Source organism: Pseudomonas sp. CBZ-4 (assembly GCF_000346755.1).
Classification (GTDB): Bacteria; Pseudomonadota; Gammaproteobacteria; order Pseudomonadales; family Pseudomonadaceae; genus Aquipseudomonas.
In genome coordinates this window covers 55,186-102,866 of record NZ_ANNV01000098.1, presented here as the reverse complement: position 1 = coordinate 102,866, position 47,681 = coordinate 55,186, and the positions used below count along the sequence as shown (strand labels likewise).

56 protein-coding genes, 1 tRNA gene and 1 pseudogene (1 of these 58 running past the window's edge) are annotated in these 47,681 nt (G+C 59.2%); 33 read left to right on the top strand and 25 right to left on the bottom strand.

Annotated features, from left to right (window positions below):
• The first annotated feature begins 204 nt into the window (after positions 1 to 204).
• Positions 205 to 732 (top strand): DUF4142 domain-containing protein, encoded by a 528-nt coding sequence (locus B348_RS0112130; RefSeq protein WP_017736381.1) that lies wholly within the window; start codon positions 205 to 207, stop codon positions 730 to 732.
• A 64-nt stretch (positions 733 to 796) separates the two neighbouring features.
• Here B348_RS0112130 and B348_RS0112125 read toward each other — a convergent pair whose 3' ends face one another.
• The 5 genes from B348_RS0112125 to B348_RS0112105 all read right to left on the bottom strand — a co-directional run bounded on the left by B348_RS0112125 (position 797) and on the right by B348_RS0112105 (position 3,484).
• Positions 797 to 1,297, bottom strand: a complete 501-nt coding sequence (locus tag B348_RS0112125; protein ID WP_017736380.1) for a methylated-DNA--[protein]-cysteine S-methyltransferase — start codon at positions 1,295 to 1,297, stop codon at positions 797 to 799.
• A gap of 98 nt (positions 1,298 to 1,395) precedes the next feature.
• Entirely contained in the window at positions 1,396 to 1,728 is a 333-nt protein-coding gene (locus tag B348_RS0112120; RefSeq protein ID WP_017736379.1) for a hypothetical protein, read from the bottom strand.
• Between the two features lie 78 nt (positions 1,729 to 1,806).
• Positions 1,807 to 2,217, bottom strand: a complete 411-nt coding sequence (locus B348_RS0112115; protein ID WP_017736378.1) for a type II toxin-antitoxin system HicB family antitoxin — start codon at positions 2,215 to 2,217, stop codon at positions 1,807 to 1,809.
• Positions 2,218 to 2,239: 22 nt separating this feature from the next.
• Complete coding sequence (locus B348_RS0112110) at positions 2,240 to 2,422, bottom strand: type II toxin-antitoxin system HicA family toxin (protein ID WP_017736377.1); 183 nt, start codon at positions 2,420 to 2,422, stop codon at positions 2,240 to 2,242.
• A gap of 168 nt (positions 2,423 to 2,590) precedes the next feature.
• On the bottom strand, positions 2,591 to 3,484 hold the full coding sequence (locus tag B348_RS0112105) for a LysR family transcriptional regulator (protein WP_017736376.1): 894 nt from the start codon (positions 3,482 to 3,484) through the stop codon (positions 2,591 to 2,593).
• A 95-nt stretch (positions 3,485 to 3,579) separates the two neighbouring features.
• Between B348_RS0112105 and B348_RS0112100 the strand changes: the two genes are divergently transcribed.
• Positions 3,580 to 4,743 (top strand): MFS transporter, encoded by a 1,164-nt coding sequence (locus B348_RS0112100; RefSeq protein WP_017736375.1) that lies wholly within the window; start codon positions 3,580 to 3,582, stop codon positions 4,741 to 4,743.
• Positions 4,744 to 4,777: 34 nt separating this feature from the next.
• Here the strand turns inward: B348_RS0112100 and B348_RS0112095 are convergent, their stop codons facing one another.
• The 6 genes from B348_RS0112095 to B348_RS0112070 form a co-directional block, all read right to left on the bottom strand.
• Positions 4,778 to 5,086: an addiction module antidote protein gene (locus B348_RS0112095; protein WP_017736374.1), complete on the bottom strand. Its 309-nt coding sequence runs from the start codon at positions 5,084 to 5,086 to the stop codon at positions 4,778 to 4,780.
• Between the two features lie 2 nt (positions 5,087 to 5,088).
• Positions 5,089 to 5,382 carry a type II toxin-antitoxin system RelE/ParE family toxin gene (locus tag B348_RS0112090; protein WP_026136753.1) on the bottom strand — a complete coding sequence of 98 codons (294 nt, stop codon included), beginning with the start codon at positions 5,380 to 5,382 and terminating at the stop codon, positions 5,089 to 5,091.
• A gap of 329 nt (positions 5,383 to 5,711) precedes the next feature.
• A tRNA-Gly gene (locus B348_RS0112085) sits at positions 5,712 to 5,785 on the bottom strand.
• Positions 5,786 to 5,952: 167 nt separating this feature from the next.
• Positions 5,953 to 6,837, bottom strand: a complete 885-nt coding sequence (locus B348_RS0112080) for an alpha/beta fold hydrolase (protein ID WP_017736372.1) — start codon at positions 6,835 to 6,837, stop codon at positions 5,953 to 5,955.
• 306 nt (positions 6,838 to 7,143) lie between these two features.
• Positions 7,144 to 7,836: a 16S rRNA pseudouridine(516) synthase gene (locus B348_RS0112075; RefSeq protein ID WP_017736371.1), complete on the bottom strand. Its 693-nt coding sequence runs from the start codon at positions 7,834 to 7,836 to the stop codon at positions 7,144 to 7,146.
• Entirely contained in the window at positions 7,836 to 8,048 is a 213-nt protein-coding gene (locus B348_RS0112070; protein WP_017736370.1) for a cysteine-rich CWC family protein, read from the bottom strand. The genes B348_RS0112075 and B348_RS0112070 overlap by 1 nt, the downstream gene beginning before the upstream one ends.
• A gap of 231 nt (positions 8,049 to 8,279) precedes the next feature.
• On the opposite strand from B348_RS0112070, the gene B348_RS0112065 reads away from it, so the two are divergent.
• Positions 8,280 to 8,627, top strand: a complete 348-nt coding sequence (locus tag B348_RS0112065) for a hypothetical protein (protein ID WP_017736369.1) — start codon at positions 8,280 to 8,282, stop codon at positions 8,625 to 8,627.
• Here B348_RS0112065 and B348_RS0112060 read toward each other — a convergent pair.
• Positions 8,624 to 9,736 carry an enoyl-CoA hydratase/isomerase family protein gene (locus B348_RS0112060; protein WP_017736368.1) on the bottom strand — a complete coding sequence of 371 codons (1,113 nt, stop codon included), beginning with the start codon at positions 9,734 to 9,736 and terminating at the stop codon, positions 8,624 to 8,626. The two genes, B348_RS0112065 and B348_RS0112060, sit on opposite strands and share 4 nt — an antisense overlap.
• Before the next feature lie 136 nt (positions 9,737 to 9,872).
• Here B348_RS0112060 and ung point away from each other — a divergent pair, with 136 nt between their 5' ends.
• Positions 9,873 to 10,565 (top strand): uracil-DNA glycosylase, encoded by a 693-nt coding sequence (gene ung, locus B348_RS0112055; protein ID WP_017736367.1) that lies wholly within the window; start codon positions 9,873 to 9,875, stop codon positions 10,563 to 10,565.
• 112 nt (positions 10,566 to 10,677) lie between these two features.
• On the opposite strand, the gene B348_RS0112050 is transcribed toward ung, so the two are convergent.
• From B348_RS0112050 to B348_RS0112030, 5 genes are read right to left on the bottom strand one after another with little or no spacing between them, the layout of a single operon-like run.
• A complete protein-coding gene (locus B348_RS0112050; RefSeq protein WP_026136752.1) occupies positions 10,678 to 11,715 on the bottom strand; it encodes an AbrB family transcriptional regulator in 1,038 nt (345 codons plus the stop codon).
• The gene (locus B348_RS0112045; RefSeq protein WP_017736365.1) at positions 11,708 to 13,222 is read right to left on the bottom strand and encodes a tripartite tricarboxylate transporter permease; all 1,515 of its coding nucleotides are present in this window, start codon (positions 13,220 to 13,222) and stop codon (positions 11,708 to 11,710) included. The genes B348_RS0112050 and B348_RS0112045 overlap by 8 nt, the downstream gene beginning before the upstream one ends.
• A gap of 1 nt (position 13,223) precedes the next feature.
• Complete coding sequence (locus B348_RS0112040; RefSeq protein ID WP_017736364.1) at positions 13,224 to 13,682, bottom strand: tripartite tricarboxylate transporter TctB family protein; 459 nt, start codon at positions 13,680 to 13,682, stop codon at positions 13,224 to 13,226.
• Between the two features lie 60 nt (positions 13,683 to 13,742).
• The gene (locus B348_RS0112035; RefSeq protein WP_017736363.1) at positions 13,743 to 14,726 is read right to left on the bottom strand and encodes a tripartite tricarboxylate transporter substrate binding protein; all 984 of its coding nucleotides are present in this window, start codon (positions 14,724 to 14,726) and stop codon (positions 13,743 to 13,745) included.
• Between the two features lie 33 nt (positions 14,727 to 14,759).
• Positions 14,760 to 16,052: an OprD family porin gene (locus B348_RS0112030; RefSeq protein ID WP_017736362.1), complete on the bottom strand. Its 1,293-nt coding sequence runs from the start codon at positions 16,050 to 16,052 to the stop codon at positions 14,760 to 14,762.
• A 234-nt stretch (positions 16,053 to 16,286) separates the two neighbouring features.
• Between B348_RS0112030 and B348_RS0112025 the strand changes: the two genes are divergently transcribed.
• Both B348_RS0112025 and B348_RS0112020 read left to right on the top strand, forming a co-directional pair.
• The gene (locus tag B348_RS0112025; protein ID WP_017736361.1) at positions 16,287 to 16,958 is read left to right on the top strand and encodes a response regulator; all 672 of its coding nucleotides are present in this window, start codon (positions 16,287 to 16,289) and stop codon (positions 16,956 to 16,958) included.
• Positions 16,951 to 18,336: a sensor histidine kinase gene (locus tag B348_RS0112020; RefSeq protein ID WP_017736360.1), complete on the top strand. Its 1,386-nt coding sequence runs from the start codon at positions 16,951 to 16,953 to the stop codon at positions 18,334 to 18,336. Before B348_RS0112025 ends, B348_RS0112020 begins: the two co-directional genes overlap by 8 nt.
• On the opposite strand, the gene B348_RS0112015 is transcribed toward B348_RS0112020, so the two are convergent.
• On the bottom strand, positions 18,337 to 19,158 hold the full coding sequence (locus B348_RS0112015; protein ID WP_017736359.1) for an HDOD domain-containing protein: 822 nt from the start codon (positions 19,156 to 19,158) through the stop codon (positions 18,337 to 18,339).
• Positions 19,159 to 19,194: 36 nt separating this feature from the next.
• Positions 19,195 to 20,136 (bottom strand): folate-binding protein YgfZ, encoded by a 942-nt coding sequence (locus B348_RS0112010; protein ID WP_026136751.1) that lies wholly within the window; start codon positions 20,134 to 20,136, stop codon positions 19,195 to 19,197.
• A 140-nt stretch (positions 20,137 to 20,276) separates the two neighbouring features.
• On the opposite strand from B348_RS0112010, the gene B348_RS0112005 reads away from it, so the two are divergent.
• Complete coding sequence (locus B348_RS0112005; protein WP_017736358.1) at positions 20,277 to 20,531, top strand: succinate dehydrogenase assembly factor 2; 255 nt, start codon at positions 20,277 to 20,279, stop codon at positions 20,529 to 20,531.
• Complete coding sequence (locus tag B348_RS0112000; protein ID WP_026136750.1) at positions 20,515 to 20,961, top strand: protein YgfX; 447 nt, start codon at positions 20,515 to 20,517, stop codon at positions 20,959 to 20,961. Before B348_RS0112005 ends, B348_RS0112000 begins: the two co-directional genes overlap by 17 nt.
• Here B348_RS0112000 and B348_RS1000000130900 read toward each other — a convergent pair.
• Positions 20,930 to 21,121 (bottom strand): annotated as a pseudogene (locus B348_RS1000000130900) (L-aspartate oxidase); the annotation flags it as partial. The gene B348_RS0112000 and the pseudogene B348_RS1000000130900 overlap by 32 nt on opposite strands.
• Positions 21,122 to 21,164: 43 nt before the next feature.
• Between B348_RS1000000130900 and B348_RS0111990 the strand changes: the two are divergent.
• The 5 genes from B348_RS0111990 (at position 21,165) to B348_RS0111965 (ending at position 24,616) form a co-directional block, all read left to right on the top strand.
• Positions 21,165 to 22,598: a tyrosine-type recombinase/integrase gene (locus B348_RS0111990; protein WP_017736355.1), complete on the top strand. Its 1,434-nt coding sequence runs from the start codon at positions 21,165 to 21,167 to the stop codon at positions 22,596 to 22,598.
• A gap of 36 nt (positions 22,599 to 22,634) precedes the next feature.
• A complete protein-coding gene (locus tag B348_RS0111985) occupies positions 22,635 to 23,015 on the top strand; it encodes a hypothetical protein (RefSeq protein WP_017736354.1) in 381 nt (126 codons plus the stop codon).
• A 294-nt stretch (positions 23,016 to 23,309) separates the two neighbouring features.
• On the top strand, positions 23,310 to 23,498 hold the full coding sequence (locus B348_RS0111975; protein ID WP_017736352.1) for a hypothetical protein: 189 nt from the start codon (positions 23,310 to 23,312) through the stop codon (positions 23,496 to 23,498).
• 488 nt (positions 23,499 to 23,986) lie between these two features.
• Entirely contained in the window at positions 23,987 to 24,253 is a 267-nt protein-coding gene (locus B348_RS0111970) for a hypothetical protein (RefSeq protein WP_141232211.1), read from the top strand.
• 54 nt (positions 24,254 to 24,307) lie between these two features.
• Complete coding sequence (locus B348_RS0111965; RefSeq protein ID WP_017736350.1) at positions 24,308 to 24,616, top strand: hypothetical protein; 309 nt, start codon at positions 24,308 to 24,310, stop codon at positions 24,614 to 24,616.
• 118 nt (positions 24,617 to 24,734) lie between these two features.
• Here the strand turns inward: B348_RS0111965 and B348_RS1000000131560 are convergent, their stop codons facing one another.
• Positions 24,735 to 25,820, bottom strand: a complete 1,086-nt coding sequence (locus B348_RS1000000131560; protein WP_157356503.1) for a hypothetical protein — start codon at positions 25,818 to 25,820, stop codon at positions 24,735 to 24,737.
• 734 nt (positions 25,821 to 26,554) lie between these two features.
• On the opposite strand from B348_RS1000000131560, the gene B348_RS0111955 reads away from it, so the two are divergent.
• The 10 genes from B348_RS0111955 to B348_RS0111910 all read left to right on the top strand — a co-directional run bounded on the left by B348_RS0111955 (position 26,555) and on the right by B348_RS0111910 (position 33,182).
• Positions 26,555 to 27,178: a hypothetical protein gene (locus B348_RS0111955; protein ID WP_017736348.1), complete on the top strand. Its 624-nt coding sequence runs from the start codon at positions 26,555 to 26,557 to the stop codon at positions 27,176 to 27,178.
• Between the two features lie 350 nt (positions 27,179 to 27,528).
• Positions 27,529 to 28,134, top strand: coding sequence for an HNH endonuclease signature motif containing protein (locus B348_RS1000000130475; protein ID WP_017736347.1), 606 nt, complete (start codon positions 27,529 to 27,531; stop codon positions 28,132 to 28,134).
• Positions 28,135 to 28,271: 137 nt separating this feature from the next.
• Positions 28,272 to 28,481, top strand: coding sequence for a hypothetical protein (locus B348_RS0111945; protein WP_017736346.1), 210 nt, complete (start codon positions 28,272 to 28,274; stop codon positions 28,479 to 28,481).
• The gene (locus tag B348_RS0111940) at positions 28,478 to 28,693 is read left to right on the top strand and encodes a hypothetical protein (protein WP_017736345.1); all 216 of its coding nucleotides are present in this window, start codon (positions 28,478 to 28,480) and stop codon (positions 28,691 to 28,693) included. The genes B348_RS0111945 and B348_RS0111940 overlap by 4 nt, the downstream gene beginning before the upstream one ends.
• A gap of 119 nt (positions 28,694 to 28,812) precedes the next feature.
• Positions 28,813 to 29,790, top strand: coding sequence for a hypothetical protein (locus B348_RS0111935; RefSeq protein WP_017736344.1), 978 nt, complete (start codon positions 28,813 to 28,815; stop codon positions 29,788 to 29,790).
• A gap of 33 nt (positions 29,791 to 29,823) precedes the next feature.
• Positions 29,824 to 30,156, top strand: coding sequence for a hypothetical protein (locus B348_RS0111930; RefSeq protein ID WP_017736343.1), 333 nt, complete (start codon positions 29,824 to 29,826; stop codon positions 30,154 to 30,156).
• Between the two features lie 238 nt (positions 30,157 to 30,394).
• On the top strand, positions 30,395 to 30,835 hold the full coding sequence (locus tag B348_RS0111925; RefSeq protein WP_017736342.1) for a hypothetical protein: 441 nt from the start codon (positions 30,395 to 30,397) through the stop codon (positions 30,833 to 30,835).
• Between the two features lie 97 nt (positions 30,836 to 30,932).
• On the top strand, positions 30,933 to 32,003 hold the full coding sequence (locus B348_RS0111920; protein WP_017736341.1) for a hypothetical protein: 1,071 nt from the start codon (positions 30,933 to 30,935) through the stop codon (positions 32,001 to 32,003).
• A 411-nt stretch (positions 32,004 to 32,414) separates the two neighbouring features.
• On the top strand, positions 32,415 to 32,879 hold the full coding sequence (locus B348_RS0111915) for a hypothetical protein (protein ID WP_017736340.1): 465 nt from the start codon (positions 32,415 to 32,417) through the stop codon (positions 32,877 to 32,879).
• Positions 32,880 to 32,957: 78 nt separating this feature from the next.
• On the top strand, positions 32,958 to 33,182 hold the full coding sequence (locus B348_RS0111910; RefSeq protein WP_017736339.1) for a hypothetical protein: 225 nt from the start codon (positions 32,958 to 32,960) through the stop codon (positions 33,180 to 33,182).
• A 715-nt stretch (positions 33,183 to 33,897) separates the two neighbouring features.
• Here the strand turns inward: B348_RS0111910 and nadB are convergent.
• On the bottom strand, positions 33,898 to 35,505 hold the full coding sequence (nadB, locus tag B348_RS0111905) for an L-aspartate oxidase (protein WP_017736338.1): 1,608 nt from the start codon (positions 35,503 to 35,505) through the stop codon (positions 33,898 to 33,900).
• A 463-nt stretch (positions 35,506 to 35,968) separates the two neighbouring features.
• Between nadB and rpoE the strand changes: the two genes are divergently transcribed.
• From rpoE to B348_RS0111885, 4 genes are all read left to right on the top strand, one after another.
• Positions 35,969 to 36,550, top strand: a complete 582-nt coding sequence (rpoE, locus tag B348_RS0111900; RefSeq protein ID WP_003172477.1) for an RNA polymerase sigma factor RpoE — start codon at positions 35,969 to 35,971, stop codon at positions 36,548 to 36,550.
• A gap of 32 nt (positions 36,551 to 36,582) precedes the next feature.
• Positions 36,583 to 37,170 carry a sigma-E factor negative regulatory protein gene (locus tag B348_RS0111895; RefSeq protein WP_016975168.1) on the top strand — a complete coding sequence of 196 codons (588 nt, stop codon included), beginning with the start codon at positions 36,583 to 36,585 and terminating at the stop codon, positions 37,168 to 37,170.
• 15 nt (positions 37,171 to 37,185) lie between these two features.
• Positions 37,186 to 38,148, top strand: coding sequence for a MucB/RseB C-terminal domain-containing protein (locus B348_RS0111890; protein ID WP_026136747.1), 963 nt, complete (start codon positions 37,186 to 37,188; stop codon positions 38,146 to 38,148).
• A gap of 235 nt (positions 38,149 to 38,383) precedes the next feature.
• Complete coding sequence (locus B348_RS0111885; protein WP_026136746.1) at positions 38,384 to 39,820, top strand: DegQ family serine endoprotease; 1,437 nt, start codon at positions 38,384 to 38,386, stop codon at positions 39,818 to 39,820.
• 126 nt (positions 39,821 to 39,946) lie between these two features.
• Here the strand turns inward: B348_RS0111885 and B348_RS0111880 are convergent, their stop codons facing one another.
• Positions 39,947 to 41,380 carry a M48 family metalloprotease gene (locus B348_RS0111880; RefSeq protein WP_017736335.1) on the bottom strand — a complete coding sequence of 478 codons (1,434 nt, stop codon included), beginning with the start codon at positions 41,378 to 41,380 and terminating at the stop codon, positions 39,947 to 39,949.
• A gap of 95 nt (positions 41,381 to 41,475) precedes the next feature.
• Between B348_RS0111880 and B348_RS0111875 the strand changes: the two genes are divergently transcribed.
• Together B348_RS0111875 and B348_RS0111870 are read left to right on the top strand one after the other, a co-directional pair.
• The gene (locus tag B348_RS0111875) at positions 41,476 to 41,715 is read left to right on the top strand and encodes a sulfurtransferase TusA family protein (protein ID WP_010212198.1); all 240 of its coding nucleotides are present in this window, start codon (positions 41,476 to 41,478) and stop codon (positions 41,713 to 41,715) included.
• A 31-nt stretch (positions 41,716 to 41,746) separates the two neighbouring features.
• Entirely contained in the window at positions 41,747 to 42,817 is a 1,071-nt protein-coding gene (locus B348_RS0111870; RefSeq protein WP_017736334.1) for an AI-2E family transporter, read from the top strand.
• A gap of 40 nt (positions 42,818 to 42,857) precedes the next feature.
• Here the strand turns inward: B348_RS0111870 and B348_RS0111865 are convergent, their stop codons facing one another.
• Both B348_RS0111865 and B348_RS0111860 read right to left on the bottom strand, forming a co-directional pair.
• Positions 42,858 to 43,331, bottom strand: a complete 474-nt coding sequence (locus B348_RS0111865; RefSeq protein ID WP_017736333.1) for a peroxiredoxin — start codon at positions 43,329 to 43,331, stop codon at positions 42,858 to 42,860.
• 10 nt (positions 43,332 to 43,341) lie between these two features.
• The gene (locus tag B348_RS0111860; protein WP_003189463.1) at positions 43,342 to 43,902 is read right to left on the bottom strand and encodes a glycine cleavage system protein R; all 561 of its coding nucleotides are present in this window, start codon (positions 43,900 to 43,902) and stop codon (positions 43,342 to 43,344) included.
• Positions 43,903 to 44,175: 273 nt separating this feature from the next.
• On the opposite strand from B348_RS0111860, the gene dapA reads away from it, so the two are divergent.
• The 4 genes in view from dapA to purC are tightly spaced (at most 27 nt apart) and all read left to right on the top strand, a layout consistent with a single transcriptional unit that may run on beyond the window.
• Positions 44,176 to 45,054: a 4-hydroxy-tetrahydrodipicolinate synthase gene (gene dapA, locus B348_RS0111855; protein ID WP_017736332.1), complete on the top strand. Its 879-nt coding sequence runs from the start codon at positions 44,176 to 44,178 to the stop codon at positions 45,052 to 45,054.
• A gap of 17 nt (positions 45,055 to 45,071) precedes the next feature.
• Positions 45,072 to 46,187: an outer membrane protein assembly factor BamC gene (gene bamC / locus B348_RS0111850; RefSeq protein WP_017736331.1), complete on the top strand. Its 1,116-nt coding sequence runs from the start codon at positions 45,072 to 45,074 to the stop codon at positions 46,185 to 46,187.
• A gap of 4 nt (positions 46,188 to 46,191) precedes the next feature.
• Positions 46,192 to 46,950, top strand: coding sequence for an MBL fold metallo-hydrolase (locus B348_RS0111845; RefSeq protein ID WP_017736330.1), 759 nt, complete (start codon positions 46,192 to 46,194; stop codon positions 46,948 to 46,950).
• A 27-nt stretch (positions 46,951 to 46,977) separates the two neighbouring features.
• Positions 46,978 to 47,681 carry the 5' portion of a phosphoribosylaminoimidazolesuccinocarboxamide synthase gene (gene purC / locus B348_RS0111840; RefSeq protein WP_017736329.1) on the top strand. 10 nt of this gene lie beyond the right edge of the window, so only the first 704 of its 714 coding nucleotides appear in the window; it begins with the start codon at positions 46,978 to 46,980; the stop codon falls past the right edge of the window.

The window sequence follows — 47,681 nt, the reverse complement described above, 5'->3', positions numbered from 1 at the left end:
AGTGCATAAATTGCCTGTACCGCCGCTATCGCAGGCAAGCCAGCTCCCACATTTTGATTTTTGGTGTGTTCAGCATTGCATTCCCATGCAGGACGACCGTTCGTCGCACTGGCAAGTATTTTCTAAACCTTTGCCGCCGTGAAAATTCGAATTCAGGGCGGGGAGTGTTCCCCCGCACTTATTTTTGCCCTGGAGGAACCCATCATGAGCCGCATGGCTATCCGGTTACGCACCGCCAGTTTCGCGATGCTGCTGGGCCTCGGCGCCAGCAATGCTTTCGCCCAGTCGCCTGCTGAATTCATCGAGCAGGCGTCGGCCAAAGGCATGGCCGATATCGAAACCAGTCGCATGGCCCACGCCAAAACATCGTCCCAGGAAATCAAGGATTACACCATTGAGGTGATCAACGAGCGAACCCTGGCCAACCAGCATCTGGCGGCCATCGCCAAGAAGCTTGAACTGCCGGTGGCGCCGCGGGAAAAGATCGTCGACAAAGCCGAGACCCTGATGCCGCAGCTCAAGGACGGCGACTCCTTTGACGCGGCCTACACCGCGCAACAGGTCAAGGAAAACGAAGACGCCATTGCCCTGTTCAAACAGGAAGGCGCGGCGTCGGATGTGCCGGAAATAAAAGCGTTGGTGGATGAAACGCTGCCCAAGCTGGAGGAGCGTTTGCAGAAGGCTCGTGCGTTGGCATCGACCTACGGCAAAGGCCATCAGGGTGACGGCTGAGGCGGTTGCCTGAAATGAAAAACGGCGGTTGGAGAGTTTCCAGTCGCCGTTTTTGTTGCTGCTATCAGAGCGCTAACTGCGCCTGGCCGGTACCTTCCAGGGCGAGCAGATATTGCTTGGCTTGCAGGCCACCGGCAAACCCGGTCAGCTCACCCGAGGCGCCAATCACCCGGTGGCAGGGCGCGATGATCGAGATCGGATTACGCCCATTGGCTGCACCGACGGCGCGCACTGCCTTGGGGTTGCCGATCTGCTGGGCGATCTGGCTGTAGCTGCGGGTTTCGCCGAAGGGAATGGTCAACAGCGCCTGCCACACTTGCTTCTGGAAAACGGTGCCGGTGAAGTCCAGGTCCAGGGTGAATTGATGACGGGTACCGGCGAAGTATTCCTGCAACTGGCGCTGCGCCTCCAGCAGCACCGGGCTGTCGTTGGCTTCGTGCAGTTCACCCAGGCGTACACGGTTGGCGCGTTCTGTTTCCCACAGGATCGCGCTGAGTTTGCCGTCACGTGCCACGAGCGTGAGTTGGCCGACCGGGGAAGGCATGAGCATGTATTCGTAGGCCATGGGAGGGCTCCTTGAGAGTGCGTGAACGGTACCACGACAGGGTAGTTTCATCCGCCCGCGTACAAACTGCGTTTCTTGCGGTTGAATTCGCCCAGCGTTCAGAAATTCCAGTAGACCCAGTTGTAGAGATGGGGGTAGGCAAACAGTCTGAAGGTGTAGTAGCCCGCCACGAGCAACGAACCTGTACGAAGGACGACGAACGAAAGGATATTGAACAGGGTGATGATCAACGCGAACATGACCACGCGGCGGCTGGCGTGGCGTCTGGCCAGCAGCACGCCGTAAACCGAACCTGCGACCGATCCCGCCGCCATGACCGGTCCGAGGAGAAAAGGCAGCTTCACGAACGACAGCAGCAGTGGCAAGACCAGCACCCAGCCCACCACTTGACGCAGTAAGGGTTTGGGCGTGTGTTGCTTGGATTCGGGCATTGTCTCGATCTCGGGCTGCAAGCGCTGACATGATCAAGGTGTCAGCGCCCGGCCACAGTCAGATTTTGCTGAGGGCGCCTAGTGGTCCTGTTGCAATACCTTGAGCGCTGCCGACGCGAGGAAACCCGAGCGGCTTTTTTCTTCGGGATGATTCAGCACATATTCATCGATACGGTTAAGCAGGTAGCCCGGCAGGGTGATGTTGAGTTTCTGCGCCTTGCCCAAATACCTGGTGACATCAATGTCCACCACTGCCCAGGTGCAACCCGCGTATTGCGGGTTGGCGGCATGCAGGGTGACTTTCTGCGCATTGGGAATCGGCGCACCGTCTTCCGCGAGGATCTCGAAGTGCCCTTCGATGGCTTCACGGGCCATGGCCATGGCGTCGTCCAGGTCGTCGCCAGCGGAGTAGCAGCCGGGAATATCCGGTACTTCCACACCCCAGGCGTGGTTTTCGTCACCGGTTGAAATTGCGATGGGGTAAAGCATGTCTGTTGTCCTCCTGGGACGGTCAACTCAGCAGAGCTTGTTTCAGGATGCTCTTGGCGGTCTTGTCCAACAGGTCCTTTTTTGGATGAGGGATCGTCACCAGCCCCGGCTTGGTCGGGTGCTTGAAGTGGTGATGGCTGCCTCGGGTACGCACCAGGTACCAACCGTCTGCAACGATGTGACCTATCAAATATCGGCTATCCACAACACCTCCTTGTGGTGTGTGTTGGTGGTGACTATAACTACAAAAAATAAATTATCAACACTCTACCTACCGACGGTCGATGACCGGTATTTCGTCAGGCAGTGTCTGAAGTGTATGAACGCGCAGCCATGGCGCCAGAGAGAGGTATTGCGAGGTTTTGCGCAGGTATTAGCGGGTGTGTAGGGCCTGTGAAACCACGCTGAGAAACGCATCAACCAAGAGGCTTTTTGTTTCAGTTGGCGTCAGCACCAGCAACTGCGCACACGCATCCACTTCCACCAATGGTCGGTAGGTCACGCCTTTGTTCATCAGGCTTTGCGTGCATTGCGGCACCAGCGCTACGCCTTGGCCGGCCGCGACCAGGGCGATGATCGAGGTGATCTGCCGCCCGGTCGGCCCTGGTCGCAGCGGCTGGCCGTGGCGGCGGTAGAGCTGCTCGATGGACTGGTTCAGCCCCGATCCGTAATCCGCCGGGAACAGGATCAGCGGATAAGCACTGAGCTGCGCCAGGCTGACCTGCGCCAGGCTCGCCAGCGGGCTGTCGGTGGATAACGCCGCCACCAGCCGCTCCTCGCCCAGCGACAGCGCTTGCACCTCTTTGCTCTGTGGCAATAAACGACTCAGCCCGACGTCCAGCCGCCCGTCGGCCACCTGCGCACCGAGATTGCCGGAGGCACATTCCACCAGGGTCAGTTGCACATCGGGAAAGCGTTGGGCAAACGCCTGGATCGCCTGGCTGAACAGGTCTGACAAGGCAATCGAACTGACATACCCCAGCGTCAGTTGCCCGGCGGTGCCTGCCGCGAGTTTGCCGGCGATGACCTGCGCCAGCTCCACCTGCTCCAGAACACCACGTGCATAGGGCAAGAACGACCGGCCTTGTGCCGTCAGTGTCACCGTGCGGCTGGTGCGATCGAACAGCTTGAAACCCAGCTCGGCTTCCAGCGCCGAGATCTGTCGGGTCAACGGCGGCTGAGCCAGGTGCAGGCGAAGGGCGGCGCGGCCGAAGTGCAATTCTTCGGCGACCATCAGAAAATATCGCAGCTTGCGTAGGTCGAGCATCCTGGCCCTCGGGTATTGATCGGTCCTGATTCGGTATTGGTTCAAGACGTGCCGGGCATTCTATAAAGACCGCTCAAAATAAAACGAGAGGTTTCATGAAACCGCGCCTGCATTGTGCCCGTCTTGCCCTGTTCCTGTGTGGCTGCGCGGCTTTTCTCAACCTGTATGCGACCCAGAGCATTCTCCAGACCTTTGCCGTGCAGTTTCAGATCAGCGCCAAGGCCGCGGGGTGGAGCATTACCGTGACGACCTTGGCTGTCGCAATCACGGCCCCATTTGTCAGCCGCCTGACAGGCCGTTTCGAGCAGCGCACGGTGATTTGCGTGGCGGCGCTGCTGTTGGCCGTACCCACACTGATGACGGCTTATGCCGACAGTTTTACCGAAGTGCTGGTGTGGCGGTTTGTCGAGGGCATGTTGATTCCGGTGGTGTTTGCCACCAGCGTGGCCTATATCGGCGACCGGTGGAGCGGTGGCACGGTCACCGAAGTCACCAGCCTGTACGTAGCGGGCACCGTGCTGGGCGGGTTTGCCGGGCGCTTCGTCACCGGGGTAATGACGGAGTATGTGGGCTGGCGCGAAGCCTTCGAGTTGCTCGCGGCGCTGAGCCTGATGGTGGGCGGGTTCATTCAGTTCCTGTTGCCGGTTAGCCGGGCGCGAACGGTGCCGCAGGCAACCGTTTCATCGGGGGCTCTTCGTCAGCCATTGCTGGCGGCTTATGCCGTAGGTTTTTGCGTGCTGTTTTCCCAGGTTGCGGCGTTTACCTACGTGGGTTTGTACCTTGGCCTGCCGCCATTCAATCTCGGTCCTGCGGCTTTGGGCATGCTTTACATGGTGTTCCTGCTGGCATTGATCGTGATCCCCATCGCGGGTCGCCTCAGCAAAGCCCGACCCCATAGTGAGTTGCTCACGGTTGCCGTTGTGCTGGGCATCACGGGCACGCTGCTGACCCTGGTGCCAACGCTGTGGTGCATCGTGTTGGGGCTGGCCCTCAGCTCCACCGGCGTATTCCTCGCCCAGGCCGCCGCCAATGCGTTCACCACGGCCAACGCCGGCGACAACAAGGCGGGTGCCGTGGGTATTTATCTCACCTGCTACTACCTGGGCGGTAGCTGCGGGGCTATCGTCCCGGCATTGATCTGGGAGAGGTGGGGCTGGGCGGGGTGTGTGGTGCTGATTGTCGCTTTCCAGTTGATGACGTTGCTTATCGCCTTGGTCGGTTGGAAGCTTGTTAAACCTGCGCTGGTACCAATGCCTTGACGGGCGTCGTCGCTGTACCGGCCGGGCCGCTTGCTCAAATAATTGACTGATTGGTGACATGTCCAGGCCGTGCGAACAAATCAATGCCCAGCGAGTGGAGTACTTTGAGGACTGTTTCAAAGCGCGGTTTTGCGCCGGGGGAGAACGCCTTGTAAAGACTCTCGCGACCCATACCCGTATCAGTGGCGATCTTTGTCATTCCTCGGGCTTTGGCCACGTAGCCGATTGCACGCAGAAACTCTTCGTTATCGCCGTCGGCCAGCACCTGAGAGAGGTACTCACTGATGGCCTCGTCACTGTCGAGCAGCTCGGCCATATCGAATGTCGTCAGTGTTTGCGCCATTTTCAAACTTCCTTTGCCAATTTTTTTTCCCGTCGGATATCGGCTTCTTGCGATGACTTGTCACCGCCCACCAGCAAGATGACGAGCGCTCTGCCTCGTAGGGTGAAATACACTCGATAACCGACACCTACATCGACTCGCATTTCTGAGATGCCGTTTCCCAGCGTCTTGATATCGCCCAGGTTACCCATGCTTGCTCTCTCAATACGCCGGCCAATCGCAATCTTTGCTCTCAGGTCGCGAACGCTTGAATGCCAGGCAGCGAAGACTTGGGTTTGCTGGATTGAATAATGCACAGGACCTCGCAGGCTTTAACTGTATCCATGTGGATACTTTCTGGCAATAGGAATGACTGATCGAAAGGTTGCGGAGGATGGGGCGGGGTCACTTCGGTTTCAAAGACGTTTTCTGTTGCCAGAATTTGCTAGGAAAATGGGCTCGTAGGCGTAGTTTTGAATTAAGCGAAACCGCCTACGCGGCCATCCGAATCGCCTGGGTTTTGTCTGTGCGAAGTTGCCACGCGTGTCGAACCACCAAATCCCAGGCATAAAAAAACCGGCCACCAGGGCCGGTTTTTTCATGCATCCCCCGTCAAAATCATCCAGACGTTGGACCAATAATTAAGTGGAGCGGGTAGAGGGAATCGAACCCTCGTCGGAAGCTTGGGAAGCTACTGTTCTACCATTAAACTATACCCGCTCAGAGCGGCTGACTTTGTACCAGATGTTCACCCGGATTTGAAGTTTTTCTTCAAAAATGTGCATGTGGGAGCTGGCTTGCCTGCGATGGCATCGCCTCGGTTTGCCTGATACTCCGAGGTGATGCCATCGCAGGCAAGCCAGCTCCCACATAGACCGCATTCTGCTTCAAATCGCAAAGGCATGTTGAGTCTGACCCTGGTGATAACGCAATCGACTGACCGGCCGCTCCGATTTCAGAAACCCGACGACAGCCTCCCGGCTGTCCCGGCATGCGGCCTTGTGCTCCATGTCGAGGAAGTGCCCCGTTGCCTGGATGGTGCTGAAGCTGCTGTGGGCCACATGCTGGCCGAACAACTTGGCGTCCTGGGCGCTGGTGTATTCGTCCCATTCGCCGTTCAAGAACAGCACCGGAATGTCGATCTGTTTGGCCGCCTTGAGGTAGCACAGGCGGTCGCTGTTGAGCACTTGGCTGATATGGAAGTGCATCTGCCCATATTCGTGCTCGGCCAGGCTGCTCACATGCTTGTAGTTGAAGCGTTTGAACAACGACGGCAGGTGTTTGCCGATGGTGTTGTTGACGAGATGCCCGACGCGGTCGCGGTCGAGGTTGCCGAGGTAGTCAACGCCACGTTCAAGGTAGTCGCGCATGGGCGTGTTGATCACCGGTGAGAACGAGCTGATCACCGCCTTCTCCACGCGCCGCGGGCGGTGGGCAAGGGCGACCAGGGTGGCGGCGCCGCCCCAGGAGAACGACAGCACGTGTTCGGTGGCGAAGTGGTCGATGAGTTCCAGGAGGATCTGGCCTTCGACGTCCTTCGTCAGCATTTGCTCATGGCGGTTATGGATTTTGGAACGGCCGGCGTAGGGCTGGTCGTACAAAACCACGTTGAATTGCGGGTGCAGGCTTTTCACGGTTTGGGCGAAGGATGCCGTGGTGGCCATGGAGCCATTGACCATGATGATGGTCTTTGCAGCAGCGTCCGCGCGATAGAACTCCGTGTAAACCCGATACTGACCCTGTATATCCAACACAGCGATTTCTGGCCTCATGTCGTAAGACTCCTGGCAAGCGGGTAGGGCGCGCAGATCACTCTGCACGAGCTTTGTGACAGGTAGGCATACGCCTGGAAAAGGGAGGCCCATGTCGATCCGATGACGGCTGGCCGACGGGTGTTGTTATGGCGGGCGGTTTTGCCTGGAAGGCCCGTAGATCAAGCGCGGGCGGGGGCAAAGTGTTTCTTGGAGGTTATGGGCGACTCGCCAGTCATATTTCGGCTGACGGTTTGATTCAAGCAGCACAGGCGCCACCTCGCAAGGCGCTCAACTGGTTTTTTGCCATCACCGGCTGAACGGTCGTCAGACCTGTCCGATCTCGTCGTCGGTCAGCGCCCGATACTCCCCCGGCGCAAGGTCCGCATCCAACACCAAAGGGCCCATTCGTTCGCGATGCAAGCCGATCACCTTGTTGTCGAAATGCCCGAACATGCGTTTCACCTGGTGATAGCGCCCTTCGACAATGCCCAATCGCGCCGTCGTCGGCCCCAGCAGTTCCAGGGTGGCAGGTTGGGTGGTGAGGTCTTCAAAGGCGAAGTACAGGCCGGCGGCAAACGTCGTGGCGTATTCGGGGCCGATCGCTTGCTCGGTTTCCACCAGGTACACCTTGGGCAGCTTGGTTTGCGGCTGCGTCAGGCGCCGCGACCACTGGCCGTCATTGGTGATCAGCATCAGGCCGGTGGTGTTGAAATCCAGACGGCCGGCGATGTGCAGCTCACCTTTGTCCGGCACATCCAGCAGGTCGAGGACGGTTGGGTGCTGTGGGTCCGACGTGGCGCTCACACAGCCCTGCGGCTTGTGCAGCATGAAGTAGCGCGCCGGTTTGCCAGCCTGCAACACCTCATCGTCGACACACACACGGCTGAATTCGCGCACCTCGTGATGAGGATCGCTGACTGCCACGTCATCCACTGTCACACGCCGTTCGACCAGCAATACGCGTACTTGCTGGCGATTGAAACGCGGCAGGTTGCTGAGGAAGCGATCTACACGCATTACGGCTGTTCAGCGCCGCGCAATTGCGCGTCCACCTGGGCGCAGCGTGGGCACAGGCAGGCCTGGTTGCGCAGTGCATCGGGTAACGCCTCAAGCACGGCCGGGTCGATGGTGACGCCGTAGCACCAGCACGCTTGGTCGGCCGTGCGCGGGTCGGCCAGGGTGCAGTCGTTGCGGGCGCCGCAGGCGGGACAGAGGGTTGGCGTGGTCATGGCTCGGTTCAGGCTGGATCTCGGTGGGGTGGCACGATACAGCGTCGCCGCAGACCGTGCCAAACAGACTGGGAAATGCCGGCGCTCCGGTCGTCCGATCTACGTGTTTCAAACTGTGTCAAAAACGCACCAGATTCGGTTTTTGATGTCAGATGTTTCGTCATTCAGTGAAAGCTGAATGCCGCCCCCCAGCGTCGCTGGAGGAGCTCTTCCGCGGTCCAGGAGGCCGCCATGTATCGACGACTGCTACTCACTGCCTTGCTCGCCCTGACCTTGTCCGCGTGTGTGCCCTATTACGACGGTGGCGGCACTTACTATCGCTCCGAGGTCTACACCACCCCGGCACCGGCGTATTACTACGGCGGCGGTTCTTCCTACTACGGGCGCAGCTATTACACGCCCGCACCGCGCTACTATTCTGCGCCACGCTACTACCAGGCGGCACCGCGTTATTACCAGCCAGCGCCGCGTTACTACTCAAGGCCTGGCTACCGGCCTTATCCGAACCAGGGCTGGGACAATCGCGGTGGTCACGACCGAGGCGGACGGGGTGACGGCGGCCATCGCGGGCACCGTTAACGCTCAGACAAATCCGCCAGGGGGTGCCGGCCTTCCCACGCTTTGTGGAAATGCGCCTGCACCACCGCCTCCGGCACCGCATGCACATCCGGCCAATGCCAATGGGGCTGCTGGTCCTTGTCGATCAGCCGCGCGCGTACCCCTTCGGCAAATTCCGGGTGGCGGCAGCAGTTAAGGCTCATGGTGTATTCCATCTGGAACACCTGGGCGAGGGACAAATGACGGCCGCGCTGGATCTGTTCCCACACCAGATGCGCGGTCAACGGGCAGCCTTCACTCAGGGTCTTGCCGGCGCGGCTGAATAGCGGGTCGCTGTGGTCGCGCAACTGGCTCAAGGCGCGCCAGGCGCAGCGTACATCGCCGACATCCAGCCATTCGTCGATCTGCGTCCGGCGCGGCAGCCACTGCGCTTCGGGTTGCTGGCTGTGCGCTTCCTGGGCCAGGGCCTTGAGCAGGCTGTTGAGCTGCATCGGTGTTTGTTCCTGCCAGTTCAATTGCAGCAAGCCGTCGATCAGTTCGTCTTGCTGGTCATCGCGCAGGAAGCGGTCGGCCAGGCCCAGGTCCAACGCATCGCGTCCGTTGATATGCGCGCCGGTCAGGCCGAGGAACAACCCGAGCTTGCCCGGCAGGCGCGGCAAAAACCAACTGGCGCCCACATCCGGGTACAGGCCGATGCTGATCTCGGGCATGGCCAGGCGGCTGCTCGGCGTGACGATGCGCACTGTCGCACTTTGCAACAGGCCCATGCCGCCGCCCAGTACGTAGCCATGACCCCAGCAGATCACCGGTTTTGGATAGGTATGCAGGCGATAGTCGAGGCGATATTCCGCTGCAAAAAACTGTGCGGCCAACGCCGGAACAACGCCGGGCTGTTCACGGCATTCCATCGCGAGGCTGCGCACTTCGCCGCCGGCGCAAAAGGCTTTGGGCCCATTGCCGCGCAGCAGCACGCAAACGATATTCGGATCTTTCGCCCAACCGTCCAGGCGCTCGCCCAGGGCCAGGATCATCGGCAGGGAGAGGGCGTTGAGGGATTTTTCCGCGTCCAGGCTGGCGATACCGAGGCGGGCACCGTCGCTGCCGGTCAGCTCTTCGAAGTGCAGGTTCATCGTGACCTCATTCGGGAAGGTAGAGGATCAGTATGATCGCTTCGTAGGAAAGTGCCGGTGGTGTGTCAGATCAATTGACAAGCGGGGTCGGCTTTCCTAGGGTTCGCCTCATTCTTTTTGACAAGACCATTCCAACATGACCGAAGGCGACCGTATCAAACTCGAACCCACCTGGAAGCACGCCCTGCGCGATGAGTTCGAACAGCCCTACATGGCCCAGTTGCGCGAGTTCCTGCGTGAGGAACATGCGGCCGGCAAAGAGATTTATCCACCCGGCCCGCTGATCTTCAACGCGCTCAACTCCACGCCGCTGGACAAGGTCAAGGTGGTGATCCTTGGCCAAGACCCGTACCACGGCCCCGGCCAGGCCCATGGTTTGTGCTTCTCGGTGCAACCGGGCATACCGACGCCGCCGTCGCTGCTCAATATCTACAAAGAGCTCAAGCGCGACCTGAACATCGACATCCCCAACCACGGCTGCCTGCAAAGCTGGGCCGACCAGGGCGTGCTGATGTTGAACACCACCATGACCGTGGAACGCGCCAACGCCAATGCGCATGCGGGCAAGGGCTGGCAGTTCTTTACGGATCGGATTATCGAGGTGGTCAGTGAGCACCAGCCGCATCTGGTGTTCTTGCTGTGGGGCGCCCATGCCCAGGGCAAGCAGAAGCTGATCGATGCCACCAAGCATCTGGTGCTGACCTCAGTGCACCCGTCGCCGTTGTCGGCGTATCGCGGGTTTCTGGGGTGCGGGCATTTCAGCCGGACCAACAAGTTTCTTGAGCAGAATGGCGAGACGGCGATTGAGTGGCGGTTGCCGCCACTCTAAACATTGTGGGAGCGGGCTTGCCCGCGATCGCGGTGGGCCAGCTGGCATCTTTGTCACAGGCATTGCGCTATCGCAGGCAAGCCAGCTCCCACAGTTGGGGAGCGCTGAAGCGTTAAGTTTTTTCCGGCTGGCGGTTCCAGTGTCGGAATAGTGGCTCCGCCAAAAACAACACAAACAACAACCGCATCACCTGCATCGCCGTCACCAACGGCACCGACAATTGCAGGGTCTCGGCCGTCAGGCTCATCTCGGCAATCCCGCCGGGCATCATGCCCAATGTCAGCGAGCGCAAGTCCAGGTGGGTCAGGGCACTCAGGCCGACTGCCGCCAACGTCGCCAACGCCATGGTCAGCGCCGTACCGATCAAGGTGCGGCCCATGAACGACGGCGCTCGGCGAAAGAACTGTCGGTTGAAGTGGCAACCCAAACCGCTGCCGATCAACCATTGGCCAATCTGGCTGCCGCCGTCGGGCAAACCGATATGCAGATCCCACACAACACTGGCAGTCGCACTCACCAGCAACGGCCCGAACAACCACGGATTCGGCTGACGCAAGCGCTGCCAACCCCAGGCCACCAACGCGCCAAGGGGAAACAACGCCAACAGCCAAGGCCAGCTCACCGGCGCCGGATGAAACTGCGGCGCGCCGCCCTCAAGCACATACTTGAAGATCGCCGGCACACACAGCACCACCACCAACACCCGCAGACTCTGCCCCGCCGCGACACGGCTGAGCACCGCGCCATTGCGTGCGCCGAGGTTGACCATCTCGCCGGAACCGCCCGGCATGCTGGAGAAAAACGCGGTGGCGCGGTCTTCACCGCTGCGCCGCATCAGCCACACGCCGACCACACTGGAAAGACTGGTGACCAGCGCGCCAAAGAAGATCAGCCCGAAGTGGCTCATCACTTGCTCGATCACCACCGGCGTAAAGTGCAGGCCGATGCCGATCCCGACCACCCATTGGCCGCATTTGCGCCCGCCGGGAATCTCCGCCAACTGCCACGGCGTGAGGCAACGCACGAGGATAATCGCCAGCAACGAGCCGACCATGTACGGCAAAGGCCAGCCGACAAGGCTGGCCAGGTAACCGCCGGCCAGGCCGACCAGCGGTGTTCCCCACCAATGTTTAAAGGTGACCTCAGACATCGGCCACGGCACGACGCTGCAGGGCACGTTTGCGGTAGATACGCACCAGCGGGAAGGCCAGCATCAGCGCGGTCAGCACCCACACCCCAAAGGTGATCGGGCTCGACCAGAGGATGTCCAGCGCACCGTTGGAAATCGACAGCGCGCGGCGCAGGTTCTGCTCCATCAGGCCGCCGAGGATAAAGCCCAGCAACACCGGCGACAGCGGGAAGTCGAGCTTGCGCAGGATGTAGCCGAAGATGCCGATGCCGACCATCAGGAACAGGTCGAAGGTGGTGGCGTGAACCGCGTACACACCAATCGCGGTGATGATGGCGATCACCGGCACCAGCGCCCAGTTCGGCACGGCAAGGATGCGCGTGAAGATGCGGATCATCGGGATGTTGAGGATCACCAGCATGATGTTGGCGATAAACAACGACGCGATCAGGCCCCAGACGATGTCGGGTTGCTGTTGGAACAGCAGCGGGCCAGGGGTGATGTTGTACAGCGACAGCGCGCCGATCATCACCGCCGTGGTACCCGAACCGGGTACGCCGAGGGTCAGCATTGGCACCAGGGCGCCGCAGGCAGAAGCACCAATCGCGGTTTCCGGGGCGGCGAGGCCGCGCATGTCGCCCTGGCCGAATTTACCGCTGGCACCGGCCAGGCGTTTCTCGGTCATGTAGGCAACGGCCGAGGCCAACGTAGCACCGGCGCCAGGCAGTACGCCCATGATGAAACCGAGCAGGCCGCAACGGATATTCACCACGAAGACTGCGGACGCTTCCTTCAGGTTGAACATCATCCGTCCGGTGGCTTTCACCGCTTCCTGGCCACGGTGGGTTTTTTCCAGGAGCAACAGGATCTCGCTGATGGAGAACAGACCCAGCACCAGTACGACAAACTGGATGCCGTCGGTGAGGTGGATGTTGTCGCCGGTAAAGCGGTACACGCCGCTGTTGGCGTCGATGCCCACCGCCGAGAGGAACAGGCCGATCAGCGCCGCGACAAAGGTCTTCAACGGCTTGTCACCGGCCATGCCGCCCAGACAGACAATCGCGAACACCATCAGGACGAAATATTCCGCCGGGCCGAAGGCAATCGCCCATTTGGCCAGCAACGGCGCAAACAGCACCATGCCGCAGGTGGCGATAAACGCGCCGATGAACGAACTCCATGCCGACAACGACAGCGCCACACCGGCCTGGCCTTTGCGGGCCATCGGGTAACCGTCGAGGGTGGTCATCACGGTGGAGGCTTCGCCCGGGATGTTGAGCAGGATCGAGCTGATCCGGCCGCCGTATTCGCAGCCCAGGTACACGGCCGCCAGCAGGATCAGCGCCGATTCCGGCGGCAAGCCCAGGGCAAACGCGATGGGGATCAACAACGCCACGCCGTTGATCGGGCCCAGGCCCGGCAACAGGCCGACCACGGTGCCGATCAGGGTGCCGCACAACGCGGTCACCAGGTTGTACGGGGACAGTGCAACGCCGAAGCCCTGGCCCAAATAGCCGAAAGTATCCATATCAGTTCTCCAGAACGTCGAGCAGGCCCAGGGGCAGCGGTACATCCATGGCTTTGTCGAACAGCAGGTACAGGCCGATGGCCATGAGGCTGACGATCACCACGCTCGGCAACCAGCGGCCGCCATACAGGCGCGCCATGGGGATGCCGATCAGCATGCTGCTGAGGATGAAACCCAGGGGCTCGAAGGTGCCGGCGAACACGATCAACAGGCCGACGCAGATGGCGATCTTGATCAGGGTTTCGCGGTCCAGCGCCGGTTCTTCTTCGGTGTGTTTGGTCGGCTGTGGGCGGATGATCATGTAGATCAGGCCCAGGCTCATCAGCCCGAGCATCAGCAGCGGGTAGGCACGCGGCCCGACCGGCTCGTAGGAAAACGCGGCCTGGTACGGCCACGCCATCAGCGCAAGACCGGCACAGACCAGCAACATCACAGAGGCGAAAATGCGTTGTAAGAGCATGTGAAACTCCTGGGCCACGCCCGTTGAGTCAACAGGCATGGCCTTGAGACAGAGGGGCGATTACTGGATCAGGCCAAACTCTTTGGCCAGCACTTTGTAGTCAGCCACTTGTTTCTTCACGTAGGTGTCCAGCTCCGGGCCGGTCATGGCGAACGGGAACAGCTCGCGCTGGTCACGCAGCTTGGCGAACTCGTCGGAAGCCAGCAGTTTGTCGAACGCGTCTTTCCACCAGGCGTAGTCGGCATCGCTGACTTTTGGCCCGAGGTAGAAGCCACGTACTACGGGCCAGACGATGTCGTAGCCTTGCTCTTTGGCGGTCGGAATATTCTTCATTTCCGGCTCGTCCAGGCGCTCTTCGGAGAACACCGCCAGCAGGCGCATGTCACCGCTGAGGATGTGGGGCATGGAGTCGGAGATGTCGGTACTGCCCACCTGGATGTGGCCGCCGAGCAGGGCCGTGGCGATTTCGCCGCCGCCTTCAAGGGCCACGTAGCGCAGCTCACGCGGGTTGATCCCGGCGGCCTTGGCGATCAGTGCGGTTTGCATCCAGTCCTGGCTGCCGACTGTGCCGCCGGAACCGATCACGACGCTGCCCGGATCTTTCTTCAGGGCTTTGACGAGATCGTCGAGGGTCTTGTAGGGCGAATCGTTTTTCACTGCGATGGCACCGTAGCTGGTGCCGACCGCTGCCAGCCAACGTACGGCGCTTTCATCGAAGCGGCCGAACTTGCCCTGGGCCAGGTTCAGCAGAGAACCGCTGGACCACGCCACCAGGGTGCCGGCATCCGCCGGGCGCTGGGCGACCACGGCGTTGTAGGCCACCGCGCCGACGCCGCCGGGCATGTAGGTCACGCGCATCGGCTTGCTCAGCAGCTTCTCGTTGACCAGCGCGCTTTGCGCCAGTTTGCAGGTCAGGTCAAACCCGCCGCCGGGGGAGGCCGGGGCGATGCATTCCGGGCGCTTGGGTTCTTCGGCGGCCAGCAGTTGGCCGGCGAACAGTACGCAGCCGGCGGCGAGGGCCAATTTACGCAGTGAAAGGGTCATGGTGTTCTCCTTCATTGTTGTTATGAGTTGCTACTACCAGAGTGCGACGCTGTAGCTGACCAGCACGCGCATTTCATCTGCATCACGGGCTGAGTAGTTGGAGCGGTAGGTGGCATTGCGCAGGCGCACGGCCACGTCCTTGAACGTGCCGCTTTGCACCACGTACTTGATCTCGCTGTTGCGCTCCCACTCTTTGCCGGTGTCGCCGTTTTTGAGCTGGATGTTGTCACCCGAAATGTAACGGCTCATGAAACTCAGGCCGGGGATGCCCAGTTTGACGAAATCGAAGTCGTAGCGCGCCTGCCAGGAGCGTTCTTTGGCGCCGGCAAAGTCGTTGATCTGCACGAAGTTGACGAGGTACGGGTCGCTGCCATCCACATAGGGGAACGCATTGTCGCCGGACATGTGCTGGTAGCCGGCGCTGAGCTTATGGCCATTGAGGGCATAGCTGAACAGGCCGTTTAGGGATGTGTTGTCGATCTTGCCGCCACGGGCTGAGCCGGTGTCATCGCTGATGGCCAGGCGCAGGTCGGTGGCGAAGGTGCCGGGGCCCATCGGGCGGGCGGCGACGAGGCCGAGGAAGTGCTGGCGGTACACGTCGTCGAGCTGGGCGAAGTGGTAGCTGCCGGTGATCTTGTCGGCGAACTTGTAGTCCACGCCACCGAAGTTGAAGTGCTTGCCGGTGGCGCCGCTGACGAAGCGGCTGTTCTTGTTGTTGAGGGCGATGTCTTCGTAATTGGTGTCGTCGCGGTCCTTGGCTTTGTCCAGGCGGCCACCGGTGAACACCAGGTTCTTGAATTCCTTGGAGGTGATCAGGCCGCCGTTGAAGGTCTGCGGCAGGATGCGCCCGTCGTTGGGCTTGAGGATCGGCAGTTCGGGGGCCAGTGAGCCGATCTTCAGCTCGGTGGCGGAGATCTTCACTTTGCCGGTCAGGCCCAGCTTGGAGTACTCATTGGCGGCGCGGCCATCATCGTGAGTGGGCAGCAGGCCGGTGCCGGTGCGGTCGGGGCTGGAGTCGAGCTTGACCCCAAGCATGCCCAGCGCATCCACGCCAAAGCCGACGGTGCCGTCGGTGTAGCCCGATTGCAGGTTGAGCATGAAGCCCTGGGCCCATTCGTCGCGCTTGGATTGCTGCGCGCTGGTGCCGTCGCGAAAGTCGCGGTTGAAGTACATGTTGCGGGTTTCCAGGGTACCGCTACTGTCTTCGAAGAAGGCAGCCTGGCCAAGCGGCGAAAAGCTGGCAAGGGCAGCGGCACTGGCGAGGGCGGTCTGGGTCAGGCGGGAAAAACGCACAGGCGTGAGAGCCTGGGGCTGTGTCGACAGCATCGTGGTGTACTCCGTTATTGTTCTTATTTGACGAAAACGCTTCGAGGCGTTTTTCGGGTGCTGCGGCTCAGGCAGCGCGGTGGGCAGAGACCACCGTGACGGGATGCTAAAGGGCGAAGCTTTCACTAACCTTTCAATGGCCTTTCAATGTTTTCGGGCTTCACAGGGCAGGTTGCGCCTGTAAACTGCCCGCCACAGCGTGGCGTCGCCCACCCCTGAACGAGGTACAAATCCATGCGTGTCCTGTTGGTTGAAGACCACCTGCAACTCGCCGAAAGTGTCGCCCAGGCGCTCAAGAGCACGGGTTTGACCGTCGATGTGTTGCACGATGGGGTGGCCGCGGACCTGGCCCTGAGCAGCGAGGAGTACGCTGCGGCGATCTTGGATGTGGGCTTGCCGCGCATGGACGGTTTCGAGGTGCTGGCGCGCTTGCGGGCGCGGGGGAAAAATCTGCCGGTGCTGATGCTGACCGCGCGCAGCGACGTGAAAGACCGTGTGCACGGGCTGAACCTCGGTGCGGACGATTACCTGGCCAAGCCTTTTGAACTGACTGAACTGGAAGCCCGGGTCAAGGCCCTGCTGCGGCGCAGCGTGTTGGGCGGCGAGCGCCAGCAGACGTGCGGGGTGCTGGTCTACGACCTCGACACTCGCCGTTTCACCGTGGGCGGCGAGCTGATGACGTTGACGTCCCGCGAGCAAGCCGTGCTGGAAGCGCTGATTGCGCGGCCGGGGCGGGTCATGAGCAAAGAGCAACTGGCGTCCCAGGTCTTCGGCCTGGATGAAGAAGCCAGCCCCGATGCGATCGAAATCTATGTGCACCGCCTGCGCAAGAAACTCGATGGCCAACCGATCGCCATCGTGACCTTCCGTGGCCTCGGTTATCTGCTGGAAGCGCGCGATGCATAAACCCAGCAGTCTGCGCTGGCGCCTGTTGTGGAACCTGGCGCTGTTGCTGGTGTTGCTGATGCTCGCCAGCGGCATGAGTGCCTACTGGAACGGGCGCGAGGCGGCGGACACTGCCTACGACCGCACCTTGCTCGCCTCGGCGCGGACCATCGCCGCCGGGTTGACCCAGGTCGACGGCACCCTCAGCGCCAACGTGCCGTATGTGGCGCTGGATACCTTCGCCTACGACAGCGCCGGGCGCATTTACTACCAGGTCAATGACATTGATCAGAAGCTGATCTCCGGTTACGAAAACCTCCCCGGCCCGCCGCCCGGTACGCCGCGCACCGATGATTATCCAGCGTTGGCGCGCTTTTACGACGCGGTGTATCAGGGCCAGCCGGTGCGCGTGGTCAGCCTGCTCAAGGCCGTCTCCGAACCGAACATGAACGGCATGGCGGAAATCCGCGTGGCCGAAACCGATGAAGCGCGCGTCAGCATGGCCCGCAGCCTGATGGCCGACACCTTGCTGCGCCTGGGCATGCTCGCGGTGGGCGCCTTGCTGCTGGTGTGGTTCGCCGTGAGCGCGGCGTTGCGCCCGCTGGAGCGCTTGCGCACCGCCGTGGAAGAGCGCCAGCCCGACGACCTGCGGCCGTTGCCGCTGGTGGAAGTGCAGCATGAGTTTGGCCCGCTGGTGCGTTCCCTCAATCACTTCACTGAACGCCTGCGCGGGCAGTTCGAGCGCCAGGCGCAGTTTATTGCCGACGCCGCCCACGAACTGCGCACGCCGTTGGCCGCGCTGAAGGCCCGTCTCGAACTGGGCCTGCGTGCCGAAGACCCGCCGACCTGGCGCAGCACCCTGGAAAGCGCCGCCCAGGGCACCGACCGCCTGACCCACCTGGCCAATCAACTGCTGTCCCTGGCGCGCATCGAAAACGGCGCGCGGGCGATTGCCGAGGGCGGCGCGCAGTTGCTCGACCTCAGCCAGTTGGCCCGGGAATTGGGCATGGCCATGGCGCCCTTGGCCCATGCGCGTGGCGTGGCGTTGGCGTTGGAAGCCGACGAGCCGGTGTGGCTGCGCGGCGAACCGACGTTGTTGAACGAGCTGTTGAGCAACCTGGTGGACAATGCCCTGGCGCACACGCCACCGGGCGGCAACGTGATCTTGCGGGTTACAGCGCCGGCGGTGCTGGAAGTGGAAGATGATGGCCCGGGCATCCCGCTGGATGAGCGGGACCGGGTGTTCGAGCGCTTCTACCGGCGCAGCCAGCAGGGCCTGGGGTCGGGCCTGGGGCTGGCGATTGTCGGCGAGATCTGCCGCGCGCACCTGGCGCAGATCAGCCTGCACGATGGCGAACGGGCGGGGCTGAAGGTGCGGGTGAGCTTTATCGCCGGTTGATCAGTAGAACATCGAGCGTGCTTCATCCAGCTCGGCGCGCAGGGCTTCGCTGTAGGGGTCGACCCGCAGCTTCTTGAGGGCCGGCAGGGTGGCGGCCGAGACATTCGCCAAGGGGTGGTCGGTTCCGCGATAGCAATACAGCACGGCGATTTGCACCAGGTCGATGTAGTCGAGGGTAGGGGAGTCGCGCTCCATATCCAGGTACTGCCCCGGCAGGTTGGCGAGCATCTCCGGGAAATCCCAGCCGCGTAGCAGTTTGTCGCCGAGCAGCGGGTGGATGCTGTCGATCACATGGTTGAGTGCCACCGGGTCCGACAGCAGTTCGTAGTGGTCTTCGGCATAGGTCAGGATCGGCAGCACGCCAATCTGATGCACCAGGCCGCCCAGGGCAGCCTGGTCCGGCTTGAGCTGGCTGTGGCTGCGGCATAACGCATAGCTGACGCCCGCCACTTCCAGGCTGCGGCGCCAGACATCGCGCATCTTCTGTTCGACCGCTTCGGAACGGGCGTGGAAGATCTGTTCCATCACCAGGCCGATGGCCAGGTTGCTGCTGTAGTTGGTGCCCAGCCGGGTGATGGCGGTGTGCAGGTCGGTGACTTCCTGGGTCGCGCGCAACAACGGGCTGTTGACCACTTTGATCAGGCGTGCCGACAGCGCGGTGTCGCGCCCGATCACTTTGCTCAAGTGGCTGATGCTGATGTCCGGGTCTTCAGCGGCCTGACGAATCTTCAGCGCCACTTCCGGTAATGTCGGCAGAACCAGGTCATCGTTGTCGATGGCCGTAATCAAAGCCTGTTGGACTTTTTCCGCCAGCTTGTTCATTCATGATCTCTAGGGTGTTGCAAAAAGGTACGGCGACTAACGCTGGATCTCTCGATCACGGTCGAGTGTGTAAGGCAGGTCAAGCAGGTGCAGACCGGGGCCTTCCAGGGTGCCGAGGTGCACATCGCCACTGTCGGCTGCTTCGGCTTGCAACACGGCCAAAAGTTCAACCGCCTGGTCAGCTTTTGCTGCAATCACCACTTCGCCGATCGAGCTGTTATGGCTGGGGGAAAACAGCGGGGTGCCTGGCTCGGGCATTTCAGCGCCATCGAGGCGCAAGCGGTACAGGCGACGCTTGAGCTTGCCCAGGTACTGCATGCGCGCGACGATTTCCTGGCCGGTGTAGCAGCCTTTCTTGAAGCTGACGCCGCCGACGGCCTGCAGGTTGAGCATTTGCGGGATGAACAGCTCGCGGGTTTGCGCCATGACCTGGCCGATGCCGGCGCGGATCTGGCCCAGCAGCCATTCGTTCAGACCTGCTTCTTTAAGCTGTGCAGTCAATTGGCTGCGTACGGCCTCGGCCTGTTCGACGGGCACCCAGAGTTCGGCGCGGCCGGGGGAAACCCGAATGGCGATCAGGTGTTCGGTGCGGGCAACGCTGTCGGTGTCGGCGGGCAGTTCAAGGCCCAGGCCGGCCAGCGCTTGATCCGCATCCATCAGGCCGAAACGCACCCAGGCGGCGCTTTCGTCGGTGAGTTTGGATTTGGAGAACACCGCGTATTTCTTCAGATCGGCCAGTTGCGGTTCCAGCAGCTCGCTGGCCATGGCCAGCAACACGCCGTCACCTTGCAGCAGGATGCGGAAGCTCGACTGCATGCGCCCTTTTTGCGTGCAGCGCGCGCCGAGGCTGGCCTGGGTGTCGCTCAGGTAATTGAGGTTGCAGGTCAGTTGCCCTTGCAGGAACTTGGCAGCGTCGGCGCCGCGGACGGCGAGAACGCCTTCGTGGGACAGGGGGCAGAAGAAAGCGGAGTCAGCCATGGGTCATCGCAGGTCAAAAAGTCATGGGTGCATCATAGAGGGGCGCCCGGCAAATGGATAGTTTCCGTATGGGGCGACCAAAGCCGACTGTTCCGGTGCGGCCGGGCCTGTATACTTGCCGCCTATTTGAGGAGCGCTCCATGGTCGAAGATGTAGAAATCAATCGCCTCTACTGGCACAGCCGTCGCGGCATGCTGGAGTTGGATGTGTTGCTGGTGCCTTTCACCAAGGAGGTCTACGCGACGCTCGACAAGGTGGACCGCGACCTCTACGTCCGGCTGCTGACGTGCGAAGACCAGGACATGTTCGGCTGGTTCATGGAACGCGCCGAATCGGAAGACCCTGAGCTGCAGCGCATGGTTCGGATGATCCTGGATCGTGTCCAGCCCAAGTAATACGTTTGAATGCCGCTGGCAGGCCTCACGGCTGTTGCTGGCGGCGTATCTCCTTGCCCAGCTGTTCGCGCTGGGTGCGCTGTTGTCCCTCGACCTGCCTTATTCAAGCCTCGGCGTGCTGGTGTGCCTGGCGCATGCCGCCTGGGTTTTGCCGCGCCATGTGCTGCTGACTCACCGTTCGTCGGTTCGTGGCCTGCGCCGCGATGAAAGCGGCTGGCAGTTGTGGAGCGCGGCGCGTGGCTGGCATGGCGTGCAGTTGCGTCCCGACAGCCTGGCGTTGCCGTTGATCGTGGTGCTGCGTTATCGCGTGCCGGGGCAGTGGTGGGTGCGTTCGATCTGTGTGCCGGCCGATTCGCAGGCTGCCGATCTGCATCGGCGCCTGCGGGTGCGCTTGAAGTTCAGTCGCCGTAGGTGGTTGGCACCAGGATAGTGTCGCGGGCCTCGGGCAGCATGTCCGGGTAGTCGAGGGTGTAATGCAGGCCTCGGCTTTCCTTGCGTTCCATGGCGGAGCGGATCATCAGTTCCGCCACTTGGGCCAGGTTGCGCAACTCGATCAGGTCGCGGCTGACTTTATAGTTGCTGTAGAACTCGACCCTTTGAGGCTAAACCCAATGGATACAGGGGTTTCAGCCGATGATCGTCAACCACCGCTCCCCAAGTGGGACAAACCTGTTACAAACTGCGCTCGCCAAGCCGTACCACTATCGCCGGTCTGGTCGCTATTACCTTCGCCTTCGCCCTCAAGGAACCGTTAAGGGCTTCTTCACGCTGTCACTCAGGACTACCGACAAGGCCACCGCAATGACCATCTCCGACGACATCCTCTCGACCCTCAAGGCTTACCACTTGGACAACCCTGAGGCGTCATGGGACTCACTCCGTGAGCGCTTGATCGACATCGCTGAGTACAACCTGACGATGGCACACGGTGACAGTTCACTGGTCGCTTACGAGATGATCAACGATGAGCATCACTTGGCGCTCCGTAAGGCGTCCGCACAGTTGCCCCTGAGCATCAATCAGCAACGAGCAGTCAGTAAGGCCCTTGAGATCCTTGAGGCCTCTCAGGAGCGTATGCGGGGCCGGTCGGGGAAACTGGTCGAGATCGTTAAGGACCTCAATGGCGAATCTTGTAGCACGTCTGTGGCTCTTTCCCTGCCCTTATCTGTAAGTGCTCTTTCAGGGCTGACATTCAAGGTCCTCTCTGGGCTCTACATGGCGGAACGCAAAGACAGCATTCAGGACAGCACCATGCGGGACGTGAAGTCATCGTGTGAGGCTATCGGCACGATCCTTGGCGACTTGGACATGAAGACCCACACACGGGAGGACATGAAGAACCTTCGGGACAAGCTCCTTGAGGACCGTAAGCCTTCGACGGTTAAGAAGCAGCTGACCCGGCTATCGACTGTCATGGATTGGGCTGTGAATAACGGATACCTCGACAAGAGTTTTGATAAGGGTCTGAAGCCAACGAAAGGCGCTGACAGCTCCCGTGAGGCGCTCTCTCAGGATCAGGTAAAGGCCCTGATGGCTTACGCTAAGTCGCTTCCAGTGGACGCTTGGCAGCGCTGGGCGTTGTCCCTTGGGGTGATCACTGGGACCCGTATTGAGGAACTCAGGCAGTTGACCAAGGCTGACGTTAAACAGGTCGCTGGTATCTGGGTCATCGACATCAACAGGAACGATGGCAAGACAGCCAAGACCAAGAATGCTCTCCGTGTTGTGCCGCTGACTGATGGCGCTTACGGTTTCGATCTTCAGGCGTTCCTTGAGTTTGTCGGAAAGGCAGACTCCCGGCTGTTCACACTGGGAGCCGGTCAGTTCTCGAACGTGCTCAATGGGGCGCTAAGGGAGGTCCTGACGTTGAACGCTGATCGGACCCAGACCTTCCACTCGTTGCGTCACTCGCTGGCCGGTGCCTTGAAGGCCGCTGAGGTGCCTGTGGGAACCGCTGAGACCATCTTGGGGCACGCTTCGGGGTCTATCAGTTATGACCTGTATGGAGCGGGGAGTGCTGTTGAGGTGGGTCGTATGGCTGATGCACTGGTGAAGGCACTTCAATAGCCAAATGGTATCATCGGGGTTTCGAATGGAGGCGCTATGCGAAACCTTGAGCTATATGGACTTGCGAAGGTAAATAAGGAGCTTCATGAGCGAGCAGTGGTGGTAGACCAGCTCAGCTCTCTTGGTGAAAAGACGGCTCGCATCATGGCTTGGCAGTGCTTTATTCAGGATCAGCTCAAACTGGATGATAGAAACGAGACCACTTCTAATCTTGCCCGAATAAAGCACGGGGAAGCTATTGCAGCTTTCTGGGAAACGGGTGATCAGATGGACATCGACTCCGACTCATTTGTCTCTTACTTTTTCGATGAGCTCGGTGTAATTAACCGAAAAGTAACGAAAAAAGGAGTCCAAGTAGCCTTCTATATCTTCGTCGCCTTGGGGCTCTTCGGTCTGTATAAGTTGTTCTTCCACTGAGATTTGCATCGAGCTGGATGTCTTGGTCGGTCACCCGGATCACGATCTGTTGTTTGTGGCGACTCAGGGGGGGCGTGCGGCTGGACTGAAGTATCCGGGCGACTCCATCGCGCACCATCGCCGGGTCAACGGTGCAGGTCGGGCCCTCCGGGCACTGACTGAAGGACATACCGCAAGTCTTCCAGATGATGGACTGGGCCGTGTATTGAGGTCGAACTCGATCCTGTTCAGCGAGTCGGAGCTGTACCGGATGCTCATGAAGGGCACCGCGACGCAGTCCGAACCGTTCCGCGAGTGAGTCATGAGGAAATCCTCCCGACCATCCGCAAGACTGTCTCTTACGACGCCGCCGAGTCTACCAACCCGCTTGCACAGGCCGTAATGGACGAGCTGAAGGTGCTGCGGACAGAAGTGGTTGACTTGAAGGAAGCCATTGAGGAATCCATGGGCGTTGTCCGTATTACCGTGGGAGACGCCCTGTGAACATTGGCCGGTGCCTTGAAGGCCGCTTAGGTGGCTATGGGGCCGCTGAATCAATCTTGGGGTACACTTCGGGATCTGTATAGTGCGGGGAGCTCCGTTGAGGTGCGACGAATGGCTGAGGCCCTCGATAAGGCTTTTGGTCTGGTGTAATATCAAACGGTTCAATGAGGGTGGCGTTCTGCCATCCTTGTTTCGCAGAATCATCAAGGAAGTGATTATGCCAGCTACTATTACTTTGCTGTCTCGACGGTTTGCGAATGCTGCTATAGCAATCTCAGCCACCTGTTCCAGCGGTACTCTTGTCGAAGGCACTGGCTGCTTCAATTTTCGTTGTTCTTCAAACAGTATATTTCCAAACTTCTTCTCGTATATTCCACTCTGTATGCTTGGAGCATTAGCTGTTTCGGAATAAAAACTTTAGGGCTTGTTGATTAAGCTCGTTCGCTGGATAGGTGAGAGCCAATCAAATGAATAATATAGACGACCTTATGCTTGAACTCGAATTGGAAGACGGAAGGCATATCAAGGTGCAGGTCACGGGCTATCATTTAAAGCTCGCGGATAAGCTAAATTTTGATGGGGGAGGTAAACTCTTCAAGCTCGGCACGTTTAAGATCAATAGTAGGCAGTACCCGGAGTGGAAAGGCATAGCAAAGATTAAATATCGAATTGGTGAGTGCTCTGTATTGAAAGATCAGCCGCCCAAAGAGACGCCTCGGACTATTACCTTCAAGGTCCGTCACGATTTTAATTAACGAAATATTGGAGGGGCGCCATTAGGCCCTCACTGATGCACTGGGAGGCCCTCAATGAGTGTTGCTATTACGGTTAGTGTATTGAGTGCCCTGGCTATCTGGAAGGGTTCGGGCTGGGTCTGGACGGCTTATAAAAAGCATCGCGACACTGCCCAGCAGACCTATCTTTTAGGTGTTCGCTATGAGGCTGCAATTGACGCCACCCGGCTCCTGTCTCAGTGGTATAACCTGACCCCGAGAGGACCTGAAGAGGATGCTTTAGTTAAGGAGGTCCTCGAAGTTTTGTCAGAGCGTGATGCAGAAGCCTTACGCATGAGATCCACCACTGAGGAGAATCGTAGGAAGCCGGGAAGCTGGACCTGAATGGATCTGAAGAGGTTCGCGAGGAAAGTGCATTGAGGGAAACCTGAGGTTAGTCGCATCTCAATGCTCTACCGTTCGCCAAGGTAATAGAAGCTTTCAATTTATTAAAGTGACCTTATTACCCTTTTGTGATTTTTAAATCTATTGGTGTGATGATCGGGACCTCAGGCGCAAAGGGGGATATGCTCGAAATTGAATTGCAAAGTGCGCCAAGCTGCTGCATAGAAATATGAGCGTATTCGAGTGCGTCTCTTGAAGAATCCATGCTCCCAATGAAGTTTAAGCCGCGCGCAAAGTTTACGTTGGGGTCTTCAAAGTATTTTCCGGTGGTTCGGCTTTTAGTTACTTGAGCAGGTTTTAATGGGATTGGTAGCCGTATGGCAGGCAACTGCTGACCATGAAAGTCTATTGTCTTCGTAAAGGCCAGTAGAGTTTTCGCGGCGTTCGCTAAGGGGGCGACGTGGACGACTAAATCGCGGTATGCACCAAGTTCGTAGAGCCAGTTGTCGGTCGATGACGAGGCTTTCAGCTCTTTGCCTGCTTTATCCTGAGGCGGCTGAGATCGCCAGATTTTTAATAGGCCACTTAAAGCAGTGATTTTGGGGGCGGACGGATCATTCGTTCGAATTGTCGCCTCTGAGTAAAACTCTGAGAGATAATCTCTTAAAGTGCAAGAATCTACCAGAAACGACTGTAAGGCCAAATAACATAACGAGGTGTGACCATCAAGAAAGCGTTCGTTGGGTTTAAAGGCTTTCGAGAGTAATCTCCCGTTCAGTTGATCTGAATATGCTTCCGATAACTGCCTCAATCTCCATTCACATGCTCTTATTTGATGGGAGATTCGAGAAGCTATATCGTAAAATAGTCCATTTTTTTGTAGAAATGCGGCATTAGCGATGAATGACCAATTATGTCCTTGGTCTGTGCATATCCACTCTGGAGAGGCTGCGGGATTGATTGACCTCCACTCGGGAGGGACGAAACTTTTCGCTTGCTCTTCGGTGTGGAAAAAATCACATCCGACTATCTGGAATCCTAAACGCTTAACATCACCATAAAAACTACCATAGCTTTTTATAGTTAAGGTCGCGGCCTTCCCACTCAGTGCATTGGGCCGAAGATCAGCTTTTTGATCCATCCCATTCAGAATGCGTCCACCACCATACAGATGCAGTTCTCTCAAAACTGGTTGCCATTCCATGCTAATGCTCCTTGCTTATGTTCGGTGCGTGCGTGACTCAGCGACCAGGCACCCAGAACGACACCTACCACTAAGCCAGATAATAAAGAACGATTCAATAAATTGGAGCGCCGTAGGTCGAAGGTGACCGTCTATAAGGAGAGCTATAGGAGATCACCACCATGATCCACCTCACACCTGGGCTTGTCCTACCTGATGACTCGCCGTTATCTCAACGCCCTTGAGGTCGCGATGCAACCGCTGATTAGTCCCGGTCTAAGTAGCTTAGGGCTGCTATGGGAGACCTTGACGACGCCCAAGGGGTCACCCAGAAATATCGTTAAGGGAGATTGCTGGAGCCTGATGACTGGCACTATGGCCGCTGTTAGGACCGAAGGAGACGACAGCATGGGGCTCCCGGTGGAGTCGTCGATAGGCCTCGGTCACACGCTCTACCTGGTGATGCTCGCAACGTCGCGGCCAGGGTCATAAGGGACAAGCTCAAGGAGTTCCTCAAGGGTCGGCAATTTAAAACCACCCACAATAACCGCACCACCTCACCAGTTTCACCACACTGCAACACACCACGTCGCATCCCTTCCTTTCTGGTCACCTCTCAGTCAAGCCTCAAATGCTGCCCTGGCCCTTCACGGCTGGGGCTTTCGCTGTGACGTGGCTTTAAAACCCTCACATATAGTAGGAAGCACACACCATCACAGAAAACCTCACTGAGGACGCCGCCAAAGAGGACCGCCATGACCCCGCAAAAAATCTATCGAAGTGACACCTATGCAGGCTACCAACGCCTACACGCTGAGCTAACCGATTATCGAGGCTATGAGCCTTATGACCTGCTGCCTAAAGATGCGTGGCGCAATGCCCGTGCCGCTGCCCTGGCGCATGAGTCGAAGGACTCCACGGACTACCTCAAGGCCCTCATTAAGGTCCCTGCTGTGCGCCGTCGGGGGCCCGTACCCTTGATCATTGAGAACCCTTTCTATGGTCACCTCGATTTTCAGGACCGCTATGAGCCATGGTCAGAGGATGTCCTTGTGGGCGTTGCTCGTCTGGATCACGGTGGGACCAAACAGCTACCCGTCAAGGTTCTCTATGACCTCCTTGAAACGCTTGAGGACCTGAGCGCTGAGACCATCGGGGAACACCTGGGAGCGTCCTCAAGGACGGCGCGGCGGTATCTGGCTGCACTTTACGTTGCCATGCAATACCTCATGCGGTCCCGGCCTCAATGGCTGCGTGTGGCGATGGGCGATATGTACTCAATACGGACAGCCTCTGAGCCTGAATCCCTGCGCGCTGTCTGCCCGAAGTCCTTGCAGCAACTGCGCTTAGCCCTGGGAGCTGATGCGTTCGCCAGTTAATACGGACACAAGATAAAGAAGACCTAACGGACAACCTTCATGGTTACCGATGGAGTGTATAGAGACTACCTCTAAGCTCTCTGAGACCCTATGTGATTGGGATTATTTGCTGATAAGCAATCCCTATCCCTAAGGTTCCTTTAAGAGGACTGATGCTCAATCGGTCTCACTGTTCCTTTCCCCATTTTATAAGACAGACCACTCAGGGGCCCTCAAGGGTTACAGGGCCTGGGTCTACCGACCACGGTTGCACAGGTCGCGCTTAGGGACCATCAAGGTTCCAGTACGGCACACCAATAGGCCACACCACCGGCCACCCTCAAGGAGACACTCAAAGGAGAACTATAACCATGACCGCACAACCCCAATACACCACACCTGTAGCCTTCGCCCTGGAACACTTGTTCATCGACCCTATGAGTCCTTCAGGGTTTAGCTGGAAGACATCCGGCACCGGTCGCCGTGCTGACCTTCGCGCTGGTCGCCGTGACACCCACGGTTACTGGCAAGTGTGGCTCGGCTCTAAGCTGGTCTCATGCCACCGCCTCATATGGGAGATGGTCAACGGCCCTATCCCTGCTGGTCTGCTGGTGAATCACATTGACCTCAACCCAGCTAACAACCTGATCGGGAACCTGGAGTTACTGTCAGGCGCACTCAATAGTCGCCACACCGGCAAGCGTGGCCGTAAGACCTTCCTACCTGTGGGCATGAGCGTATCAGCCGTGGGTCGCGTCATTGGCTGCTATAGCCCAGGCGATGGCCTCTCCCAGGTCTACCCTTGCAAGTCGTTCTCCCTGCTCAAGGACCATAGCTCAGAGCGTCTCAACGCCATGACTGCGGCCCTACTTAAGGCCTTCATTAAGCGGGACGGTGAGGGCAGTCCGACCGTTGCCAGCTTCTACTGTGCGTTGCCCGATGAGGCCGTGTTTGGTCCTGCTGAAGGCTGGGTGTGATGGTCAATCCCGAGGGTCTTTTATTGGCCCATTGGGAGACTTGCGTTTAAAACCCTCACCTCTACAGGGAGGATAGACCTGACTTAAAAACCCCCACAATAACCAGACCACACCAACCATACGAAAGGAGACCCGCTATGACTCAATTTGCAAACGCCCGTACTGACTCCACCCCGAAGCTGGCTGCTGTAATGAAGCTCGACCACGCCGACACCCTTGAAGCAATCGCTGAGGTTCTCCCTGAGCTGCCTGAGGGTTCCATGCTGACCCGTTGTGAATCCCTGAAGGTTGTGCAAGCGGTATGCCCTGAGCGTTACACGGCTGCACTGCTGGAGTTGCGCCAATGAGCCAGCCCAATCCTCAAGACGTACATAGCGAGGTCAACACCCTGAGCCGGAACCAACAGACCCGCCTGAAGAACTGGCTCAAATGGTCCCTTGATGGGGTCAGCATTGAGGAATGCCGGGAGCGGCTCGCCTCGACAGAAGACAACCGCATGAACGGCAACCTCCGCCGTAAGTACGCTGCCAATCACTGCAAGCGTGAGGGTCAAGCCTAATCCCCTCAGTTAAGGAAATTGCCTGGAATTCCACAGAAATTTTTAGGACCACAACCACCACTTTCGATAGGAAGCCCATGAGCTGACGACTGATCGACCCCAACACAAGGACACCCACCATGACCACCACACAGGAATCCATCGCCACCAAAGAACAACCGCATTCAATTGATAGCGCCACCAAGGCCCTAAAGGCTTCCCCTGGCGTTGTACCACTACGCAAGATCCCCTCTGGTCTCTCCGTTGAGGCTTGGTTTGAATGGTCCACAGCGAACCCTGAGCCCCTTGAGGACCTCCTTGAGCGCTTCAGCGACTTCCCCTCTGTGTTCCATGTCGTGGCCGGTATGAACCTCGGACAGCTTGGTCTGTGCCAGTGCACCACGCGACTGATGGCCCACTATGCAGACACCATTCAGGACAACTCTGAGGCCCTTAAAGCCCGTGGCCTGGACCGTATCCGCTTCATCCTTGAGCAACGCCAACACTTGGCAGCCTCTGAGGACTCCCTTGAGTATCCCGGCTTGCCTTCCCTGGAGGTCTGCCAGTCCCTGTGGAGTATCGACCCCGATAGCCCTACTGGCCTGCGAAGTGTCCGAACTGGTCTACCCATCAAGGGCGAGCCACGGGCCAATAGCCTGACTGTGACTTACCGCGCCAGTGGTGCCCCACGGGTCCGCCTCAACGTTGAGGACATCATTGAGCGCCTGAGTGGCCGTGATGAACTTGCAGACCCTTTCATGACGCCCTCAAAGGAGGACCGCCCTACCGTGACCGACATCCTTCCGCATGAGCTGGACGCCTTGAACGAGCTGTTCCCGCCTCACGCCCGACTGGGCCTGATTGATACCCGCATTCGATACAACAACCGCAACAGTCCTTTCCGTACCTGGGACCCCATGGCCTGTGAAGTAATTTATGACACCCCGACGCTGCTGGAAGACATCCGTAAGAACCTCGGACAGCGCACCTATGAACGATGGGTCGCCCTGGCTGAGTCTGGAGTCAACCTTGCAGGACCCCTGTGTGCCCACCTGCGCATCCCCTTGACCAAAGGCACCTTGATGTATGCCGACCCGAACCACGCTAAGCGCTCGTAAGGGCGCCCACTGACCTCTCAAAGGAGAATCCTTATGACAGCTACCCTGAAACCTTCCAACGTCCTGGCTGAATCCCTGGGCGCAACCCACCGCGTCCTAAAGGCACGAGCTGAGGCCCTTCTGGCTGAGCTGGCTGATGCTGGTCTGGTCACCGTTGAGCCTCACCTGGGCGGTTCAAAGTGGACCCTCAAAGCACCACACGCTGCTTTCACTGACCTTCTGATCGCACGCCACGACTATTACCGGAACGCCGTCAAGGCTCGTTATGAGTGCCTGCACTTGGCCCCGGCCCTGATCCTGATGTTGGGCGCACTAAGTCGATCCCCTGGCGTTGTCGCTAACGCTGCCCGTGTTGGAACCCTCTAAGACCCCGATACGCTCTCAGCCCTGAAGCTGACTTACTCGAACCTAATAACCCCCACATATAGCAGGACAGAACCACGTAGGTTCATTACGTCCACCCCCTCCCCACCGCAGGCCATCACACAGGGCACCTTAAAGAGCCTGACTGACCCGGCGTAAGTTCGGCCTATTGATTCGCTGACAGCCCGCCCAAGGGGACTGCTAAAGACCACCACCTGAATCCTCAAAGGAGAATCAATCCATGCGCCTCGACATTCAAAAACTGCCTGACCCCGACCACTTCGTTATCCAGGGCCAAACCGTCCACCGTTTCTATGCTGAAGGCGCTTTGCTGGCTGGCATTTTTGCCGTGTGCCACAAGAACATCGACAACATGCTGAGCATCGTTGACCAATATGAGGCCGCTGGCCTGTCCACCCGTGGTTATCCAACCGAGACCCGTAAGGCTCACTCGTTGCGTGCTTCCCTCAAGCGTGAACAGGACAAGCGTGAAGCCGATGCTAAGTGGTTCGCTGAGCGTTCTCTGCAAATGGCCGCCGCTATCGACCCGGTAAAGATTGCTGAACGCCGAGCCGAACGCCAAGCCCGTGACGCCGAACGCCATGCCCAGTCCGCACGGATCCGCTCGCACGGGTCCTCTGTGCCATATGCCCTTCAAGGCATGGATGATGAGTGGACCTAAGGGTCCCCTAAAGTCGCCACCGCCTGATGCAACCCGATGAGGCCCACCACCTGGGCCCATTGAGGAACCCTACCGAATTCTTTAAGGAGACTCCCACATGTCGAACAAATACGCCTACACCGATGCACAGCCAACTGGCACCGATCACCGCCACGGCACTGACCGCCACGTTCAACCGAACCGTATGCACATTGAAACTGTTGTCGAAAGCTCGACCATTGCCCATTTCAGCAATGACGCTGTGACCGCTGCAAAAGGCGCTGCCGCCCCGTCCGCTGCTACCTATGTGGCCCTGTTCGCTAACAGCCTGGGTGACTACCTGAATAGCGATGAGTGGCGCGTAGCCACCGACGAGGCTATCTCGTGTGAGTTTCGTCCTAAGGGTACTGACGCTACCAGTCAACAGATCGTGTTGGCCTCTGATCGCTCGGTCACCTTCGACCCACGAACCTCTATCATTGACGGTTCCTTGATCACTGAAGGCAAGGCTATTGCTGGCGACTTGGTATTCACCGCGCCGTGCCCTAAGGCCGCCCTGTTCAGTCACCGCTTCACGATCCTTGATCACCACGTCATGGCGGGTTTTACGGCTGCCTCCCTGGAACAGACCGCTGTTCAATTCTTGGGTGACATGATGATCGCGTGCAACACCACCGTAGCCAATGTCATCGGCACATCTGCGGGTCTCCGTAAGGTCAAAGCCAAGGCGCCGTCTGGCGCTGCCCGTGAGCAAGCTGAGGACCTGATCGACATCCTGGCCGCAAACATCGACACCGGTTTCGGCCTGAGCCTGAGCCACTTCACTTTTATGGTCCCTGTGGCCCTGAGCCCGATCCTTGACCGTGCTGCACAACGTGCTGGCCTGGAGTCTATCGACGAGCTGATTGGTGCCGGTATTCAGTTCCACCGTGGCCCGAACAAGATCCTGTGCATCCCTAACGGTTACTCCTGCCTGAGCTTCCGTGAAGACCGTGACGGTGATATTTGGAACATCCGCACTTCCCGTAACGCTTCGCTTCAAGGGTACGACATTGAGGTCTCGGCCATTGCTGACGTAGTGGCTAATGCCATGGTCAAGCTGAAGCTGAGCGCCCCAGATTCGGACAAGCTGCAAACCGAGTTGGTAGCCATGCCGCTGATCACTGAGATTGAATTGACCACGGCCTAAGCTCCACCCGCTACATCCCATAGGGTCCCCGTTAAGAGGACCTTGTGGGCTTTTGTGAGGACCATTGAGCCCGACCCTTTAGATATGGAGTCTCCGGCTCCTTTATGGCCCTCACAGAAGCCCATGCCATCACGCACCGCTTCACCTGAGAGCCTTTGAGAGCCGGCCGTATAGGGTTTCAACAAAGTAACTACACGCCGCCCCTCAAGGGCTCTCAGGGAAGCCTTCAACGCTTCACACGCCAAGACAGCCTATTGGCCTCACCCCTTGCAGGGACCGTAACAGTTCCTTTACGGCCTGAGGTTTCACCAAACATCAACAGCCTAACCGGGCTCCCTTATGGGGCCTGTGAGGGATGAGGATAAGTAGGCTTTCACTATCAACACGACCCGATCAATAGGAGGCAAGCCAATGGCTAAGCAAATCCTGAAACCTTGCCCGTTGACCCTTCAAGGCGTCTCTGTGCTGGCCAGTATGACTGCCTGGGGTCTCCCAGCGCTGTATAAGCTCAGTGACATCTATGCGGCAACACCTGGGGTCACGTATGACCTTGAGGCCTACAGGATCGCCATGGGCCCTCCTATATCTGGAGTCGCCACCTACTGGGCGAGTGGCTACGTAGGTTCGGCTCAGGGCTTCTATATCCTGGCTGCCCGTCTACGCCAGTTGGGCAAGCTCACTGGTGACCAGTTCCCACACACCCCGGCCAGACTGGAAGCTGATTATGCGGCCAACCTCAAGGCAATCCGCGAGTACGTGAATAGCCTGCAAATGTCCAACACCTGGGCGGGTCTACGCTCCCGGCTCGCTGATGACTTTGAATACAGCGGCCCTGTGGCTGTGCCTGTATGGGACGCGCCCGAGGCCTACGCATGACCCACACCCTTTAAGGGCTCTCTCTCAATCGTCGTTGGGCGTGTGCCTAACCACCTTCTGAAATAGGAGACCCTGACGATGAACGAGAAAGAAACCTCTACTGCCTGGAAGGTTGCCCGAGCGGTGGTTAACTCTAAGGCCTTCTGGAAACTGGCCGCTACGGTTGCCCTGCTGGCTGGCTTGACTGTGCCTGAGGGCCTCCTTGAGCTGCTCGGTGAGTTGGTCCGCGAAGTCCTGGCTGAGACCGTGGCGACTGCCCTTGTAGTTCCCTTTAAGGTGGCCGGTATGGTGGCGTCCTTGTGAGGCTAAATGCCAACCGCAATGGGCCCTAAGGGGTCAAGAATAATCTCAGTCCCAAAAAGGCCGACAATAAGGGGGAGCCCCCAGTGAGCCCCTCCCTGGTCCCTTAATGATCATTCTTTAAGGCATATATCAGGGTGACCTCATGAAAAGCTCAGTGGACCCGTAAGGCACACATGAGAGCATCTGATGTCTACTGGTTCACAGGGGTTGTTATCAACAAACACCCCTCCCTCTATGCTGCTTTGATCGTGGCCCTTGACTGTCCCTCCCTGAGTTTACCGCTGTGTTAAAGGCCCTGGTCATGGTGCCTTAGCGGTTACAGTTGTGGTGGCTGTACTCTCCTTGATTCTTGGGAGCGGTTACAGTCGAGGGCCACGATCAAAGCAGCATCCCGACACAAAGGCCCTCGCACGGGCTTTCCTATACATCAATCCTGTTCTTCTAAACGCGCCCTGAGGGCCACGTCAGTTCCCTTGTGTTGCGTCTGGATGGCTGACCTCAAGGGGCCTTTAAGAAAATGGCAAAAACGTTTCTTAGGTCACCTTCAACAAAGCTCTTGCGCGCTTACCCCCCGTAGGCCCTCGCACGCTCGCTCAGGCGCACGATAAGGACGCTTGCGGGCAGGCGATAGGGACCCCAGCGTTGGGACAAATGTGCGCCAAAGCTGTTACAAATCGGGGTCCTATGGTGCTACGCTAAGGTCTCCTAACGTGCCTCAAAAGGTCGGTGTAAGGATCGTATCCTTCGCCTCTGGCAGCATCTCTGGATAGTCCAGCGTGTAGTGCAGACCCCGAGATTCCTTACGTTCCATGGCAGACCTGATCATCAGTTCCGCTACCTGGGCAAGGTTCCTCAGTTCAATCAGATCTCTGCTTACTCGGTAGTTGCTGTAGAACTCGTCGATCTCATCCAGCAGCAGCCGCACGCGATGTTGCGCGCGTTGCAGGCGCTTGTTGGTGCGCACGATCCCCACGTAGTCCCACATGAAGCGCCGCAGCTCGTCCCAGTTGTGGGCGATGATCACGTCTTCGTCCGAATCGGTGACCTGGCTCGCGTCCCAGCGGGGCAGGGCGTCTGGCACGGCGATGCGCGGCAGTTGTTCGAGGATGTCCGCCGCCGCCGAGCGCGCGTAGACGAAGCATTCGAGCAGCGAATTGCTGGCCATGCGGTTGGCGCCGTGCAGGCCGGTGAAGCTGGTTTCGCCAATCGCATACAGGCCGGGCACGTCGGTGCGGCCGTGTTGGTCGACCATCACGCCGCCGCAGGTGTAGTGCGCGGCCGGGACCACGGGGATCGGGCCTTTGGTGATGTCGATGTTGAACGTCAGGCAGCGCTCGTAGACGGTTGGGAAGTGCGTCTTGATGAAGGCTTCGGGCTTGTGGCTGATGTCCAGGTACACGCAGTCGATGCCCAGGCGCTTCATTTCATGGTCGATGGCGCGGGCGACGATGTCCCGTGGCGCCAGTTCGGCGCGGGGATCGAAGCGCTGCATGAAACGCTCGCCGTTCGGCAGCTTCAGGTGGGCGCCTTCGCCGCGCAGCGCTTCGGTGATGAGGAAACTCTTGGCCTGCGGGTGGTACAGGCAGGTCGGGTGGAACTGGTTGAACTCCAGGTTGGCCACCCGGCAGCCCGAGCGCCAGGCCATGGCGATGCCGTCGCCACAAGCACCGTCGGGGTTGCTGGTATAGAGGTAGACCTTGGCGGCGCCGCCTGAGGCGAGGATGGTGAAGCGTGCGCCGTAGGTATCGACTTCGCCGCTGGCGCGGTTGAGTACGTAGGCGCCGAGGCAGCGCTCGCCGTCCAGGCCCAGGCGTTTTTCGGTGATCAGGTCGACGGCGACGCGTTGCTCCAGCAGTTCGATGTTGGGGCGTTGGCGGGCTTGTTCGAGCAGGGTCTTGAAGATGGCGGCGCCGGTGGCGTCGGCGGCGTGGATGATGCGCCGGTGGCTGTGGCCGCCCTCGCGGGTCAGGTGGAACTCGAAACCGCCATCGTCGCTGCCCGCGTGTTCATCGCGGGTGAACGGCACGCCTTGGTCGATCAGCCATTGGATCGCTTCGCGGCTATGCTCGACGGTGAAGCGCACGGCGTCTTCGTTGCACAGTCCGCCGCCGGCGTTGAGGGTGTCTTCGACGTGGGATTGCACTGTGTCGGTGTCGTCCAGCACGGCGGCGACACCGCCCTGGGCCCAGAATGTCGAGCCGTTGGCCAGGTTGCCTTTGCTCAGTACGGCAATTCGCAGGTGGCTGGGGAGGGTCAGCGCCAGGCTCAAGCCGGCCGCGCCGCTACCGATCACCAGAACATCGTGTTGAAACTGTTGGCTCATTTGAAGGATTCCGCAAAAAGCGATCCAAAGGACTGGCGCAAACAGGACGCCTGGATCGGCGAATCAAAGGGTCACACGGGCTACTAGTATATAGAGGGGCTGAGCGGCACAATAGCCGGGCATTCGTGGCAATGTGAGATTACGGTGCACGGCGTGGGTAAAATCGGCCGGTTATTGAAGTGGGAACTTTTTGCATAAGCCCCGACTCAATAGCAGGTTGCCCGAAAGCTGGGAAAACGTTGAGTTTATTGGCCCGTCGGGAGCATTGGACGCGTCAGAAAACCGGCGACAAGATTATTCGCGCAGTCGGCGTTGCCCGTGCTGCGTTTTTCGTGTGTGCCAAATCAGTGCATGCCGGAAACTTGCTTTGAGGGGGAGAACTTTTGCGAAAAGTCCTAGTCTATGTTTGCAAGCCTGATCGTTTAGTTATGCAAGCCTCCTTCAAGCACAACGAGGAGTGTTCATGCTAACCCAGGAAGAGGATCAGCAGCTGGTCGAGCGCGTTCAACGCGGCGACAAGCGCGCATTTGATCTGCTAGTGCTGAAATACCAGCACAAAATTCTCGGGTTGATCGTGCGGTTTGTGCACGACACCCATGAAGCGCAGGACGTTGCACAGGAAGCCTTTATCAAGGCCTACCGTGCACTTGGCAATTTCCGCGGTGACAGTGCGTTTTACACGTGGCTGTACCGCATCGCCATCAACACGGCGAAGAACTATCTGGTGTCTCGCGGACGCCGCCCACCGGATAGCGATGTTAGTTCAGAAGATGCTGAATTCTACGATGGTGATCACGGCCTCAAAGATCTCGAGTCGCCGGAGCGTGCATTGCTGCGCGACGAGATCGAAGGCACCGTTCATCGCACTATTCAGCAACTGCCAGAAGATTTGCGTACGGCGTTAACTTTACGTGAATTCGACGGTCTGAGTTACGAAGACATTGCGAGCGTCATGCAGTGTCCGGTGGGGACTGTACGGTCACGGATCTTCCGGGCCCGGGAAGCCATCGATAAAGCCTTGCAACCGTTGTTGCAGGAAAACTAAAGACAGCGGCGACAGCCAAGAGAGGAACCGCCATGAGTCGTGATGCCCTGCAGGAATCGCTGTCCGCAGTGATGGATAACGAAGCGGATGAACTGGAACTTCGTCGAGTGCTCAACGCATTTGATGATGCCGAAACCCGTGACACCTGGTCTCGTTACCAAGTCGCTCGGGCGGTGATGCACAAGGATCTACTAATCCCTCGTCTGGATATTGCTGCGGCCGTTTCTGCCGCACTGGCTGATGAAGCCGTTCCGGCAAAAGCTGCTCGTGGTCCATGGCGTAGCTTGGGTCGCCTGGCAGTTGCTGCCTCGGTGACCGTCGCGGTATTGGCAGGTGTTCGCCTGTACAACCAGGACGAAATCGCCGGCGCCGAACTGGCCCAGCAGACTCAGCAACCGGTGATGGCTGGACCTCAGGTCAAAGGCCCAGCGGTACTGGCCGGCTACAAGGAAAGCTCTGACACCACCGGTCCGATGGCCAATGGTGTTCTGCAAGGGCAATCCGGCTGGCAGGACCAGCGTCTTCCAGGCTACCTGCGCCAACACGCTCAGGAATCAGCTCTGAAAGGCACTGAAACCGCTCTGCCCTATGCTCGCGCAGCAAGCCTGGAAAACCGCTAATCCGTAAGGAGCTCTATGCGCGCCATACCGCTCCTTACGCTTTTGCTCAGTGGTTGGTTTGCACTCCCCGCCCACGCCGATGAAGCCCAAGACTGGCTGACTCGACTTGGGCGTGCAGAGCAGCAGCAAAGCTTTCAAGGTACGTTCGTCTACGAGCGTAATGGCAGTTTTTCTACCCATGACATCTGGCATCGCGTCCAGGACGGTCAGGTCCGTGAGCGGCTCTTGCAGCTCGATGGTTCGGCCCAGGAAGTCGTGCGGTTGGATGGCCGTACCCAGTGTGTCAGCGGCGCCCTTGTCGCAGGCCTTGGTAATTCGCGTGATGCACCATCACGTGCGCTTGATCCGCAAAAACTCAATGAATTCTATGAGCTGGCCGTCATCGGTAAATCCCGTGTGGCCGGTCGTAATGCGGTGATCGTTTCAATCACGCCGCGTGACCAATACCGCTACGGCTTTGAACTGCACCTGGACCGTGAAACCGCCTTGCCGCTCAAGTCCCTGTTGCTCAATGACCAAGGGCAGCTGCTGGAGCGTTTCCAGTTCACGCGCTTGAACACGTCGGCCGTGCCTGAGGATCGGGATTTACAACCCAGCAGCGAATGCACGCCCATTGCCGCAGCCAACGGTAACGCGTCAGAAGTTGCGCCAACCGAACACTGGCATATGGAATGGTTGCCGCCAGGCTTTCAACTGACCAACAGCAGTGCCCGCACAGACACCCAGACAAAAGCCACCGTCGATAGCCTGATGTATGAAGACGGCCTGGCGCGTTTCTCGGTGTTCCTTGAGCCGATCAACGACGCAAGCGTGACTGAGACCCGTACCCAGCTGGGCCCTACGGTTGCCGTATCGCGCCGCCTGAATACGGTGGATGGCGAGATGATGGTGACCGTTGTTGGCGAAATCCCCATCGGCACCGCCGAACGCATCGCGCTATCCGTGCGCGGTGAAAAAAAGACCACCGCCCAGCCGTGAGTTGTTAATCCTATGTTCATCTTGAGCTTTCACTGTGAAGCCCATGCCGGGTCGGTTGCCGAGAGCATGAAATGAATGGATCAGCATTTTCACTTGCAAAAATCCCCCATGTTTTTTATAGGTCAGGGCTTGTCGGCCCTGGCCTTGTTTTGTTCGCGGAACAAAAATGTCGGTCGCAGTTTCCGGCGTTTCTTGAACCCTGTCGCTCAACCCTGCTCGTCGTAACGGGAGCTGTATGTCGATACCACGTTTGAAGTCTTACCTATCCATCGTCGCCACGGTATTGGTGCTGGGCCAGGCCTTGCCTGCGCAAGCGGCCGAGCTGCCTGACTTCACCCAATTGGTTGAACAGGCCTCGCCTGCGGTGGTGAACATCAGTACCACGCAGAAACTGCCGGATCGCAAAGTCTCCAACCAACAGATGCCAGACCTGGAAGGCCTGCCGCCGATGTTGCGCGAGTTCTTCGAGCGCGGCATGCCGCAACAGCGTTCCCCGCGCGGTGGCGGTGGCCAGCGTGAGGCCCAGTCCCTGGGGTCGGGTTTCATCATTTCGCCGGATGGCTACATCCTCACCAACAACCACGTGATTGCCGACGCTGACGAGATCCTCGTACGCCTGGCGGATCGCAGCGAGCTGAAAGCCAAGCTGGTGGGCACTGACCCGCGCTCCGACGTGGCCTTGCTGAAGATCGACGGCAAAGACCTGCCCGTGCTGAAGCTGGGTAAATCCCAGGACTTGAAAGCCGGGCAGTGGGTGGTCGCCATCGGTTCGCCGTTTGGCTTTGACCACACCGTGACCCAAGGTATCGTCAGCGCCATTGGCCGCAGCCTGCCGAACGAGAACTACGTGCCGTTCATCCAGACCGACGTGCCGATCAACCCGGGCAACTCCGGCGGTCCGCTGTTCAACCTGGCCGGCGAAGTGGTGGGTATCAACTCGCAGATCTACACCCGTTCCGGTGGTTTCATGGGCGTGTCGTTCGCCATCCCGATCGACGTGGCCATGGACGTTTCCAACCAGCTGAAAAGCGGTGGCAAGGTCAGCCGTGGCTGGTTGGGCGTGGTGATCCAGGAAGTGAACAAGGACCTGGCTGAGTCGTTTGGTCTCGACAAACCGGCAGGTGCCCTGGTTGCACAGATCCAGGACGATGGCCCTGCGGCCAAAGGTGGTTTGCAGGTAGGTGACGTGATCCTGACCATGAACGGCCAGCCGATCGTCATGTCGGCGGATCTGCCCCATCTGGTCGGCGCGCTCAAGGCGGGCAGCAAGGCCAAGCTTGAAGTGATCCGCGAAGGCAAGCGCCAGACCGTTGAGCTGACGGTGGGTGCCATCCCTGAGGAAGGCGCCACGCTGGATGCCCTGGGCAACGCCAAGCCGGGTGTCGAGCGCAGCAGCAATCGTTTGGGCATTGCCGTGGTCGAGCTGACCGATGAGCAGAAGAAAAGCTTCGACCTCAAGAGTGGCGTGGTGATCAAGGAAGTGCAGGACGGTCCTGCTTCCCTGATCGGCCTGCAGCCAGGTGATGTCATCACCCACCTGAACAATCAGGCGATCGACAGCACCAAGCAGTTCACCGACATCGCCAAGGCGCTGCCGAAGAATCGCTCGGTGTCGATGCGTGTGTTGCGTCAGGGACGTGCCAGCTTCATTACCTTCAAGCTGGCCGAGTAATCCGCTAGCTCAATAAAAAGCCCCGCCTTCGGTCAGCGAAGGCGGGGCTTTTTTGTGGGCGGAATTTGCTGGCTCAGATCGCTCCCACGTGGAGCATGGGAACGATCAAACTCACCGTGCGGGGGTTTAGCTCATCATCCCTTTCACCAGGCGTTCCTGTTCGATCAGCTCACGCTGGCGCGCATCGATGCGTGACGACAGCGGGAAGTTGCTGCCCGCCCTGCGCTTGGCGAAGTCCAGCTGTTGAATGGCTTGCTGGAAGTCGCCCACCAGTGCGAAGTACTCGGCGCGAGCCTGATGCAGACCGATGATATTGCCGGACAGGCCGCGCGTTTCGGCAACCTGATACCAGACGTCGGGATCATCAGGGCGGGATTTAAGCAGGCCGTCCAAGGCCTTTTCCGCCTCGGCGGTGCGGTTTTGCTTGAGCAGCAGGTCTACCCGGATCTGATTCAGCGGGTAATTGCCGGGATACTGGGTCAGCATTCGATCGGTACGCTGCTGGGCATCGGGCAGATGGTTGTTGTCGATTTCCAGCTGGATCAGCGCCAGGTTGTAAGTAATGTCGTTCGGCGCCTTGGCAAGCAGTGCCGTGAGGTTCTCCCGCGCTTGTTTGAACTGGGAGCCTTTGATCTGAGCAATGGCCAGGCCGTAGCGCGCCACATCGTTTTTCGGGTTCTCGTCCAATTGCGCCTGGAACCGTTTGGCGGCCAGGCCTGAAGTGTCCTCGTATTGCAACTGCACCCGTGCACGAATCAGTTGATAGCGCAGGCTGTCTTCCTTGCCGCCAGGCTTGGCTTGCTCGGCACGGTTGCGGGTATCGGCGATCCGCGATTCGGTCACCGGGTGCGTCAGCAGGAATTCCGGCGGCTTGGCGTCAAAGCGGTATTGGCGTCCCAATCGTTCGAACATGGACGGCATGGAGCGGGGGTCGTAGCCGGCTTTTTCCAGGTTGAGGATGCCGATGCGGTCTGCCTCTTGTTCGTTCTGGCGCGAAAAGCGGCGTTGCTCCTGGATGGCGGCGGCCTGGGTGCCGGCAATCGCGGCAATGCCGGCGTCGCCTGCACCGGCGGCGGCGGCGATGATGCCGCCGAGCAGGGCGGCCATCATCGGGATCTGCATGCGCTGCTGGGCTTCAACGCCACGTGCGAAGTGACGTTGCGACAAGTGCGCCAATTCGTGGGCCAGTACCGAGGCGTACTCGCCTTCGGTCTGCGCGTTGAGGAACAGGCCGCCGTTGACCCCGACGATGCCGCCGGGCGCGGCAAAGGCGTTGAGCTGCGGGCTGTTGATCAGGATGAACTCCAGGCGCCGGTCGTTGACCTGGCTGGTCTCCACCAATTTGTAGACGCTGGTTTCGACGTAATCCTTGAGCTGCGGATCATTGAGCTGTGAGACCTGGCCGCGCAGGTAGGCCAGCCACGCACGGCCCAGCTGATATTCCTGTTGAGGCGAGACAATGGCAGAACTGGCGTCGCCAAGTGACGGCAGGTCGTCAGCGAAGCCTGGGGAGGCCAGCAGGCAAGCCAGCGTCAGCAGGGTGGGGCGCAAAAAAGTCATGCACAGAGCCTTTCGACAAAGAGCTTACTGTAGCCGGACACTGAGCTTCGGACCAGATATTCTAAGCAGCCCAAACGGATGCCCGGAGTAAAACCATGACCGACGCTGTAGCCTTCGATGCCGAACTCGATGCCAGCGGCCTCAATTGCCCGTTGCCCTTGCTCAAGGCCAAGCTGGAACTCAATCGTTTGGCCAGCGGCGCCGTGCTCAAGGTCATCGCCACGGACGCGGGCTCCCAGCGTGATTTCCGGACGTTTGCCAAGTTGGCCGGTCATACCCTGTTGCACGAAGAAGACGCCGCCGGTGTGTACCGTTACTGGTTGCGCAAGGCCTGAAAAACTAGCCCCACCACGCCGAGGTTGATTGATGTTCAAAGTGTTACGAGACTGGATTCAGCGCTACTTCTCCGATGAAGAAGCGGTGGTGCTGGCGGTCCTGCTGTTCCTCGCCTTTACGGCGGTGCTCACCTTGGGCGGCATGCTGGCGCCGGTATTGGCGGGCATGGTGTTGGCTTACCTGATGCAGGGCCTGGTCACCACCCTGGAGCGTTTGCGCTTGCCGGGCGGCGCGGCGGTGGGGCTGGTGTTCGCCTTGTTCATGGGGCTGCTGGTGCTGTTTATCGTGGTGGTGCTGCCGTTGCTGTGGCACCAGTTGATCACCCTGTTCAACGAACTGCCCGGCATGCTCGCCAAGTGGCAGTCGTTGTTGCTGCTGTTGCCGGAGCGTTACCCGCACCTGGTGTCGGACGAGCAGGTGTTGCAGGCCATTGAAGTGGCGCGCGGCGAGATCGGAAAGTTCGGGCAATGGGCGCTGACCTTTTCCTTGTCCAGCTTGCCGTTGCTGGTGAATATCATGATCTACCTGGTGCTGGTGCCGATCCTGGTGTTTTTCTTCCTCAAGGACCGCGCCATGATCGGGCGCTGGGTGCGTGGCTACCTGCCGCGCGAACGGGCATTGATCACTCGCGTGGCTGAGGAAATGAATCGGCAGATTGCCAACTACATCCGTGGCAAGGTCATCGAGATCATCATCTGTGGCGGCGTGACCTACATCGCCTTCATCGCCCTGGACTTGAACTACGCCGCGCTGCTGGCCTTGCTGGTGGGCTTGTCGGTGGTGGTGCCCTATGTCGGCGCCGTGGTGGTGACGGTGCCGGTGACGTTGATCGCGTTGTTCCAGTGGGGCTGGAGCGATCAGTTCATCTACCTGATGGCGGTCTACGGGATTATCCAGACCCTGGACGGCAACGTGCTCGTGCCGCTGCTGTTCTCGGAGGCGGTCAACCTGCACCCGGTGGCGATCATTTGTGCGGTGTTGTTGTTTGGCGGGTTGTGGGGGTTCTGGGGGGTGTTCTTTGCGATTCCCCTGGCGACGCTGTTCAAGGCGGTGCTGGATGCGTGGCCTCGGCAAGAGCCGGTGGTAGCGCCAATGTTGTAACCATTGTGGCGAGGGAGCAAGCTCCCTCGCCACAATTTATTTATGCCTTGTTCAACGCCTGCGCCGCCGCCAAAACGGCATCTACATGCCCAGGCACTTTCACACCGCGCCATTCCTGACGCAGCACGCCATCCTTGTCGATCAGGAACGTGCTGCGGTCCACGCCCAGGTATTCCTTGCCATACAGTTTCTTCAGCTTGATCACATCAAACAGCTGGCAAACCGCTTCGTCCTTGTCGCTGATCAGCTCGAACGGGAATTCCTGCTTGGCCTTGAAGTTCTCGTGGGACTTCACGCTGTCCCGCGACACGCCAAACACTTCGGTATTGGCCGCCTTGAATGCCGCGTACTGGTCGCGGAAGCCCTGGCCTTCGGTGGTGCAACCCGGCGTGCTGTCCTTCGGGTAGAAGTAGATCACCACTTGCTTGCCCTTGAGGGCGGCGAGGTTGAAGGTCTGGCCGCTGGTGGCCTGGGCTTCGAAATCGGCTACGGGTGTGTCGATGACAACCGGCATGGAGCGTTCCTTACATTGGGTTCTGTGGGCGCCACGGCTCGATCAGTGCGTCGAGGTTCAACGCATCGGCGAAGTCCAGGAACTGGTCGCGCAACCAGCTGATCTGCACGCCGGCCGGCAAGGTCACGGTGAACGTGGCGTTGAGCATGGTGCCGCCGGTCTGTGGTGCCTGGTAGGTGTCGCAGGTCAGGTTCTCCAGCTCGACGTTGTGGTCGATAAAGAACTGGCACAGCTCGTTGACGATGTCCGAGCGGTAGGCCGAGCTGACATAGGCCACATAGGGCAGGGCCTGCGGGCGGTTTTCCAGGGCGGCGCTGCGCACCACGTTGACGGTGAAATCGTGTTTCTTGGCCAGGCCAGGCAGGCCGGTTTCCAGGCGCGCCAGGGCGTCCCAGGAACCGGAGATCTGCAAGACCAGTGCACTGCACTCGCCGTGGCGGGTCAGGCGGGAGGTCACGACGGCGCAGCGGTTCTCATGGCTGGCGCGGCACAGGACGTTGGTCAGCTCCATGGGGTTGGCGCCGAGGGCACTGATAACAAGGAATTGTTCGCGAACTGTGGGGGTGGACATGCAGCCTTCCTAAAGCGATGAGCGGTCGATACCGCGTGGGCTGTATCGATCAAAGGCTGAAGGGTAGCGAAAAGCGCAGCCAAGGGCTAGGAGGTGGCGTTTTCATTGCGTGAACGGCTGGTTTTTGACCCTCTTGAGGGCAGGCTTTGGCCCAATGATGGCATTGCCCGTCGTTTAGTTGCGCCAGAACGCATCCTCAGGCGGTACTTCGCTTGTGCAAGCATCTTGGCGCCAGTACCATTACGGCTCTCTTTTTCCGGCAGGAGCGGTTGCATGATTGCGGGCAGTATGGTGGCACTGGTCACACCCATGGATGCACAAGGTCATCTCGACTGGGACAGCCTGGGCAAACTGGTGGACTTCCACCTGCAAGAAGGCACCAACGCCATTGTGGCCGTCGGCACCACAGGTGAATCGGCCACCCTCGATGTGGAAGAACACATCCAGGTCATCGAATTCGTGGTCAAGCGCGTTGCGGGCCGTATTGCCGTGATCGCCGGTACGGGCGCCAACTCGACGCGTGAAGCGATCGAGCTGACCAAAAACGCCAAGAAGGCCGGCGCCGATGCCTGCCTGCTGGTGACCCCGTACTACAACAAGCCGACCCAGGAAGGCCTGTACCAACACTTCCGCACCATTGCCGAAGCCGTTGATATCCCGCAGATCCTCTACAACGTGCCAGGCCGCACCGCTTGCGACATGCAGGCTGCGACCGTGATCCGCCTGTCCACCGTGCCGAACATCATCGGTATCAAGGAAGCCACCGGCGACCTGCAGCGCGCCAAGGACATCCTGGCCGGCGTGAGCAGCGATTTCCTGCTGTATTCCGGTGACGACGCCACCGCGGTCGAGCTGATCCTGCTGGGCGGCAAGGGCAACATCTCCGTGACCGCCAACGTGGCCCCGCGTGCCATGAGCGAAATGTGCGCCGCCGCCATCGCCGGCGACGCCGTGACCGCGCGTGCGATCCACGAGAAGCTGATGCCGCTCAACAAGACCCTGTTTATCGAATCCAACCCTATTCCCGTGAAATGGGCGCTGACTGAAATGGGCCTGATGCCGGACGGTATCCGTCTGCCGCTCACCCGTCTCAGCGAAGCCTGTCACGAACCGCTGCGACAGGCCCTGCGCCAGTCCGGCGTCCTGGTTTAATTGAGGAAGCACTACGCATGAAGCGATTGGCCGGACTTTCCGCACTTGCCTTGATTATCTCCAGCACCAGTGGCTGCGGTTGGATCTGGGGCCCGGAAGGCTACTTCCGTGACCGCGGCAGCGATTACCTGGAAGCACAAGCAACCAAACCGATGCAACTGCCGCCGGACGTCAACGTCGCCAAGCGCCTTGACCCGTTGCTGCCGATCCCGCGCAACGTTGCCGACGACACCACCAAGGGTGAGTACGTCGTGCCACGTCCACAGCCGATCTCGGCCGTGGCGGATGCCAGCGACTACAGCCTGCAAAAGAGCGGTGATTCGCGCTGGATCGTCGCGCAGCGCCCACCTGCCGAAGTCTGGCCGGTGGCCGTGCAGTTCTTCCAGGACAACGGTTTCCGCATCGACCAGCAGCGCCCGCAGACCGGCGAGTTCACCACGGCATGGCAGCAGGGCAGCGAACTGTCCGCCACCATGGCCAAGCGCCTGCAAGCCGGTGGTGTAGCCGCCGACAGCGAAGCCCGCGTGCGTGTGCGCATCGAGCCAGGCGTGCAGCGTAATACCAGTGAAGTCTATGTGGTCAGCGCCGAGCGTCCTGCCGGCAGCACCGCCAATGTTGATTTCACCAACCGTTCGGTCAACACCGGTGTCGACTCGGCATTGGTCGACGAGATGCTGGCCAGCATGAGCCGTATCTCCGAGAAGGGCGGTTCGGTTTCCCTGCTCGCCGCGCGTGACTACGACACCCCGAGCCGTGTCAGCCTCACCGAAGACGGCAGCGGCAACGTGGTGCTGAACCTCGGCGAAGACCTCGACCGTGCCTGGGCCAGCGTGGGTCGCGCCCTGGAGCAGGGCCCTTGGCGTGTTGAAGACATCAACCGCAGCCTGGGTCTCTATTACATCAACGTGGCTGAAAAGGCCGAGCGTAAAGACGACGAGCCAGGTTTCTTCGGCAAGCTGTTCGGCAGCAAGCCGACCAAGGAAGAAGTCGAGACCCGCGCCGAGCGCTACCAGGTTCGTTTGAGCAAGGTTGGCGAAAGCGTGCAAGTCACCGTCGAGAAGAACATCAACACCGTTGCGCCAGCTGAAACAGCGCGCAAAGTGTTGGGTGTGATTCAGGACAACCTGGGCTGATCCGATGCGTTTTGCCGTTCTCGGCAGCGGTAGCCAAGGGAACGGCACGCTGGTCGCACATGACGACACGTATGTGCTGGTGGATTGTGGTTTCTCGTTAAAGGAAACCGAGCGGCGCCTGTTGCGCCTGGGGGTTCACCCCGCGCAGCTGAGCGCGATCCTGGTAACCCACGAACATGCCGACCACGTGCATGGCGTGGGTTTGCTGTCTCGGCGCTACAATCTTCCGGTGTACCTCAGTCGCGGCACCTTGCGCGGGATGCGCAAACCCATTGAACCCACAGGTTTCCTGGCCGGTGGCGAGCAACTGCAAATCGGCGCCCTGGGCATCGATGTGATTGCCGTCGCCCATGACGCCCATGAACCGACGCAGTATGTATTCAGCGGCGGAGAGCGACGTTTCGGCGTGCTCACCGACCTGGGCTCCTACTGCGCCAAGGTACTGGACGGCTACCGCGACCTCGATGCGTTGATGATCGAGTCCAACCACTGCCGAGACCTGCTGGCTCGTGGTCATTACCCGCGCTTTCTCAAGCAACGGGTTGGCGGCGAACTGGGACATTTGAACAACCACCAGGCGGCATACCTGGTGTATGAGTTGGGCTGGCAAGACCTGCAACACCTGGTCCTGGCCCACTTGAGCAGCAAGAACAACCTGCCGACGCTTGCCCGGCAATGTTTTGTCGACACCCTCGGGTGCGACCCGGACTGGCTGCAACTGGCCGATCAAGATTCAGGGCTCGACTGGCGACACATCGCCTAGCCCACCTCACTCAAAGCGGAGCCCATCATGGAAAAACGTGAAGAACTCTACCGCGGCAAAGCCAAGTCGGTGTACAAGACCGACGACGCCAACCGCCTGATCCTGCTGTTTCGCAACGACACCTCGGCGTTCGACGGCAAGCGCATCGAACAGCTGGATCGCAAGGGCATGGTGAACAACAAGTTCAACGCCTTCATCATGCAGAAACTTGAAGAGGCCGGTATTCCGACCCAATTCGACAAACTGCTGGGCGACAACGAGTGCCTGGTGAAAAAGCTCGACATGATCCCGGTCGAATGCGTCGTGCGTAACTACGCCGCCGGCAGCCTGGTCAAGCGCCTGGGCGTGGAAGAGGGCCTCAAGCTCAATCCTTACACGTTCGAACTGTTCCTGAAGGACGACGCCAAGGGCGACCCGTTCATCAACGAATCCCACGTCGTGGCGTTCGGTTGGGGCACCGCTGAGCAACTGGCGCGCATGAAGGAATTGTCCCTCAAGGTCAACGACGTGCTGAACAAGCTGTTCGACGACGCCGGCCTGCTGCTGGTGGACTTCAAACTCGAATTCGGGGTATTCCACGACGGCTCCATCGTCCTGGGCGACGAATTCAGCCCGGACGGCTGCCGCCTGTGGGACAAGGACACCAAGAAGAAGATGGACAAAGACCGCTTCCGTCAGGGCCTCGGTGACGTCATCGAAGCTTACGAAGAAGTCGCCAATCGTCTCGGCGT

What these genes read in the sequence shown, in the direction of transcription:
- B348_RS0112070 (WP_017736370.1), bottom strand. Translation starts at nt 8,048, where the DNA reads ATGACCACGCCAACCCTCTGTCCCGCCTGCGGCGCCCGCAACGACTGC.
- B348_RS0112065 (WP_017736369.1), top strand. Translation starts at nt 8,280, where the DNA reads ATGTATCGACGACTGCTACTCACTGCCTTGCTCGCCCTGACCTTGTCC.
- B348_RS0111925 (WP_017736342.1), top strand. Translation starts at nt 30,395, where the DNA reads ATGCGCCTCGACATTCAAAAACTGCCTGACCCCGACCACTTCGTTATC.
- B348_RS0111895 (WP_016975168.1), top strand. Translation starts at nt 36,583, where the DNA reads ATGAGTCGTGATGCCCTGCAGGAATCGCTGTCCGCAGTGATGGATAAC.
- B348_RS0112060 (WP_017736368.1), bottom strand. Translation starts at nt 9,736, where the DNA reads ATGAACCTGCACTTCGAAGAGCTGACCGGCAGCGACGGTGCCCGCCTC.
- B348_RS0112005 (WP_017736358.1), top strand. Translation starts at nt 20,277, where the DNA reads ATGGTCGAAGATGTAGAAATCAATCGCCTCTACTGGCACAGCCGTCGC.
- B348_RS0112075 (WP_017736371.1), bottom strand. Translation starts at nt 7,836, where the DNA reads ATGCGTGTAGATCGCTTCCTCAGCAACCTGCCGCGTTTCAATCGCCAG.
- B348_RS0111875 (WP_010212198.1), top strand. Translation starts at nt 41,476, where the DNA reads ATGACCGACGCTGTAGCCTTCGATGCCGAACTCGATGCCAGCGGCCTC.
- B348_RS0112010 (WP_026136751.1), bottom strand. Translation starts at nt 20,136, where the DNA reads ATGGCTGACTCCGCTTTCTTCTGCCCCCTGTCCCACGAAGGCGTTCTC.
- B348_RS0112130 (WP_017736381.1), top strand. Translation starts at nt 205, where the DNA reads ATGAGCCGCATGGCTATCCGGTTACGCACCGCCAGTTTCGCGATGCTG.
- B348_RS0111935 (WP_017736344.1), top strand. Translation starts at nt 28,813, where the DNA reads ATGACCACCACACAGGAATCCATCGCCACCAAAGAACAACCGCATTCA.
- B348_RS0111915 (WP_017736340.1), top strand. Translation starts at nt 32,415, where the DNA reads ATGGCTAAGCAAATCCTGAAACCTTGCCCGTTGACCCTTCAAGGCGTC.
- B348_RS1000000131560 (WP_157356503.1), bottom strand. Translation starts at nt 25,820, where the DNA reads ATGGAATGGCAACCAGTTTTGAGAGAACTGCATCTGTATGGTGGTGGA.
- B348_RS0111970 (WP_141232211.1), top strand. Translation starts at nt 23,987, where the DNA reads ATGCTTGAACTCGAATTGGAAGACGGAAGGCATATCAAGGTGCAGGTC.
- B348_RS0112080 (WP_017736372.1), bottom strand. Translation starts at nt 6,837, where the DNA reads ATGAGGCCAGAAATCGCTGTGTTGGATATACAGGGTCAGTATCGGGTT.
- B348_RS0111865 (WP_017736333.1), bottom strand. Translation starts at nt 43,331, where the DNA reads ATGCCGGTTGTCATCGACACACCCGTAGCCGATTTCGAAGCCCAGGCC.
- B348_RS0111885 (WP_026136746.1), top strand. Translation starts at nt 38,384, where the DNA reads ATGTCGATACCACGTTTGAAGTCTTACCTATCCATCGTCGCCACGGTA.
- B348_RS0111940 (WP_017736345.1), top strand. Translation starts at nt 28,478, where the DNA reads ATGAGCCAGCCCAATCCTCAAGACGTACATAGCGAGGTCAACACCCTG.
- B348_RS0111920 (WP_017736341.1), top strand. Translation starts at nt 30,933, where the DNA reads ATGTCGAACAAATACGCCTACACCGATGCACAGCCAACTGGCACCGAT.
- B348_RS0111870 (WP_017736334.1), top strand. Translation starts at nt 41,747, where the DNA reads ATGTTCAAAGTGTTACGAGACTGGATTCAGCGCTACTTCTCCGATGAA.
- B348_RS0112105 (WP_017736376.1), bottom strand. Translation starts at nt 3,484, where the DNA reads ATGCTCGACCTACGCAAGCTGCGATATTTTCTGATGGTCGCCGAAGAA.
- B348_RS0111945 (WP_017736346.1), top strand. Translation starts at nt 28,272, where the DNA reads ATGACTCAATTTGCAAACGCCCGTACTGACTCCACCCCGAAGCTGGCT.
- B348_RS0112035 (WP_017736363.1), bottom strand. Translation starts at nt 14,726, where the DNA reads ATGACCCTTTCACTGCGTAAATTGGCCCTCGCCGCCGGCTGCGTACTG.
- B348_RS0111965 (WP_017736350.1), top strand. Translation starts at nt 24,308, where the DNA reads ATGAGTGTTGCTATTACGGTTAGTGTATTGAGTGCCCTGGCTATCTGG.
- B348_RS0112115 (WP_017736378.1), bottom strand. Translation starts at nt 2,217, where the DNA reads ATGCTTTACCCCATCGCAATTTCAACCGGTGACGAAAACCACGCCTGG.
- B348_RS0111985 (WP_017736354.1), top strand. Translation starts at nt 22,635, where the DNA reads ATGCGAAACCTTGAGCTATATGGACTTGCGAAGGTAAATAAGGAGCTT.
- B348_RS0112100 (WP_017736375.1), top strand. Translation starts at nt 3,580, where the DNA reads ATGAAACCGCGCCTGCATTGTGCCCGTCTTGCCCTGTTCCTGTGTGGC.
- B348_RS0112020 (WP_017736360.1), top strand. Translation starts at nt 16,951, where the DNA reads ATGCATAAACCCAGCAGTCTGCGCTGGCGCCTGTTGTGGAACCTGGCG.
- B348_RS0111880 (WP_017736335.1), bottom strand. Translation starts at nt 41,380, where the DNA reads ATGACTTTTTTGCGCCCCACCCTGCTGACGCTGGCTTGCCTGCTGGCC.
- rpoE (WP_003172477.1), top strand. Translation starts at nt 35,969, where the DNA reads ATGCTAACCCAGGAAGAGGATCAGCAGCTGGTCGAGCGCGTTCAACGC.
- B348_RS1000000130475 (WP_017736347.1), top strand. Translation starts at nt 27,529, where the DNA reads ATGACCGCACAACCCCAATACACCACACCTGTAGCCTTCGCCCTGGAA.
- dapA (WP_017736332.1), top strand. Translation starts at nt 44,176, where the DNA reads ATGATTGCGGGCAGTATGGTGGCACTGGTCACACCCATGGATGCACAA.
- B348_RS0112025 (WP_017736361.1), top strand. Translation starts at nt 16,287, where the DNA reads ATGCGTGTCCTGTTGGTTGAAGACCACCTGCAACTCGCCGAAAGTGTC.
- B348_RS0111845 (WP_017736330.1), top strand. Translation starts at nt 46,192, where the DNA reads ATGCGTTTTGCCGTTCTCGGCAGCGGTAGCCAAGGGAACGGCACGCTG.
- bamC (WP_017736331.1), top strand. Translation starts at nt 45,072, where the DNA reads ATGAAGCGATTGGCCGGACTTTCCGCACTTGCCTTGATTATCTCCAGC.
- B348_RS0112050 (WP_026136752.1), bottom strand. Translation starts at nt 11,715, where the DNA reads ATGTCTGAGGTCACCTTTAAACATTGGTGGGGAACACCGCTGGTCGGC.
- B348_RS0111890 (WP_026136747.1), top strand. Translation starts at nt 37,186, where the DNA reads ATGCGCGCCATACCGCTCCTTACGCTTTTGCTCAGTGGTTGGTTTGCA.
- B348_RS0111860 (WP_003189463.1), bottom strand. Translation starts at nt 43,902, where the DNA reads ATGTCCACCCCCACAGTTCGCGAACAATTCCTTGTTATCAGTGCCCTC.
- B348_RS0111955 (WP_017736348.1), top strand. Translation starts at nt 26,555, where the DNA reads ATGACCCCGCAAAAAATCTATCGAAGTGACACCTATGCAGGCTACCAA.
- B348_RS0111910 (WP_017736339.1), top strand. Translation starts at nt 32,958, where the DNA reads ATGAACGAGAAAGAAACCTCTACTGCCTGGAAGGTTGCCCGAGCGGTG.
- B348_RS0112040 (WP_017736364.1), bottom strand. Translation starts at nt 13,682, where the DNA reads ATGCTCTTACAACGCATTTTCGCCTCTGTGATGTTGCTGGTCTGTGCC.
- B348_RS0112125 (WP_017736380.1), bottom strand. Translation starts at nt 1,297, where the DNA reads ATGGCCTACGAATACATGCTCATGCCTTCCCCGGTCGGCCAACTCACG.
- B348_RS0112045 (WP_017736365.1), bottom strand. Translation starts at nt 13,222, where the DNA reads ATGGATACTTTCGGCTATTTGGGCCAGGGCTTCGGCGTTGCACTGTCC.
- ung (WP_017736367.1), top strand. Translation starts at nt 9,873, where the DNA reads ATGACCGAAGGCGACCGTATCAAACTCGAACCCACCTGGAAGCACGCC.
- B348_RS0112030 (WP_017736362.1), bottom strand. Translation starts at nt 16,052, where the DNA reads ATGCTGTCGACACAGCCCCAGGCTCTCACGCCTGTGCGTTTTTCCCGC.
- nadB (WP_017736338.1), bottom strand. Translation starts at nt 35,505, where the DNA reads ATGAGCCAACAGTTTCAACACGATGTTCTGGTGATCGGTAGCGGCGCG.
- B348_RS0112015 (WP_017736359.1), bottom strand. Translation starts at nt 19,158, where the DNA reads ATGAACAAGCTGGCGGAAAAAGTCCAACAGGCTTTGATTACGGCCATC.
- B348_RS0112095 (WP_017736374.1), bottom strand. Translation starts at nt 5,086, where the DNA reads ATGGCGCAAACACTGACGACATTCGATATGGCCGAGCTGCTCGACAGT.
- B348_RS0111930 (WP_017736343.1), top strand. Translation starts at nt 29,824, where the DNA reads ATGACAGCTACCCTGAAACCTTCCAACGTCCTGGCTGAATCCCTGGGC.
- B348_RS0111990 (WP_017736355.1), top strand. Translation starts at nt 21,165, where the DNA reads ATGATCGTCAACCACCGCTCCCCAAGTGGGACAAACCTGTTACAAACT.
- B348_RS0112120 (WP_017736379.1), bottom strand. Translation starts at nt 1,728, where the DNA reads ATGCCCGAATCCAAGCAACACACGCCCAAACCCTTACTGCGTCAAGTG.